Origin of the sequence: Streptomyces sp. NBC_00390 (assembly GCF_036057275.1) — a bacterium.
Lineage (GTDB): Bacteria > Actinomycetota > Actinomycetes > Streptomycetales > Streptomycetaceae > Streptomyces.
This window is the reverse complement of the sequence record NZ_CP107945.1, coordinates 1,031,471-1,088,424: the sequence shown is the minus strand read 5'-3', so window position 1 is coordinate 1,088,424 and position 56,954 is coordinate 1,031,471. Positions and strand designations below refer to the sequence as shown.

51 protein-coding genes and 1 pseudogene (2 of these 52 running past the window's edge) are annotated in these 56,954 nt (G+C 70.1%); 29 read left to right on the top strand and 23 right to left on the bottom strand.

Annotated features, from left to right (window positions below; all coding sequences use genetic code 11):
* Together pglZ and OHS70_RS04620 are read left to right on the top strand one after the other, a co-directional pair.
* Positions 1 to 1,813, top strand: the 3' portion of a protein-coding gene (gene pglZ / locus OHS70_RS04625; RefSeq protein WP_328393928.1) for a BREX-2 system phosphatase PglZ. The gene continues 1,085 nt to the left of window position 1, outside the view; only the last 1,813 of its 2,898 coding nucleotides appear in the window; the start codon falls outside the window, past its left edge; the stop codon is at positions 1,811 to 1,813.
* Between the two features lie 149 nt (positions 1,814 to 1,962).
* A complete protein-coding gene (locus OHS70_RS04620; RefSeq protein WP_328393926.1) occupies positions 1,963 to 3,300 on the top strand; it encodes a hypothetical protein in 1,338 nt (445 codons plus the stop codon).
* 40 nt (positions 3,301 to 3,340) lie between these two features.
* Here the strand turns inward: OHS70_RS04620 and OHS70_RS04615 are convergent, their stop codons facing one another.
* Positions 3,341 to 4,387: a CBS domain-containing protein gene (locus OHS70_RS04615; RefSeq protein WP_328393924.1), complete on the bottom strand. Its 1,047-nt coding sequence runs from the start codon at positions 4,385 to 4,387 to the stop codon at positions 3,341 to 3,343.
* Positions 4,384 to 6,201 carry a GmrSD restriction endonuclease domain-containing protein gene (locus tag OHS70_RS04610; RefSeq protein ID WP_328405405.1) on the bottom strand — a complete coding sequence of 606 codons (1,818 nt, stop codon included), beginning with the start codon at positions 6,199 to 6,201 and terminating at the stop codon, positions 4,384 to 4,386. Before OHS70_RS04610 ends, OHS70_RS04615 begins: the two co-directional genes overlap by 4 nt.
* A gap of 170 nt (positions 6,202 to 6,371) precedes the next feature.
* Between OHS70_RS04610 and brxD the strand changes: the two genes are divergently transcribed.
* From brxD to OHS70_RS04570, 8 genes are all read left to right on the top strand, one after another.
* Positions 6,372 to 7,721 (top strand): BREX system ATP-binding protein BrxD, encoded by a 1,350-nt coding sequence (brxD, locus tag OHS70_RS04605; protein WP_328393921.1) that lies wholly within the window; start codon positions 6,372 to 6,374, stop codon positions 7,719 to 7,721.
* The gene (locus OHS70_RS04600; protein WP_328393919.1) at positions 7,721 to 9,895 is read left to right on the top strand and encodes a DEAD/DEAH box helicase; all 2,175 of its coding nucleotides are present in this window, start codon (positions 7,721 to 7,723) and stop codon (positions 9,893 to 9,895) included. Before brxD ends, OHS70_RS04600 begins: the two co-directional genes overlap by 1 nt.
* Before the next feature lie 519 nt (positions 9,896 to 10,414).
* The gene (locus OHS70_RS04595) at positions 10,415 to 10,846 is read left to right on the top strand and encodes a WXG100 family type VII secretion target (RefSeq protein ID WP_443062728.1); all 432 of its coding nucleotides are present in this window, start codon (positions 10,415 to 10,417) and stop codon (positions 10,844 to 10,846) included.
* A 14-nt stretch (positions 10,847 to 10,860) separates the two neighbouring features.
* Positions 10,861 to 11,166: a WXG100 family type VII secretion target gene (locus OHS70_RS04590; RefSeq protein WP_328393915.1), complete on the top strand. Its 306-nt coding sequence runs from the start codon at positions 10,861 to 10,863 to the stop codon at positions 11,164 to 11,166.
* On the top strand, positions 11,166 to 12,875 hold the full coding sequence (locus OHS70_RS04585; RefSeq protein ID WP_328393913.1) for an RNase A-like domain-containing protein: 1,710 nt from the start codon (positions 11,166 to 11,168) through the stop codon (positions 12,873 to 12,875). The genes OHS70_RS04590 and OHS70_RS04585 overlap by 1 nt, the downstream gene beginning before the upstream one ends.
* A 21-nt stretch (positions 12,876 to 12,896) precedes the next feature.
* The gene (locus tag OHS70_RS04580; RefSeq protein WP_328393911.1) at positions 12,897 to 13,475 is read left to right on the top strand and encodes a hypothetical protein; all 579 of its coding nucleotides are present in this window, start codon (positions 12,897 to 12,899) and stop codon (positions 13,473 to 13,475) included.
* A 28-nt stretch (positions 13,476 to 13,503) separates the two neighbouring features.
* Entirely contained in the window at positions 13,504 to 13,803 is a 300-nt protein-coding gene (locus OHS70_RS04575) for an RNase A-like domain-containing protein (RefSeq protein ID WP_328393909.1), read from the top strand.
* 10 nt (positions 13,804 to 13,813) lie between these two features.
* Complete coding sequence (locus tag OHS70_RS04570; RefSeq protein WP_328393907.1) at positions 13,814 to 14,506, top strand: contact-dependent growth inhibition system immunity protein; 693 nt, start codon at positions 13,814 to 13,816, stop codon at positions 14,504 to 14,506.
* Positions 14,507 to 14,539: 33 nt separating this feature from the next.
* Here the strand turns inward: OHS70_RS04570 and OHS70_RS04565 are convergent, their stop codons facing one another.
* Together OHS70_RS04565 and OHS70_RS04560 are read right to left on the bottom strand one after the other, a co-directional pair.
* Positions 14,540 to 14,932 carry a hypothetical protein gene (locus tag OHS70_RS04565; RefSeq protein WP_328393905.1) on the bottom strand — a complete coding sequence of 131 codons (393 nt, stop codon included), beginning with the start codon at positions 14,930 to 14,932 and terminating at the stop codon, positions 14,540 to 14,542.
* A gap of 136 nt (positions 14,933 to 15,068) precedes the next feature.
* On the bottom strand, positions 15,069 to 16,067 hold the full coding sequence (locus OHS70_RS04560; protein WP_328393903.1) for a WD40 repeat domain-containing protein: 999 nt from the start codon (positions 16,065 to 16,067) through the stop codon (positions 15,069 to 15,071).
* Between the two features lie 418 nt (positions 16,068 to 16,485).
* Between OHS70_RS04560 and OHS70_RS04555 the strand changes: the two genes are divergently transcribed.
* From OHS70_RS04555 to OHS70_RS04545, 3 genes are all read left to right on the top strand, one after another.
* On the top strand, positions 16,486 to 17,031 hold the full coding sequence (locus OHS70_RS04555) for a hypothetical protein (protein ID WP_328393901.1): 546 nt from the start codon (positions 16,486 to 16,488) through the stop codon (positions 17,029 to 17,031).
* Between the two features lie 105 nt (positions 17,032 to 17,136).
* Entirely contained in the window at positions 17,137 to 17,826 is a 690-nt protein-coding gene (locus OHS70_RS04550; protein WP_328393899.1) for a CPBP family intramembrane glutamic endopeptidase, read from the top strand.
* Between the two features lie 230 nt (positions 17,827 to 18,056).
* Positions 18,057 to 18,881, top strand: a complete 825-nt coding sequence (locus tag OHS70_RS04545; RefSeq protein WP_443062727.1) for a lipase family protein — start codon at positions 18,057 to 18,059, stop codon at positions 18,879 to 18,881.
* Between the two features lie 5 nt (positions 18,882 to 18,886).
* Here the strand turns inward: OHS70_RS04545 and OHS70_RS04540 are convergent, their stop codons facing one another.
* The gene (locus OHS70_RS04540) at positions 18,887 to 19,432 is read right to left on the bottom strand and encodes a hypothetical protein (protein ID WP_328393897.1); all 546 of its coding nucleotides are present in this window, start codon (positions 19,430 to 19,432) and stop codon (positions 18,887 to 18,889) included.
* 65 nt (positions 19,433 to 19,497) lie between these two features.
* On the opposite strand from OHS70_RS04540, the gene OHS70_RS04535 reads away from it, so the two are divergent.
* Positions 19,498 to 19,707, top strand: coding sequence for a hypothetical protein (locus OHS70_RS04535; protein ID WP_328393895.1), 210 nt, complete (start codon positions 19,498 to 19,500; stop codon positions 19,705 to 19,707).
* Between the two features lie 101 nt (positions 19,708 to 19,808).
* Here the strand turns inward: OHS70_RS04535 and OHS70_RS04530 are convergent, their stop codons facing one another.
* From OHS70_RS04530 to OHS70_RS04515, 4 genes are all read right to left on the bottom strand, one after another.
* Positions 19,809 to 20,291, bottom strand: coding sequence for a nucleotide triphosphate diphosphatase NUDT15 (locus OHS70_RS04530; RefSeq protein WP_328393893.1), 483 nt, complete (start codon positions 20,289 to 20,291; stop codon positions 19,809 to 19,811).
* 41 nt (positions 20,292 to 20,332) lie between these two features.
* Positions 20,333 to 21,139, bottom strand: a complete 807-nt coding sequence (locus OHS70_RS04525) for an N-formylglutamate amidohydrolase (protein WP_328393891.1) — start codon at positions 21,137 to 21,139, stop codon at positions 20,333 to 20,335.
* Positions 21,140 to 21,466: 327 nt separating this feature from the next.
* Complete coding sequence (locus tag OHS70_RS04520) at positions 21,467 to 22,369, bottom strand: hypothetical protein (RefSeq protein WP_328393889.1); 903 nt, start codon at positions 22,367 to 22,369, stop codon at positions 21,467 to 21,469.
* Between the two features lie 344 nt (positions 22,370 to 22,713).
* Positions 22,714 to 23,862, bottom strand: coding sequence for a serine hydrolase domain-containing protein (locus tag OHS70_RS04515; protein WP_328393887.1), 1,149 nt, complete (start codon positions 23,860 to 23,862; stop codon positions 22,714 to 22,716).
* A 211-nt stretch (positions 23,863 to 24,073) separates the two neighbouring features.
* Between OHS70_RS04515 and OHS70_RS04510 the strand changes: the two genes are divergently transcribed.
* Positions 24,074 to 24,529 (top strand): pyridoxamine 5'-phosphate oxidase family protein, encoded by a 456-nt coding sequence (locus tag OHS70_RS04510; RefSeq protein WP_328393884.1) that lies wholly within the window; start codon positions 24,074 to 24,076, stop codon positions 24,527 to 24,529.
* Positions 24,530 to 24,564: 35 nt separating this feature from the next.
* On the opposite strand, the gene OHS70_RS04505 is transcribed toward OHS70_RS04510, so the two are convergent.
* A complete protein-coding gene (locus OHS70_RS04505; protein ID WP_328393882.1) occupies positions 24,565 to 25,449 on the bottom strand; it encodes a hypothetical protein in 885 nt (294 codons plus the stop codon).
* 504 nt (positions 25,450 to 25,953) lie between these two features.
* Between OHS70_RS04505 and OHS70_RS04500 the strand changes: the two genes are divergently transcribed.
* Positions 25,954 to 29,856, top strand: coding sequence for a Pls/PosA family non-ribosomal peptide synthetase (locus OHS70_RS04500; protein WP_328393880.1), 3,903 nt, complete (start codon positions 25,954 to 25,956; stop codon positions 29,854 to 29,856).
* 77 nt (positions 29,857 to 29,933) lie between these two features.
* Entirely contained in the window at positions 29,934 to 31,364 is a 1,431-nt protein-coding gene (locus OHS70_RS04495; RefSeq protein WP_328393878.1) for a M1 family metallopeptidase, read from the top strand.
* 256 nt (positions 31,365 to 31,620) lie between these two features.
* Here OHS70_RS04495 and OHS70_RS04490 read toward each other — a convergent pair whose 3' ends face one another.
* A complete protein-coding gene (locus OHS70_RS04490; RefSeq protein WP_328393876.1) occupies positions 31,621 to 32,859 on the bottom strand; it encodes a cation:proton antiporter in 1,239 nt (412 codons plus the stop codon).
* A gap of 3 nt (positions 32,860 to 32,862) precedes the next feature.
* Entirely contained in the window at positions 32,863 to 33,333 is a 471-nt protein-coding gene (locus tag OHS70_RS04485; RefSeq protein WP_328393874.1) for a cation:proton antiporter regulatory subunit, read from the bottom strand.
* Positions 33,334 to 33,813: 480 nt separating this feature from the next.
* Here OHS70_RS04485 and OHS70_RS04480 point away from each other — a divergent pair, with 480 nt between their 5' ends.
* Positions 33,814 to 34,626, top strand: coding sequence for an SAM-dependent methyltransferase (locus OHS70_RS04480; protein WP_328393872.1), 813 nt, complete (start codon positions 33,814 to 33,816; stop codon positions 34,624 to 34,626).
* Positions 34,627 to 34,683: 57 nt separating this feature from the next.
* Here OHS70_RS04480 and OHS70_RS04475 read toward each other — a convergent pair whose 3' ends face one another.
* Positions 34,684 to 35,376, bottom strand: a complete 693-nt coding sequence (locus OHS70_RS04475) for an alpha/beta fold hydrolase (RefSeq protein WP_328393870.1) — start codon at positions 35,374 to 35,376, stop codon at positions 34,684 to 34,686.
* Positions 35,377 to 35,582: 206 nt separating this feature from the next.
* Here OHS70_RS04475 and OHS70_RS04470 point away from each other — a divergent pair, with 206 nt between their 5' ends.
* The 4 genes from OHS70_RS04470 to OHS70_RS04455 all read left to right on the top strand — a co-directional run bounded on the left by OHS70_RS04470 (position 35,583) and on the right by OHS70_RS04455 (position 38,850).
* The gene (locus OHS70_RS04470) at positions 35,583 to 36,119 is read left to right on the top strand and encodes a hypothetical protein (protein WP_328393868.1); all 537 of its coding nucleotides are present in this window, start codon (positions 35,583 to 35,585) and stop codon (positions 36,117 to 36,119) included.
* 128 nt (positions 36,120 to 36,247) lie between these two features.
* On the top strand, positions 36,248 to 37,153 hold the full coding sequence (locus OHS70_RS04465; RefSeq protein WP_328393866.1) for a LysR family transcriptional regulator: 906 nt from the start codon (positions 36,248 to 36,250) through the stop codon (positions 37,151 to 37,153).
* Positions 37,154 to 37,240: 87 nt separating this feature from the next.
* Positions 37,241 to 37,801 (top strand): cysteine dioxygenase family protein, encoded by a 561-nt coding sequence (locus OHS70_RS04460; RefSeq protein WP_328393864.1) that lies wholly within the window; start codon positions 37,241 to 37,243, stop codon positions 37,799 to 37,801.
* The gene (locus OHS70_RS04455) at positions 37,801 to 38,850 is read left to right on the top strand and encodes a YeiH family protein (RefSeq protein ID WP_328393862.1); all 1,050 of its coding nucleotides are present in this window, start codon (positions 37,801 to 37,803) and stop codon (positions 38,848 to 38,850) included. Before OHS70_RS04460 ends, OHS70_RS04455 begins: the two co-directional genes overlap by 1 nt.
* Before the next feature lie 7 nt (positions 38,851 to 38,857).
* Here the strand turns inward: OHS70_RS04455 and OHS70_RS04450 are convergent, their stop codons facing one another.
* The gene (locus OHS70_RS04450) at positions 38,858 to 41,755 is read right to left on the bottom strand and encodes a LuxR C-terminal-related transcriptional regulator (RefSeq protein WP_328393860.1); all 2,898 of its coding nucleotides are present in this window, start codon (positions 41,753 to 41,755) and stop codon (positions 38,858 to 38,860) included.
* Positions 41,756 to 42,037: 282 nt separating this feature from the next.
* Between OHS70_RS04450 and OHS70_RS04445 the strand changes: the two genes are divergently transcribed.
* Positions 42,038 to 42,574: an ATP-binding protein gene (locus tag OHS70_RS04445; protein ID WP_328393858.1), complete on the top strand. Its 537-nt coding sequence runs from the start codon at positions 42,038 to 42,040 to the stop codon at positions 42,572 to 42,574.
* A gap of 219 nt (positions 42,575 to 42,793) precedes the next feature.
* Here OHS70_RS04445 and xylB read toward each other — a convergent pair whose 3' ends face one another.
* Positions 42,794 to 44,272 (bottom strand): xylulokinase, encoded by a 1,479-nt coding sequence (xylB, locus tag OHS70_RS04440; RefSeq protein WP_328393856.1) that lies wholly within the window; start codon positions 44,270 to 44,272, stop codon positions 42,794 to 42,796.
* Positions 44,273 to 44,440: 168 nt separating this feature from the next.
* Here xylB and xylA point away from each other — a divergent pair, with 168 nt between their 5' ends.
* Entirely contained in the window at positions 44,441 to 45,610 is a 1,170-nt protein-coding gene (gene xylA, locus OHS70_RS04435) for a xylose isomerase (RefSeq protein ID WP_328393854.1), read from the top strand.
* A gap of 391 nt (positions 45,611 to 46,001) precedes the next feature.
* Here xylA and OHS70_RS04430 read toward each other — a convergent pair whose 3' ends face one another.
* From OHS70_RS04430 to OHS70_RS04410, 5 genes are all read right to left on the bottom strand, one after another.
* Entirely contained in the window at positions 46,002 to 47,312 is a 1,311-nt protein-coding gene (locus OHS70_RS04430) for an ROK family transcriptional regulator (protein ID WP_328393852.1), read from the bottom strand.
* A gap of 704 nt (positions 47,313 to 48,016) precedes the next feature.
* The gene (locus tag OHS70_RS04425; RefSeq protein WP_328393850.1) at positions 48,017 to 48,754 is read right to left on the bottom strand and encodes a MerR family transcriptional regulator; all 738 of its coding nucleotides are present in this window, start codon (positions 48,752 to 48,754) and stop codon (positions 48,017 to 48,019) included.
* Between the two features lie 40 nt (positions 48,755 to 48,794).
* Positions 48,795 to 49,706, bottom strand: coding sequence for an alpha/beta fold hydrolase (locus OHS70_RS04420; RefSeq protein ID WP_328393848.1), 912 nt, complete (start codon positions 49,704 to 49,706; stop codon positions 48,795 to 48,797).
* A 349-nt stretch (positions 49,707 to 50,055) separates the two neighbouring features.
* The gene (locus OHS70_RS04415) at positions 50,056 to 50,586 is read right to left on the bottom strand and encodes a toxin-antitoxin system, toxin component (RefSeq protein WP_328405401.1); all 531 of its coding nucleotides are present in this window, start codon (positions 50,584 to 50,586) and stop codon (positions 50,056 to 50,058) included.
* Between the two features lie 79 nt (positions 50,587 to 50,665).
* Positions 50,666 to 51,304: a helix-turn-helix domain-containing protein gene (locus tag OHS70_RS04410; protein ID WP_328393846.1), complete on the bottom strand. Its 639-nt coding sequence runs from the start codon at positions 51,302 to 51,304 to the stop codon at positions 50,666 to 50,668.
* Between the two features lie 246 nt (positions 51,305 to 51,550).
* Here OHS70_RS04410 and OHS70_RS04405 point away from each other — a divergent pair, with 246 nt between their 5' ends.
* The 3 genes from OHS70_RS04405 (at position 51,551) to OHS70_RS04395 (ending at position 53,665) form a co-directional block, all read left to right on the top strand.
* Positions 51,551 to 52,615 carry a helix-turn-helix domain-containing protein gene (locus OHS70_RS04405; RefSeq protein ID WP_328393844.1) on the top strand — a complete coding sequence of 355 codons (1,065 nt, stop codon included), beginning with the start codon at positions 51,551 to 51,553 and terminating at the stop codon, positions 52,613 to 52,615.
* Positions 52,616 to 52,907: 292 nt separating this feature from the next.
* The gene (locus OHS70_RS04400; RefSeq protein ID WP_328393842.1) at positions 52,908 to 53,030 is read left to right on the top strand and encodes a hypothetical protein; all 123 of its coding nucleotides are present in this window, start codon (positions 52,908 to 52,910) and stop codon (positions 53,028 to 53,030) included.
* A gap of 383 nt (positions 53,031 to 53,413) precedes the next feature.
* On the top strand, positions 53,414 to 53,665 hold the full coding sequence (locus tag OHS70_RS04395; protein ID WP_328393840.1) for a hypothetical protein: 252 nt from the start codon (positions 53,414 to 53,416) through the stop codon (positions 53,663 to 53,665).
* 310 nt (positions 53,666 to 53,975) lie between these two features.
* On the opposite strand, the gene OHS70_RS04390 is transcribed toward OHS70_RS04395, so the two are convergent.
* Positions 53,976 to 54,386 carry a MerR family transcriptional regulator gene (locus OHS70_RS04390; RefSeq protein ID WP_328393839.1) on the bottom strand — a complete coding sequence of 137 codons (411 nt, stop codon included), beginning with the start codon at positions 54,384 to 54,386 and terminating at the stop codon, positions 53,976 to 53,978.
* A gap of 414 nt (positions 54,387 to 54,800) precedes the next feature.
* Between OHS70_RS04390 and OHS70_RS04385 the strand changes: the two genes are divergently transcribed.
* Both OHS70_RS04385 and OHS70_RS38990 read left to right on the top strand, forming a co-directional pair.
* On the top strand, positions 54,801 to 56,303 hold the full coding sequence (locus OHS70_RS04385; protein WP_328393837.1) for a SulP family inorganic anion transporter: 1,503 nt from the start codon (positions 54,801 to 54,803) through the stop codon (positions 56,301 to 56,303).
* 183 nt (positions 56,304 to 56,486) lie between these two features.
* Positions 56,487 to 56,639, top strand: a pseudogene (locus OHS70_RS38990) (zinc finger domain-containing protein); the annotation flags it as partial.
* 38 nt (positions 56,640 to 56,677) lie between these two features.
* Here OHS70_RS38990 and OHS70_RS04380 read toward each other — a convergent pair.
* Complete coding sequence (locus tag OHS70_RS04380; RefSeq protein ID WP_328393835.1) at positions 56,678 to 56,935, bottom strand: hypothetical protein; 258 nt, start codon at positions 56,933 to 56,935, stop codon at positions 56,678 to 56,680.
* Positions 56,935 to 56,954, bottom strand: partial view of a hypothetical protein gene (locus OHS70_RS04375; RefSeq protein WP_328393833.1) — the 3' portion only. The gene runs 226 nt beyond the window's last position; the window shows 20 of its 246 coding nt (coding positions 227-246); its start codon lies off the right edge, out of view; the stop codon is at positions 56,935 to 56,937. The genes OHS70_RS04380 and OHS70_RS04375 overlap by 1 nt, the downstream gene beginning before the upstream one ends.

Below are 56,954 nucleotides of genomic sequence, written 5' to 3'. Positions count from 1 at the left end.
CGAGGCGAGCCCCGTCATGGCCGGCGGACTCGAAGCCCGCTTCACCGCCGTGGGACGCGCCCTGGCCACAGGGCACCCCCAGGCCGCGGCCGACGCCATCCGCAGCCTCGAAGGTCATCTGCGCGCCTCCGACCCGGACGAGCACGCCCGCGTCGAGCGGGCCCGCATGGGTCAGCGGCTCGCACGCTGGCTGGCAGCCGCCCCGGCCACCGAGTCGGACAACGTCTCCGCGGGCATAAGGCGCCACCTCTCCGAGACCGGCTGGGTCGACCAGGCCCTCGAACACATCGAGGCGGGTGGCGACCCCGACCCCGTCCTGAAGTCCGCGTACGACACGCTCGGCACCCGGGTGCGTGACCGCCGGCGCGACATCGACCGCGCCTTCGCCCGCACCCTCGCGCTGTGGACCGAGTCGGGGACCCAGTCCGGCTCGATGCTGACCGTCGAGAACTTCCTCGACCGGATCGTGAAGCCCGTCGTCCAGCACGATCCCGGGCGCCGCGTGATGCTGCTCGTGCTGGACGGTATGAGTGCCGCCATCGCGACCGAACTCGGCGAGGAACTGCGCCGCTCCTGGGCCGAGTTCGATCCGATGCCGGACGGTGCCCCGCACCGGCGCGCGATGGCGGCTGCGCTGCCCACCCTCACGGCCGTGTCTCGCACGTCCCTGTTCGCGGGCACCCTGATGAAGGGGACGCAGGCCGACGAGACTCGGCTGTTCCCTGCGCACAAATGGTGGGGAGGCGCCCCTGCCGCCGTGTTCCACAAGGACGACCTGCGTACCGAGAGCGCGGGCGACACCTTCGGACCGGCGCTCACCGCGGCTTTGGACGACGGCAGGACCCACGTGGCTGTCGTCCTCAACACCATCGACGACAAACTCGCCAAGGAGCAGAAGCTCGGCAACGGCGCATGGCACGTCGACGACATCGGAATGCTCCGCGACCTCATGCGCGTCGCGGCGACCCAGGGCATGGCCGTGATCATCACCAGCGACCACGGCCACGTCGTCGACCGTCACGGCGTCAAGGCCGATGCCACCGACCCGGGGTCCGCACGCCACCGCCTGCCCGACGGCCTCATGGCCGAACGGGAAGTCGCTCTGTCCGGCCCCCGCGTGGTCTGGCCCGAGCCGGGTGCGTCGATCGTCGCCCTGTGGGACGCCGACTCCCGCTACACCGCGCTCAAGGCCGGCTACCACGGTGGTGCATCGCTCGCCGAGTTCACCATCCCGGTGCTGGCGTTCCTTCCGTTCAACGCGGTTGCCCCCAAGGGCTGGCGCGAACTGGGGGACCAGCGCCCCGAGTGGTGGACGCTCGCGCCGTCGGCACCGGCCCGCCCTCAGCCGGTGCAGCCTCCGGCTTCCGTGGCGAAGAAGACCTCCGTGAAGCCGAAGAAGAGCCAGGCCGAGATCGCGCGGACCCACGATTCGCTCTTCGACGTCACCCTGGCCCCGGGCGGCGACGACACCATCGTCGAGCCCCAGCTCGTCTCCCCGGACGAAACCCTCGTCACCGGGCTTCTCGCATCGGACACCTACCAGGCCCAGACCGGCCTTCTCGCCCGCAAACCGCCGCAGGAACAGGTCAAGAAGGCACTGGCAGCCCTGCTGGAGGCAGGCGGCACCCTCCCGGCCACCGCCCTGGCTCAGCGCATCGGCCTTCCGCCGACCCGTGGCGACGGCTTCGCCGCTGTCCTGCGCCAACTCCTCAACTATGACGGCGTACAGGTCCTGGAGACCCTGCCCGACGGGCGCACGTTGCGGCTCCATGTGGCCCTGCTGCGGGAGCAGTTCGCCCTCGTGGGCGGCTGACCCGCTCCGGGGTGCCTCCGCGCTTCCAGAGGCGGGCACGGAGGCGTCCCGACCAGCATGAGCCGGGGCGGGATGGAGAGCAGGGCACAGGTCGGTGACGAAGTGACACCGGGGGCCGCCTTTTGCGTATCAGTCGCTAATATCCCCGCATGTCCGAGAGTGCCGCGCAGCGCCAACTGCGAACCGACCCCCGTACCGCCACGGCCGCTGCCGGCGAGAGGATCTCCCTCACCAACGACGAGGCCAAGGTCCTGCTGGAGGTGCTCGGACCCGGCGAGACCGTCCGAGCCCTCTACCACAACGGTTGGGGCGATGCCGTCCTCACGAGGAACGGCCTCATCCTGCTCCGGCACTTCGGGTCGCCCAAGGCGACCCGCGTGCCCAAGCCCTTCCGGATCCTCCGTCGCACCTATGGCATGTTCGACTCCGTCGAGATCCTCGTCGAGGGGCGGCCGCACAAGCTGCACGGCTCGAAACTCGACCCCAAGGGCGAGCTCCTCCAGGCCAGGGGGGAACTCCTTCCTCCCGAATCCCCGTTGCGCCCCGGCCGGGGGAAGCGGCTCTTCACCTGGGTGCGCCGACACCCTGTCCTGATCTCCACGGGCGCGGCCGTGCTGTTCTTCACCGGCCTGGGGACGGGCTCCGGAGGGGAGGAGGACGCGGCGCAGGTTCGTACGGACCGCGCCGTGGGCGTCGCCGATTTCAGCGGGACTCCGCTCTCCACAGCAATCGCGGAGGCCGGCGCCCCTGCCTGGCTGAGGGTATCGGCAGCCGACGCTTCCTCCGCCCACCGGCCGGTGAAGACGACCGAGCCAGGTTGGCGGGTCTGCTTTCAGAGTCCTTCCCACGACGAGACGGTCCGCCCGTCCGTCACGGCGCTGACGCTGTACGCGGTTCCCGAGCGGGAGGAGTGTCCGCTGCGGCTTCACGGTGCCCGCAGGGTCGTGATGCCGGAACTCGTCGGGAACCGGTACGAGGAGGCCTCGACCACCCTCGGCGACCTCGGTCTTGATCGCACCTTCCTCTTCCACGCGCATACCGGCAAGCGTCTGAACGAGGGGTCGCGTGACCTGTCTGACTGGCCGGTGTGCCGGCAGCAACCGGAACCTGACATCGAGGTCTCGGTCAGCACGCAGGTGGATCTGTGGCTGATCAGTCCCGGTGATCCCTGCACTCAACCCAGTCCGAAGCCCAAGCCCAAGCCGAAACCGCGTCCCCAGCCCTCCTACGGAACCACCTCGGGTGGCAGCACCAGTGCGGGCAGTAACGGTGGGGGCTCGTCCACCAACGGAGGATCCACCGGCGGAGGATCGACCACCGGCGGCTCCTCCAGCACCTCGGGTGGCAGCACCGGTGGGCAGTCTGGTCTCCAGTTCGGGCAGTTCTGTTCCCCGGTGGGCGCCATCGCGACAACGTTCGACGGGCGGCCCGCGAAGTGCTTCATGGGTAAGGACGGCAAGGCTCGGTGGGGCTACAACTCAGGATGAGAGGGCGAGCAGCGGCTGCAGGCGGCAGGCCCGGGGCAGTTCAGGACACGAACTCCCGCAGTACCTTCGCGAAGGTCGTCAGCTCGTCGATCATCTGCTTCGGGAGCGGCTTCTCGTCGAAGTGGGCGATGCGGTTGCGGATGTCCTTCACCCGCTTCAGCCTGCCGATGAACTGCTCCCGGGGCATGCTCTGCCAGTTCAAGGCCGTCCAATTGACGTCCGCGCGCTCGGCCATCGACTGCTTCGTCTGGTCACCGTCCAGAAGTTTCAGGTAGTCGCCGAACATCAGGTCAGACACCTGACCGGTGCGGTGCTCGGCCTTCTTGTTCGTCTGGACCGCCTTCACGGCCTCCTGGTCCAGCGCCGCCCCCAGGCAGCGGCGCAGCAGGGACTCGATCTCTCCGACGATGAAGAAGGGCCGTGCCGAGCCCTCGAAGCGCTCCGTGACGTCCGCGGCGGTGACGATGCCTGACAAGCAGCCGTCGTTGCCGCGTACCAGCAGATAGCCGTGCTCGCGAATGACGGGCAGCGCGGCGAAGAACTCCTGGCGTGCGTCGGCGAGCGGCAGCGAGTCCTTCTCCATCGCGTTGTCCAGCGTCGGCGGTTTGCCCGCCTCGTACATCCTGGCCACGGATCGCCAGGTGACCACCCCGTGGATCTGTGCCATGCCGGTGGTCACCGGAATCTGCGGGACGCCTTCGGTGCGCATCAGGAACGTGGCCTGCGCCAGGGGCGTACCGGGGCCGACGCACACCGCACCGCGCCGGGCCGACGGGATGTCGCCGAGAAGCAGACGCTGCGGGAGGGCATGGGAGGGCAGCGCCTCCTCGTCTTCGTCCACCGTCTCGTTCGGCGGCGTGGCCTGGGCGGGGACAGCGGCGATCGGCACCACGTCGACGCTGCGGCGCGGGCCGCAGACGGCGAAGTCCGGCAGCGTCGTCAGTCCGGCGTCCGTCAGCGCCTGCGAGATCAGGTGCACCGACCGGTGGTCGCGGACCCTGACCTGGAACAGGTCGAGGATGTCCTGCACGGGCACGGTCCTGCCCTTGAGCGAGGTGATGTCCGTTTCGCTCGGCCTGGTAGTCATCGGGCGTCGCCCTCCGGGAGGTCACGGAGCATGGTCCGCTTGCCCATGGCGACGTGCACCAGGTCCTGCAACTGCTTGGAGCGGTCGTGGTAGAAGCGCTCGTAGTCGTTGTCGCGCAGGGCCTCCGGGTCGATCAGGTGGGTGGCGAGCACATCGTCGAACCACTCGGGGCGCATGTCGGAGGCAGTGATCAGCGTTGGCAGGTAGGTGGCCGGTGCTCCGTTCATGTCCATCGAGGCGCGGTAGGACAGTGGAGTCTTGTTCACGATCGAGTTCTCCGGCAGGCCCTGGCTGTTGCTCCGCCGGAACCATGCCTTGGGGAAGATCTGCCGGATGTTCACGCTGTACTCGTCCAGCCTCCCCGGGCTGAGTGGAGCGCCAGTGAAGTGCCAGTCCACCGCGCCCTGTTTGATCAGCAGGGCGTAGATCCCCTTGTAAGCGGCGCTGTTTCGCGTGGTGAGGTTGTCGAGTCGGTCGGCGAAGAAGAACGCGTCCACGACGGTGTCGGGCGCGCGGTCCTCCCGTCGGATCCAGGGCACGAGCTGCTCGACGTCACGGGTGAAGCGTGTCTCTGTGGAGCCCCCGTACATCTCCCCGAGCACCCCGCACCAGTACCACTGCTCGATCATCTGCTCAGCCGCCAGACGTTCCGTCTCCTCGCGCAGGATGGCGCGGACGGCGGCCAGCGGCACGAGCTGCGTCTTGTAGGGCAGATCGTTGGAGCGGACGATGCACTGCCGCTCCAGGAAGTCGCCCACCCAGGCGAAGGCGTCGGCGACCTGGGGGGCCAGGCGCACGAAGTCGGCCAGGGGGAGGTCCAGCAGGTCCCGCCGCTTGCACGACACGGCGGTGCCGATGCCCGTCTGCTTCCGCTCCCAAGTGCGGACCAGCGCGATGGCCTGGAGGAAGTCGCTGCTGCTGAGGCCGTTCTCGAGGCCACTCTCCAGACGCCCGAACACCGGGTACTTGGTCGCGAGAGCATGCTTGATCTCGCGCCACACCCCCGGTAGCTGGTAGTAGTCGCCGGTGCGGTCCACATACTCCTGGTCGCCGGCGTAGGTGGCGGTGAGCAGCTCGAAGACGTTGAGGGGCACACCGCCCGTGTTGACCCGTTCGAACACGGCGCATACGGCGTCCATGGAAGTGGAGGCGGCCAGCCGGATCATCGGCACCTGGAAGGTGCGGACCTGCTGGAGGACCAGGTCGTCGAACTGGCCCCACAGGTCCCAGTTCCTGTCCTCGTTGGCCTTGATGTACGCCTTCTTCCAGGTGTTCACCCGCTGGGCGTCGAAGACGAAGTGGAGAGGGAAGAGCCCCGCCGCGCACTCGTCCTCGACCCTGCGCAGGTCGAGCACCACCGTGCGGTTGAAGTCGGTGCGGAGCACCTTGTCCGCGGGCACCGACACGATCGCCTCGTCGCGCTCCGACGGCGGACCGACCGCCTTGGCGATGTCGATGTAGTACCAGCGCTGGATGGGCTTGCCCCGGGCGTCCGAGGTCTCCACCGGGACATCGAGGCATAAGGCCTGGAAAAGTGAGGTGAGCCGCTGCTGCCCGTCCAGCAACAGGAGCTCGGGCTTGGGATCGCCCTCGGGCCGCGCCCCGGTGAGGGTTCGTGAGCGGAAGCGGGTCGCGCCGCCCGTCTGCAGCGTCATGACGACGCCGAGCGGATAGTCGAGCGTGACCGTGGCGATGATCGCCCGGATACGGTCGTCGTCCCACTTCCAGTCCCGCTGGAAGTCCGGCAGTTGGAGCACCCCGGAGGAGACCTCCACCAGCACGTCCTTGAGTTTCACGTTGTCGAGCGCTGCCACCTGGACCTCTTCCACCCCTGCTACCTGTACAGAGAGTGATTCCAGCAATGTCCTGGGTCACCGTCAACCGATTCGCGGAAGTAGGGTGGCCGGATGGTCGGGATCCTGCTCCGATCGCCGGCTGGTCCCCGTCCGTACGGGAGTGCTCCGGTCAGTGGAAGACTGGTGCCGTGAGCACCACCGGACCTCAACGCCCTGTCCAGGTGAGCGCGGCCCGCCGCCGCTCGGTCATCGACGCCCTGCGGCGCGGAGCCGTCCCTGAGAGCGGGCTCGACCTGCTCGCCACCGGCCTCGACCGCTTCGAGGCGGCGCTCGACGCGGAGCTGGCAGCGGTCGAATCCGGCTCGTCGATGTTCAAGGCGGTGCGCGGTGAGTACGGCTCCGGCAAGACCTTCTTCACCCGGTGGCTGGGTGAGCGGGCCAAGCGGCGCAACTTCGCGGTGGCCGAGATCCAGATCTCCGAGAACGAGACGCCGCTGCACAGGCTGGAGACCGTCTACCGGCGGCTGACAGAGCGCCTGACCACGTCCAGCTTCCCACCCAGCGCCCTGCGGCCGGTCATCGACGCCTGGTTCTACGCCCTCGAGGAAGATGCCCTCGCCGGCGGTGCCACCGAGGACGAGCTGCCCCAGGAGGTCGAGAAGCTGCTCGTGGCCCGGCTGTCCGAGGTTTCCCGGCACGCGCCCTCGTTCGCCGCCGCACTGCGTGGCTACCGGACAGCCCTCGCCGACGGGGACGAGGCGACCGCCGCGGCCGTGCTGGCATGGCTCGGTGGACAGCCGCACGTCGCCGCGTCCGCCCGCCGGGCGGCCGGAGTACGCGGCGACCTCGACCACTTCGGGGCGCTCGGGTTCCTGCAAGGCCTCCTCACCGTGCTCCGGGACTCCGGGCACAACGGGCTCTTCGTCGTACTCGACGAGGTGGAGACGCTGCAGCGGGTCCGCTCCGACGCACGGGACAAGGCGCTCAACGCACTGCGGCAGCTCATCGACGAGGTGCATTCCGGGCGATTCCCCGGCCTGTACCTCGTGATCACCGGCACGCCCGCCTTCTACGACGGACAGCAGGGCGTGCAGCGGCTGGCGCCACTGTCTCAGCGCCTCGCCACCGACTTCACCACCGACCCGCGATTCGACAATCCACGCGCTGTGCAGGTCCGGCTTCCCGGATTCACGCAAGAGTCGCTCGTCGGGCTCGGAAGCACCATCCGTGACCTCTACGCGGCGGGGGCCGAGGCACCCGAGCGGATCGGAGCCCTCGTGGATGATGTTTACGTCGCCGACCTGGCGACAGCAGTCGGCGGGGCGCTCGGCGGCAAGGTCGGCGTCGCGCCCAGGCTGTTCCTCAAGAAGCTCGTCGGTGATGTGCTCGACCGAGTGGACCAGTTCGAGGACTTCGACCCACGACAGCACTACAAGCTGACGGTGGCCAGCAGCGAACTCACCGATGTGGAACGGAACCTCGCAGCCGCAGTATCAGGCCCCTCCGCGTCCGCCGATGACATCGAGCTGGATGTCTGATGACAGCGGACGCAAGCGCACCGGACGTACTCGACAGACTCGACCCCGTCCTGCTGCACCACATCGTCAACAGCCTAGGCTGGCCCGACCTGCGGCCGCTGCAACGAGAAGCGATCGCGCCCGTCATGGACGGCGACGACGCCGTGCTGCTCGCCCCAACGGCCGGCGGCAAGACCGAGGCCGCCTGCTTCCCGGTGCTGTCGGCCATGGCACAACACAAGTGGACCGGCACTTCGGTGCTCTACCTGTGCCCGCTCAAGGCGCTCCTCAACAACCTCGTCATACGCGTCGACTCCTACGCGCAGTGGCTGGGCCGGCGGGCCGCCCTCTGGCACGGCGACACCAAGCAGTCCCAACGGCAGCGCATCCGTACCGAGCGGCCGGACATCCTGCTCACTACGCCGGAATCTCTCGAAGCCATGCTCATCGGCGTCAAGACCGACCATGCGCACCTGCTGGGCAGTGTGCGAGCCGTCGTCGTCGATGAGGTGCACGCATTCGCAGGCGACGACCGGGGCTGGCATCTGCTCGCTGTACTGGAACGACTGGAGCGGGTCACCGGCAGGCCCATCCAACGGATCGGACTGTCGGCGACGGTGGGAAATCCGCAGTATCTGCTCGGCTGGCTCCAAGGCGCAGGCCAGGGGAAGCGTCCGGGCCGGGTCATTGCTCCTGGCCTTGACTTGGCAGCTTCGGCGGCCAAGTCCCGCCCTGCAGGCGAGGTCGAGCTGGACTACGTCGGGTCGCTGGAGAACGCGGCCAAACTCGTCGCCGCACTCCACCGCGGCGAGAAGCGGCTTGTCTTCTGCGAGTCCCGCCGACAGGTCGAAGAGCTCGGCGCCGCGCTGCGAGCTCGCGAAGTGACCGTGTTCCTGTCCCACGCCTCTCTCTCCATTGATGAGCGGACCCGCTCGGAGCAGGCGTTCGCCGAGGCACGCGACTGCGTCATCGTCTCCACGTCCACCCTGGAACTCGGCATCGACGTCGGCGACTTGGACCGGGTCGTCCAGATCGACTCGCCTGCCACCGTCGCCTCGTTCCTGCAACGCATCGGACGTACAGGCCGCCGGGCAGACACCATCCGCAACTGCCTCTTCCTCACCACACGTAAGGAAACCTTGCTCCAGGCGGCCGGACTGCTCACCCTGTGGGGCCGCGGCTGGGTGGAACCGGTTGTTGCGCCGCCCGAACCGCGCCACCTCGCCGCGCAGCAGCTCCTCGCCGTCACCCTCCAACAGCACAAGCTCGGAGACCGGTTGTGGGCCGAGCAATGGAACGGGCTCGCTCCCTTTGACAGCTCGGCAGCCCCGATTCTGCGCCACTTGCTCGATGAAGGCTTCCTCGACGAGGACGGCGGACTGATGTTCGTCGGACCCGAAGCGGAGCGCCGCTTCGGCAAACGGCACTTCATCGAACTGACAGCGTCCTTCACGGCGCCGCCCCAGTTCACCGTCCTGTCCGGGCGTACGGAAATCGGCCGGACCGACCCGTCCGTTCTCACTGAGGAACGGCCAGGGCCGAGGCGGCTGCTGCTGGGCGGACGCAGTTGGCAGGTCACATTCATCGACTGGGTGCGCAAGCGCGTCTTCGTCGAGCCCGCCGACGGAGGCGGAATCGCCAAGTGGATGAACGGCGGCGTCGCCGGCCTGACCTACGCAATCACGCGCGCCATGCGTGACGTACTACTCGGAGCCAACCCGCCGGTGGCGCTCACCAGGCGCGCGGAGGCGTGCTTGGCTCAGCAACGCGAGGACGAAGCACCGGACACCGTGCACCCGGGCGGAACGTTGGTCACACGGGTCGGTGATGACGTGCGTTGGTGGACATGGGCGGGATATCGGGCCAACTCCACCCTCGCCGCCACCCTTCCGTCGATCGCCGACCCCGTGCAGCGACCGAGTGACAGCTGGGTACGACTGCGTGAGGATCTGACCCCTGCTCTCTGGCGTGTGGCCCGCGAGAGTGCGGGTGACGCGCTAGTGCTCCCCGACGTGGACCGGCGCGCAGTGCGCGGCCTCAAGTTCTCGGCAGCGCTCCCGGAGCGACTTGCCGTCGCCACGGTGGCCGCACGGCTGGCGGACTTCGAGGGAGCGCGGGCAGCGCTGATGGAACCTGTTCGCTTTCATCACGGGGGTGCAGGCGGTGAAGGCGGGGGCGCGCTGATACCCAGCTGACCGTCTGCTGACGGGCAATTCCTGAGCCCAGCGTGTTGACTCGCCGCGTACTGCATAACCACGGGGGCAGAGACCCTTTGTCAGAGTTCCATCTTCATGCGGTTGGTGATCACCCGCAGGTTCCCGGCCCGCGGGCGTTCGCCGAACTGAGGGGCGGATGCATGCTCAAAGTGCCAGAGATTTCGGTACATGCCCAGTTGAGCAGCATGAGCGGTCCGGAAGAGGGTGTGGGATCTCCTCGAGGTCGCGGCATCGGGACATGTGCGCCTGGGGCGACCGCTTCGGCCTGTTGAGCGCTGGGGACACTCGAAACGGGCGGCTGTCACGGTGCGGCGGCGGGCCCGCGGGTGGGAGGAGAGCGGGGTTCGCGTACTCAGTGAGCTCCGAGGGTGGCACGGACGCACGGTGGCGGAGGTCAGAGACGCGCCACTTCTTCCCCCTCACCGTCTGACCGTCTGTAACGTGCCGATAGAGTTGGTCAAGACACCTATTGAATACCGATGTGTATCACCGGTGTTGATGTGCAGGAGACGAGGGGAGCAGTCTGTGGATGAATCCAACCTCCGGGCATCCAGTGACAAATTGACCGTCCTCGCGAATGACCTCGACGATATGCAGTACTACCTGAACAAACAGGTCAAGCGCATGGACGAGATCGTCGACGTGATCGAGGCCGGCTGGCGCGGTCCCGCGGCGAAGGTCTATCGGGCTCTCCACCGGGGGGTCGCGGAGGACGCCGTACGCCTCCGTGAGGTCATGAAGACGCTCGAACAGGCCGTGCGTCTGAGTCGGGACGGGTTCACCGAGCAGGAGTTGGACATCATGGATCGCTTCAGGCGGATCCAGAGCTCGGTCGATGTGGCCGCTGAGGCAGATGAACTCTCCACGCCGAACCCCGACGCCGGGGCGCCGGCCCCGCAGAAGCCGCAGAGCCACATCGCCGACTTGTGACATCAGGGGGACACTTGCCGTCGGATGACGACCACATAGCAGTCGACTTCGCGACCCTGCGGAGGCTCGCGGCCGATCTCGAGGACATCCTCAAGAAGCTCAACGAAAAGCTGGACCTGCTCTATCCGCGAGTAGAGAAGGTCGTTCTGACCTGGGATGGTGAGGCGCGCCAAGCATTTGTCGACGAGCTCGACAAATGGGATCTGTCTGCCCAGGATCTGGAGGCGGCCCAGGCCTGGCTGCACGAGATGGTGGTCAAGGGCCACTCCACCTACGCCTCCGCGCACCAGGCTGTATTGCGCGGCTGGGGGGCCGCCTGATGGCAGGACCGCCGCCGTCCCCCGCGCAGAACGGGGGCTTCGACATCCAGCCCGTGCACGTCTACTACGCCTCGGACCTGGTCAAGGACGCGCAATTCAATCACTCCGAGCGGCCCTTCGGCCTGGTCGACATACTGAACAAGTACAACCAGTCCGCCGGGACCGGTTGGGCCGCCGACAAGTTCGCCGAGGCGTACCAGCAGGTCGTCGACAAGTTCCTGGAGGCCTGGGGCCGGGGTGTGGTCAGCATCGGAGGCGCCGCCGTCGGACTGACACTCACCGCCAACCACTATGTGCTAGCGGAATGGGAGGCGAGCGGCCGTAAGGGCCCGCAGCCGACCGGACGCCCGGAGCCGGTCGTCATCAACAAGACGCCGCCCTTCGGGCCGGTCAATCCCATCAAATGGACGGGCACTGGCGAGGACGTCGACTCGTGGTGGATCTCCGGCGTGCTCGGCGACTTCCCCGACTTCCTCGCGGACGTAATCCGGCCGGCCATCGAGCACGGCCTGCGCCTCGGCAAGGTCCACGAGATCACTCCGGGCATCAGGGACGACGAGGTCCGGGACATGGCCAAGGCGTGGCGGAAGATCGGCTCCGAGGCCGTGAAGTCCTCGGAGGAGTTCAACGACGCCATCGCCACGATCACCAACCCGAGGGACAGGGGCGAGTGGCAGGCGGCCATGCGGGCCTTCGGCCAGACCATCTGGGGCACCACGGCTTGGGGGCGGCAGCGCGGGGAGGACGGCCAGCGGAGCCAGACCGGCGGCCGCGAATGGCGAACCACCAAGGACCTCCCGCCGTCCGGTCGGCGGCCCATCATCGACGTGCTGAAGAAGACCGCGGACGCGGTCGCCGACATCCTGGAACACGTGTCCGACGTCGGGAAGAAGACCAGAGAGTTCACCACACAAGCAGGCATCAACGCCACGAAGGCCACGGCCAACGACCTGTTGCCGAGCTTCGATTGGAAGGAGATAACCAAGCGAGTGGTCGGCGGGGTCGTCGGCACAATCGTGCTCATCTTCCGGTCCCACATGGACAAGGAGGGCGTGGATGCGGTGGTCGAGGACTACCACCGTGAGTTCAATGAGGCGGCCGGCAAACTCCACGCCCTCCTCGCGGAGCTGGATCTGGCCATTCTCAGCGCTCCGACCTACCAGGCGGAGATCGCCCGGGCCCAGGGCTTCGGCGCGCGCTCGCTCAACGAGTTCAAGAAGGAGCACAGCTGGCAGCGCGGCGGCGAGAGCCCCTTCCCGTACATGTACTCACTGGACCTGGCGACGAACGAGGGGCTCGGGGGCGGGCACACCCTCGACAAGCACGTCGGCAAGACCGACGAGCAGCTGCTGCAGCGGCACCGGGACGAGTCCAAGCCGTCGGGCAAGCTGAACCTGCTCGCAACGTCGACCTTCCCCGACCTGGAGTCGGCCCAGAAGTACACCCAGTACTGCATCCGGCAGAGGACCCCGGAGATCCAGGACTGGCTGAAGAACCCGCCGCCCCAGCCGCCCACCAAGCCCTTCAGTGTGCCATCGGTCCCGAACGAGGGCCCGCTCGCTGGGCCCACAGTGACCGGGCGAAGCTCCAAGGCAGTGGACGACTTCACCGCCGGCCCGGTCCAAGATGTCCACGGCGTGACCACCCGCCTCAAGTACGACCCAAACCTCGACCCGCCTTTCGTCGTCCTCACCTCGGCGCCGGAATAATCCAGACCGATGGAGCAATACATGGAACACCCCAACGCGGAGGCGTGGGCCGAGGCGATCGAGCTGTTCGACGCCCGCTATGCGTTCGTCGGCGTCGCGGCCCGATCGCAGTCCGAATGGTGGTTCGACGTCGCTTCGCTCATCCGCGGCGAAACCCAGGACCCGCGTGGCTGGCGTGCGCGAGACCCGTACGACGACGAGATCGGCTTGGAGCGTCCCGCAGACCCCCTGTACCCCTGGATCCAGCCCCCCGCCACACCGGAGGACGCGGAGAGCTTCCGCGGCATGGTCCGGGAGCTCCCGAGGTCCTCGGTGCTCTCTCTGCTGGTCCTGCTCGGCATTGTCGGCATGGATGTCTCGAAGACTTGGCGGTTCGAGGAGCGCAGGCACGAGATGGAAGGGCGGGCCGCGGCCCTCCTTGCCCGGTTCCCCGAAGGCACCCGCTTCTACTCCAACATCAGCTGGACGGGCGAACAGCCCGACTTCTACGAGCAGCCGGTTACCGGGATGGCACAGTTCAGCCAGGATCTTTGGGATGCCGGTCTGATCGCCGTGAACGACACCGAAGTCGCCATGTTTTGGACCTTCGAGTCCCTCTGACCCGCCCTAGCCGAACCGGGAAGACCCAGTGCTCATCCGATCCGCCACCTATCCCGACAGGGAAACCGCCCAGTGGGCCGCCCAGGAGGTCGTCACCCGCAACGAGCAGGCGATCCACCGCTGGCTCGCCCAGGGCACCCGCCCCCGCCTCACCATCGAGGCCGCTTGGCCCTCGCGCACTGAGCCGGTCGGCCGCGTCCTGCTCCAGGGCATGGCCCTCGCGGGACGCGGACCCGTGGACGTGCGGGCTGCCCGAGTGGTGCTCCGGCGTGAGTCGGCGAGTCCGCTCGGGTTCGTCGTGCACACCACGTTCCCGATCTACGTGTAGAGGCCTGCCCATGTCCATGAAGCCGCTGGAGTTCGACCGCCGCTACGGCGAACTCGACCAGGTGATCAGCGCATACGTCGGCCAGCCCGCCGACGACACCCCCGAACGCCCCGGCCAGGCACTTACGGCCTATCTGCGCCACACCTGGCACACCCGCCCGTGGGCCCTGTCGGTCGCAGAGCAGCAGCTCCGCACCTACGCTCAGAATCCCCCCGGCCGGCTCCGTCTCCGCCTCGGCGAGTTCTACCCGGTGCCGGACATCGGCCTGTCCGAGACCGAGATCCAGCAATGGCTGGTCCTGCTCGCTGACCTCATCCGGCGCAGCATCGAGGAGGGCGAGGTCCCGCCCCCGGCGGCGATGCCCGAGACGCACTGGGAGTGGCACGCCCGCTTCCCCGAGCTCGGCCAATTCCTCGGTGGCTGGTTTTCGCAAGACATGTCCGACGAATTCGCCGACCACGACGCTGCCGTACGCGACTACGGCAGCACGGCTGACCGCACGCTCGTGGCCCGGCTCGTCGGCGAGCTGCACGAGCTGTTCGCTCTCGGTCTTGAGGAGCCCGATTACGCGCTCGCCGTATCCGAATTGGGGATGGAGGTTGACCCGCCTACGTCTTACACGCTGGGGGCCTGGCTCGCGCTGGTGGCGGACCGCATCGGTGGGTTCCGGGCGGAGTACGGGCATCCAGATGCCGACGGCTGAGCATGCGTCTGTGGCTGAGCTTGTTTCTTGACCTCAGTCCGAGTCATATGGAGGAGACGGTTGGTTCCAGACGGCGTCAAACCGGCTGACGAACGTTCGGAGTTCGCGGGCGCTTCGAGGCAGCATGGCCGTCATCACGGTGTCGAGGAGAGCGCGGGCTTCGAGGGGGTTGCCGCAGCAGTACCAGTGCACGTTGCCCCACTCGTAGTCGTCCCACAGTTGGCGCTCGGGACGGTGGACGTAGTCCTTCCACAGGCGCAGGGCCGCGCTGACGTCTCCTGGCTGCAGGTAGTTTCGGGTGCGCTCAAGGCGGGCGACCTCGGCCAGTGCACGTGAGGACAGGTCGTCGATGACGGGCCTTGCATACGGCCTCCGGGGCCGGCTGGGGATGTCGGCCCGGAGGGGGTCTGGCCGTCTACGCGGCATGGACCTTTCGATTTGTCGTCATGCCGTACATGGTGCCACGATCGCGAACGGTGTCTCGAACGGGTTTGTGGCCATGAAGAATCCGCCACCGTGCTTGCTACCTGATCGACTGCCGAAGGACCTCCGAAGCCGACCACTACGACACCAAGGCGGCCAGGTCCCAGGCGCGGATCACGCCGTCCAGGCCCGCGCTCAGGGCGACTTCGCGGCCGTTGAGCATTGTGGTCCGCACTACCGTGACGCCGCCCCGATGGCCGGTCAGCGGGGCACCGACTCCCGCGCCGCCCTCGGCCAGGTCCCAGATGCGTACGGTCGCGTCCGCACCCCCGGTTACCGCGAGGGGCCGGTTGCCGACCGTGGCGGTGTCCAGGGCGGAGACGCCGCCCTCGTGACCGACGATCGGATCGTAGATCGGCTCATCGCCCTCGTCCCCTGACAGTCCCCATACGTACACCTGTCCCGGATCCGCCGCCACCACGATCGGACGATCGGCGATCTGGGACACAGCGACCGCTTCGACACTGCCGTCATCCGGGTAGAACGAAGCCAGTTGCTCGTCCCGCGCCAGGTCCCACATGCCCACGTCGCTACCGCCCGCCACCACCAGCGAGCGGCCGTTGATCCGTGCGGTGGCGACAGTGCAGATGCCGTGGATGTCGCTGTCCGGTAGTTCCACCTGGAGCTCCTCGGCGGACAGTCCCCACACCAGGACTCCGGCATCCGAACCCGTCACGAACCGCGGTGGCCCCTCTCCCTTCACGGTGGCCATGGACCCGACGTAAGGCTCGCCGTACCTTGCCCCCCGGGGCAGTTCGCCGCTCCCCAGATCCCAGAGGGCGGAGCCCTGTTCATGGCCACCGGCCGCCAGCAGCACGCGGCTGCCGGAAACCGCCGCGGCCAGCGAGTTCAGCTCGTTCTCGGCGTCGGGGTACTCGACGGCGAGCGGATCTTCAGCAAACGCGTATGCCAATGGCCGCTTCTGCCACAGGTCCCGCTGCGGGTCCCAGGTCCACACGGCACCGTCGCGGTCGGCGCAGACCACCAGCGGACCGCCGCCCACCTCGACCACCGCAAGGTCGATGATCGGGGACAAGGAAGGTATTTCGCTGCTCAGCAGCACAGGCGTGTCAGACATGCGGCGAGCGTAATCCCCAGCTCTGACACCGCAGTGGCATGCAGGTGATCACCGATGGGTTACTCGCGACTGATGCAGAAGAAGCCTTGGCTGCTTCTACGGACTGACCCTGCCACCACTGACATCTGACAAGGCGACAGGCACTACATCGGCTTCGTGGTCAGCCGCTCGAAGGACTTCGAAAGCCGGCCATTCAGTGAGGCCCGGGGCGGGCGTCGCAACCCTGCACTTCCGGAGTGCGCAGATCCCGCACGGGGGTTGGAGATCTCCCGGCCGACGGTCTGATCACATCGTCGCGGAAGCCGAAGAGGGTTCCCCCATGCGGCCGAGCACGCCGCTCGGGCGTCATCCTCCGGTCCGTCCGGGTCAGGCTTGCAGGGTGACGGAATGCGGCGAGCAGCGCGACAGGATGCGTCGTATGAGCACTCCCGTGATCAACGAAACCCCAAATGGCACAACTCGACCGCCGCGTTGGGCGGTCTGGGCGGCGCATCTCACCACGCTGGTTGTCCTGCCGAGCGGGCTATGGAGAATCGCCTTGGTCCTCGGATACCCGGCCGGTTACACCGACGAGGGCTTCACGGACTTCGAGTCGCTCGGCGCGAAGGTCTGGATGCTGACGCTCAGTGTCGTCTGTGAGCTCCTGGCCCTCCTGACGATCGGTCTGGTGCGGCCGTGGGGCGAGGTCGTGCCGCGCTGGATACCGCTGATCGGCGGGCGCGTCGTCCGCCCGATGGCCGCCGTCGTCCCGGCCGCACTCGGCGCGTTGGCACTGACCGTGCTGTGGGCCGACGTTGCCCGGTGGTGGACGTACCCGCACGATGACATGACCGGCACCGGGAACCTCGTGGTCGGCATCCTGTACCAGCCGCTGCTCCTGTGGGGCCCTCTGCTCGCCGCCGTCACGGTCTCGTACTACCGCCGCCGTGCATCCACGCGCAGTTGCGGCATTGATGCCGCGTGAGACCTGCCGCTGCGGTGACCGACGGAGTTGCTATTCCCTTCGTACTCCGGCTGAGCGGCGCGTTGCGTGGGGCCGGGCGTGCGGTTCGGACATCCTGCTGTGACCATGGGGATGCTCCTCCTGGCCGTGGCCGTGCTCGCGGCCGCCAATGCGCTCGTCAACCACCTCGAGCCCGAGCTGTACGTGCCGGTCTGCGTCACCGCGGCTGCCGCGCTCGTGCTGATCGCCCGGCTGTCCGGGCTCACTTGGGACGAGCTGGGGCTCGGCCGGGCTTCGGCACGGCGAGGTCTGCGGTGGGGGATCGTCCTGGCCGGGGCCGTACTCGTGGTCTGTCTGGTGGCGCTGGCCGTGCCGTTCACCAGGGAGGCGTTCCAGGACGAGCGCGCCGCCGGTCTGTCCGCCGGGCAACTGCTGTTCCGTGCGCTGGTGCGGGTGCCGTTCGGGACCGTGCTGCTGGAGGAGATCGCGTTCCGCGGTGTCCTGTGGGCCATGATGCGGCGGCGATGGGGCACAGCATGGGCCACTACCGTCTCCTCGGCCCTCTTCGGACTGTGGCACATTCAGCCGTCCCGTGGCCTCACGAGCTCGAACGCCGCGGCCGGAGCGGTCTTCGGTACGGGTCCGACCGGGGTCGCGCTGTCGGTGACCGCTGCGGTCGTCGGCACCGCGCTCGCGGGGGTGGTGTTCTGCGAGTTGCGACGCCGGTCGGGGAGCCTGATCCCACCGATGGCGCTGCACTGCGCCATCAACAGCGCGGGTTACGCGTGCGCGTGGGCGGCCGGGCGCTGGTGGTGAACGGCAAACGAGGGCTCACCCAGGTCCTCGGCAGGCGCGTCGACCACGGTCAGGCGTACCCCTCTCCGATCGATGCGGACCGGCGCGGAGGATCGATACTTCCGGCCCGCGCCGCTGCCGTACGGGTGAAGACCACGCACGCCACCACCGTCCAGGCCGGGCCGGCGCGGTACGACGGACGTCTGGTCGATGCGCGTTGGGCCATCGGCCGCGGTCCCGAAGGAGTAGTTGTGCCTGCACCGACGACGTTCGATCACAAGGTCCGGGAGTACAGCCTGCCGTTCGCGTACTGGATGGTGAGGGCCGCCGAGCTCGCCTACCAGGACGAGGCCCGGATCGAGGAGCAGGCGCGCGAGTGGGGGTTCGACCGGGTGCGTCATCACTGCACCCGCTTCACGCCGCCGTTCCCGCTTGAGGACACCCAGGCCTACACGATGGCCGGCCGCGACATGATCGTCACCGGATTCCGCGGTACGGAGCCGGTGCAGATCAAGGACTGGCTCTCCGACGCCACCACCCCGCCGTGGCCGGGTCCGAGCAAGGTCGGGTACGTCCACTACGGCTTCGCCCAGGCGCTGGAGTCCGTCTTCCCTGGCGTGGAGAAGACGATCGCGGAGTTCCGTGACAACTCACAGAGTGTCTTCTTCACCGGGCACAGTCTCGGCGGTGCTCTCGCGATGCTCGCAGGCGCGCGCCTGTTCATGGAGGACCCGCGGCTGCGGGCCGACGGCATCTACACCTTCGGGCAGCCCCGCACCTGCGACCGACTGCTCGCCGCGGCGCACAACAAGGCCTTCACGAAGCGGATGCACCGCTTCGTGAACAACAACGACATCGTGCCGCACCTCCCGACAGAACCCGCCTTCCACCACCACGTCGACACCCTGCGCTACATCGACTCCGACGGCAGGCTGCGCGAGTCGATGCCACTCATCGGCGGGCTGGCGGACCGGGCCAAGGGGCTGACCGGTGACGTGTTCGCTCCTGCGGGCGACGGCATCAGGGACCACTTCATTCACGAGTACGTTGCCGCCTTGGAGAAGAACCAGCCCTGACGGGCTCATGCGGAAAGCTCGGCCCGCCATGGTCGCGGCCACTCTCCCGAGGGCGGAGGCCCCCCGGCAATACCAAGATCACGTCGCGCGTTCTCGTAGAAGGCATCGCGCGCCGCGCTGGCCAATTGATGCGCTCTGGTCCAAGCTTCAGCGTCGATGTGGCCCTCACGCACGAGCAGTTCGATGGTCCAGACGGTTTCGTGCCATCTCCGCGCCGCCGTGATCGTGGCTGCGTCCCCGACCAACAACACGGATTCCCATTCAGCCGCGCGGCAGGACTCCGCATCGGCAAGCAAAGGGAGGCCTTCGGCCGGCTCGAGCGGATCAGCAACATCCGAGAACCCCAGGGCTGCGCCTATGCGCTGAGCAGTGCGAAGTTGGGACTTCAGGACGTTGGCGTAACGACCGTAGGTCTCAAAGCGCTTCTCGTCCCACCTCTCTTCGCGCTGCCGTCGCCACTTCCGGCGCTCGGTCAGGCTCTGAGCCGCATATGAACCCAGCGAGCCGACGGCAACCCCGATCAACGCCGGTAATTGCTCCAGAAGTGACATCGAGTCCCCCTCGTTTCCCGTGATCACGCGCACCTTTCCCCAACATCTCCTGGGAACCAGTACCCGTGAATCCGAGGCAACAGCCCATCCGGCGCGCGCTGTCCGCACCGTTGTGCATTCAGAGCGCGTGGCTCGCCGCCGGCCCGCCGCCGCCCCGTCTCACGCCGCTCCTCGACCGGTATCCGGGCAAGACCCTGATCGATGACTGCGTACGCTTCGCCGCCCTCGTCGCATGCGGTGCGGAGCAGGAGCTTCTGCCGACGGTGCAGTCCTGACCGGCGACCTGTGGCCAGGGAACAGCTCGCGAACATCCGGCACGTTCAGGAGCACTGCATCTCCTGGAGCAGATGCTCAGGGCGGTGAGCCGGTCGCTGCATCAGCCGGTCGTGCGGTAGGTGTGGAACACCTCGGCCGGTAGGCCGAGTTCCGGGCGCCAGCTGTCGAGGACCGCGGCTGACGGCGCGAACAGCGGTGCAGGGATGGCGCTGAGGGGGAACCACTGCCAGCGCACGATCTTGTCCGGCTCACGCACGACCGGTCCGCCCGACGCAGAGGCGACCAGCGCCGCGCCAGTGACCCGCGTGACGCCCCGTTCACCGTCCACGAGCAGGGCGCCCATGCTGATGCTGTTGATGTCCGCCTGGATCCCCGTCTCCTCGCCGAGTTCCCGGGCGGCGGCCTGCTCGAAGGTCTCACCGGGGTCGACCTTGCCGCCCGGGAGCTCCCAGCTGCCGTTGTGGCCGAGACCGAGGAGAACATGCCCCGCCTCGTCGAGGACGATGACGCCCACGCCCACGAGCCCGTTGGGTGTGGGGAACGCCCGTTCCGGGCGTTCGGCCGGTGCAGGGCCGCCGGTCAACGTGCACCTCCGTCGTTGTCGTCGTGGCAGGTGCAATGCTTTCAGATCCGGGCGGGAGGCACGGCATCGACCAGCTCGGCCAGTGCACTGCCGAGTGCGTCCAGTCCCGGACCGGCCGGGCCCCCTGGCTCCTGCATGTAGACGTCCCGCCGGATCTCCACCATCAGGGCGCTGACCCGCCGGTCCTCGGCGTAGTACCGCAGCGGCACGTAGGCACCGGCGAACGGGCTGTTGATCCCGGTGGCGCCGAAGCCCGCGAATGCCTTCTCGGCATGAGCGAGCAGCCGGCCGGGGGTGTGGAAGGCGTCGGTGCCCAGGCAGATCGGCGGACGCGGTTGGTCACCATGGAGCTCGTACGGCAGCGGCTCGGTGGGATAGGAGTGGACGTCGATGATCACGGCACGTCCGACCGCCTCGATCCGGTCCTCCACCGCTGCGGTCATCGCTTCCGCGTACGGGTGGAAGTAGTCCTTGATGAGCGGCTGACCGTCGAAGTCGTCCGGGCGCAGTGACTCCTGGTGTGTGGTCCGCGTGTAGACGGCGCCCATGCCGACGGACAGCATTTCCTCGCGTTCGTCGGGGAAGCGCTCGGGGTCGACCACGAGGCGGGAGAGCTGGTTGACGAAACGCCAGGGGGTAAGGGCGGAGGTGATGGCGGCCGCGTGGGCGATCTCCGCGGTGTGGGCGTCGACGATGCGGTCGAGCTCCGACTCGAGTGCGGGGTCGTCCAGCACGATCCCGTCGCGGACGTGGGCCGGTATGGCTCGCGAAGAATGCGGAACGTGCAGGATCACGGGGGAGTCGGAGTCGCCGGGCAGAAGTCGGAAGGAAGGCGACGCGTCGTTCATGTGGGCTCCTTGCTGATGCGGGTCGTACTCGAAGACGCAGGCGCGCCTCCCCTTCGAATGAGACGCCGGACGCCAGTCCACATCATGCGGCAAGCGGTCCCACTCCGTGGGGCCGTACCTCTCCTCGTCGTGTGACGTGCCGTGTGGTGACCGCAGTTGCGTGTCGTGCTCGGTGAAGGCAACAGCCAGGACCGGGCCGTCCACCGTGGTGAGACGTGAGGAGGGGCCGATGGGTGCGGAGGTCCGCCACAGGCGCAGTGATCCGTCCGCGCAACACCTGCCGGCCGGCAGATCACAGCCGGATGGCGGCAGTGCGGTGTGGCGCCGTCACCGGTGCGGTCTGCGGTGGGCGCGTGCCAGTGGTGACCGCTCCCAGAGCAGGCGCACGCCGGTTGCGCGGGCGATGGCGGCCAGGTGTGGGCCTGTGTTGCCGATGTACCAGATCGGCCGGTCCGCGTGCGGCCATGCGTAGGCCGGGACACCGTCGTCCAGGAGGTCTGTCAGCCGCGGCTGGTCCAGCGACGCGGCCGAGAACTCGTAGAGTGCGGGCAGCCGTGGGGCGATCACGCCGTAGTCGAGCATGCGGGCGAGGGCGTGTTCGTCGAGGAGGGTCTCCTCGATGGGCGTGGATACCGGGTATTCGGTCGGGAAGGACCGGCCGAGGTCGAGGTACATCTTGACGGTCCGGTGGCGTGGGTCGGCCATCACGGGACCGAGGGCGGCCAGTCGGCCGAGCGCGAGTCGGGGCCGCACGAGCATCGCGTGAGTGAACAGGACGCGGAGCAGTGCGACGTTCATCATGAATCGCTCCACCTGCGACTCGGCGGCGGCCAGACTCTCGTGCTGCAGGTAGCCTGCGACGATGCTGGCGTTGTGCGCGCGGTACCAGCGGCCGGGTTCGGGTGTGCGGATGAAGTCGAGCCAGAATTCGACGCTGCGGGCGCCGGCTGTGCCTGCGGCCCCGACGGACAGCAGGTGGGCCTCGGTCTTGTCCCGCAGCAGCCGTTCGTTGACGGCGCGCCACCAAGGGCTGCCCGGCGGGTCGGAGGTCTCCGGTGCGAGCACGCCACGGGCGAGTGACCAGCGCATGAAACTCAGCTCGGCATGGCCGTACTGGTGGAGGGGTCCTGTGGCGAGGCGGTAGAACTCCTGCGCCAGCGCGTAGCGTCCGGCCGCCTCGTCCCGCACGCGCGCGACCCGTTGTTCCGCGCGTGAGGCTGCGTCAGCCACGGCTGCTCGATCGGATCGGCATCATGCGGCGACCTCGCGGATTTCAGGACCGGCGCTTTGCCAGGCTTGGTGCCGCCCTTGGTGCGGAACCCGGGTGCAGCGTATCGCGGAGCGGATGAATTGCGTCAGATTATCCCAGGTTCTATGGGTTTGGTGAGCCGATTCGGATGGCCTGTGTCATCGGCTACGCGGCGCCCGGCTCCGTCTTCTCCATCGGGTCAGGCCACGAGTGTCGTGGCACGTTCGACGAGGCGTCGCATTCGAGGGGGTTCCGACCCTCACCCGGGCGACGAGCTGGGGCATGTACGCGGCCGTCGGCGAGCCTGGGCCGATCGCACCGGATCTCAGGAGCCGGCCGCGTACTGCCAGAAGTCCCGCATCACTGCCGGGAACGACGGTCCCGCCATCTCCACCTGGCTGAGCAGGATGCTGAGCGTGCCCGTGGACGGGGTGATGTACGCCGCCGTGCCCGTGCCGCCGACCCAGCCGTAGCGGCCCGGGACGCTCCACGGCTCGGTGGGCTCGACGTCGACCGAGCCGCCGAAGCCCCAGCCCATGCCCTCCAGGAACAGGCCGCTCTCCTCACGCTGGGACGGGGTTAGGTGATTGGTGGTCATCAGTCGCACCGAACCGGGCGAGAGCAGTTGGCGGCCGGCTGCCCTTCCTTCGGCGAGCAGCATCCCGTAGAAGGCGCGGCAGTCGTCGGCGGTGGAGACCAGCCCGCCGGCGCCGGACGGGAAGGCGGGGGGCTTGCTCCACTGGCCGTCGGGGGCGTCGACCAGTTCGAGGCTGCCTTTCGGGTCGGTGCGGTAGTAGCTGGTGAAGCGGTCGAGCTTGTCGGCCGGTACGGCGAACGCGGTGTCGACCATGCCGAGGGGCTCGAACAGCCGCTCGGCGAGGAAGTCGGGCAGCGGGCGGCCCGTGACCCGGGCGATCAGGACGCCCTGGATGTCGGAGGCGATGTTGTACAGCCAGGCTTCCCCCGGCTGGTGCAGCAGCGGAATCCTGGACAGCGTCGCCATCCACTCGTCCGGCGCCGGGACGAGCTGCGGCTGCGGCGGTCCCTGCTTCAGCTCGCTGATCAGCGGCGCGAGAGCCGGCAGCGAGAAGTCGGAAGGGAATCCGTACCCGGCCTTGGAGCTGAGCAGGTCGGACACGGTGATCGGCCGGGTCGCGGGGACCACGTCGTCGATCGGGGCGAACGGTGCACGGACGACGTTCGGTGACGCCAGTTCCGGGAGCCACTGTCCCACCGGGTCGTCCGGCGCGATGCGGCCGTCCTCGATCAGCATCATGACGGCCGCGGCCACCATGGGCTTGGTGACCGAAGCGATGCGGAAGATCGAGTCCCTGGTCATCGGGGAGGTGCCGTCGACGTCGACAAAGCCCACGGGTTGCACCTCGATCCGATCGCCGCGGGCAACCAGGCCCACCGCTCCCGGCACCGAGCCGCTGGTGACGTGCTGGTCCAGGGTGTCGTGCAGGTTGGTCATCGGTCCACCTTCTCGAGTGTGCTCGGAAGCAAGACTCCCGCCACGGCGCTGAGTCATCGGGGCAGATGCCACCGGAACCGCCCGATCAGCCGACCGCGGCTCACCGTTGCGGAGTGCCGCGGGTTTTTGCCAGGGGATGCTCGCCTTGGCCTCGTGGTGTGCGTCGGGCACCCTGAACGGGTCAACCTCAGACGTCCTACGGGAGCAGACAGTGACACTCGACGCACCGCGCACCTTCGATGAACGCCGCAAGGACACGCTCGCGCGGTTCGAGTCCGATGTGGACGTCTGGGTCTCCACGGCGGACGGGACAGGCGTGCCGTGTCTGGTACCGCTGTCGTTCCTCTGGGACGGCGAGACCTTCCTGCTCTCCACCGCGCGAGCCAACCCCACCGCCCGCAACCTGCACACGAACGGGCGGGTGCGGCTGGCCTTCGGCGTCACGCGGGACGTCGTCCTTGTCGAAGGCACCTCCACCACGGTGGAAACGGCAGCCCTCCGCCCCGGGGAGGGGGCGGAGTTCGCGGCCAGGACCGGCTTCGACCCGCGCGACATCCGGCCGCCCTACCCGTACTTCCGCATCACGCCCGTGTGGATCCAGGCCTGGCGCGAGGTCAATGAGATCGCCGGGCGCGATCTCATGAAGGAGGGCCGCTGGCTCGGGTGAGGTGCCGACAGCCCGTGAGCCACCGGTCAGGACGGTCAGGAACGGTGCCACCAGCGGCGCGGGCGGGACGGCGAGGGCGGCGACGCCGGGCCTTGGAACGCATCGCGGGCCGCCGCGGCCGCCTGAGGGTCGTCGTACTCGCGTGAGACGACCTCGATCCGACCGCTCACATGGTCGGCGCGCACCGTGTCCAGGCCCAGGCTCTCGAGCTCCCTGATCGTGTCTGCCTCGGTGACCGGATCCAGGACACGTACGCCGATGCTCGGATCGTCGCTGCCGAGCGTGATGTTCTCGGTGAAGAGGGTGTTCATCAAACGGTGTTGGAGATCCGCCGGGCTTCCTTGGGCGGATGCGACATGGAGCATCAGCTGTTCCGTCCCCGTTTCCGTCCACCGTGCGTGCGCGATCCACACGGTCTCAATGCCCGGGAACTCCGCCAACCGGTCGCGCAGCGCGTCGCGGAGGGATACGGCCAACGGGTGCGTGGACCAGGTGAGCCGGATGCTCTGTTCGCCCTGCGTCCGCATGCCTCGCCGCTCGAGGGCGTGGGACAGCAGGGCGAGAGGAACCGTGGCCCAGCCGCTCGACGAGAACACGGTCAGCGTGTCGATCCTGGTCTGCCGCCCCATGTCGAGCAGCCGCAGCACGTCGCACAGAACGGCGCCGGCCGCCTGCGGCAGCCGTTGCCTGACGCAGTGCTCACTCACATGGCCGGGAATGGTCGGTCCACTGCCGTCCGCGCCGATGAAGACAACAGAGCCGTTGCCGTCCACCGGAACGAAGACGCCGGAGTCGATGACCGCGCCCAACAGTGCCTCGGGTTCGGTCTCGGCGGCACCACGATCGAGGATGTCGGCCAGTATCGCGTTCTCGTCGGTCACCGCCGGAGCATGGGCCAGGACGGTGAACGGGCGTGTCACCAGCCGCGGGTGACAGCTCCGCGGGCGGGATCCCGGCCCGTGACGCACGTGCTGACACCGCGCAGTCCTTCGCACCGTTGACGAGGTCGTGTGCCAACGTGGGGAGAACCCGGGCCGGTTCACCTGTGCCGCGCCGAGCAGGCTGCCGGTGACACAGGCGACGGATGCGCCGCGGGAAGCGCCGGAGCGCAGTGCAGGGTGGTCCGGGCATCGGTGCGATCGGCGCGATCGGGGCGGGATGCGGCTCCGCGGACGGCCCCCAGGGGGCCGGACGGGCGTAGCGTCCGGTGCGAGTCCGGCGGGGCTTGAGGAGAGCTGCTGCGGGCACTCTCCGGTGCCCGCCAATAGCGTCTCTTCCCGGCCAGGCGCAAGGCTTCAGCCTGGAAATCTTTGGCGCCGCACTACAATGGACCGGGTTGTTTGGCGCTGGACCGGAACAACCCCAGGCGTACCTGCGGGACCACCAGCGGCCCGGACGTTCCGGGAACGAGACGCGAGGACCCGATGGCAGCCACGCCGGAGAGCGGTGAGTTCGCCCTGCTCGAGGAAGAAACGCTCCAGGAGTTCAGCAAGGCGGCCCGCTTCCGTGCCGAGCCCGCCGCCCCGCCCCGCACGCTCGTCGACGTCTTCGAGGCATCGGTACGGGAGCACCCCGACGAGCTCGCCCTGGACGACGGTACGGTCCGGCTCACCTACCGTGCGCTGGCCGTCGAGGTCCAGGGGCTGCGACGCCGTCTCACTGCCGCCGGGGTGGGGCTGGGCGACCGGGTGGGCGTCCGCGTTCCGTCGGGCACGAATGATCTGTACGTGGCAGTCCTCGCCGTGCTCGCCGCCGGTGCCGCCTATGTGCCGGTGGACGCCGAGGACCCGGACGAGCGGGCCGAGGTGGTCTTCACGGAGGCCGGGGTGCGGGCCGTGCTCGGAGCCGGGCAGAAAATCACCGGCACCGGCGTCACCGGCACCGGGGCTCCCGCGGCCCGGCCCGGCCCCGAGCACGACGCGTGGATCATCTTCACCTCCGGCTCCACCGGCAGGCCCAAGGGCGTCGCCGTGAGCCATCGCAGCGCCGCCGCCTTCGTCGACGCCGAGGCCGCGCTCTTCCTCGCAGAGGAGCCGATCGCCCCGGGCGACCGGGTCATGGCCGGACTGTCCGTCGCCTTCGACGCCTCGTGCGAGGAGATGTGGCTGGCCTGGCGGTACGGCGCCTGTCTGGTGCCCGTCCCGCGCTCCCAGGTGCGCAGCGGCGCCGACCTCGGCCCCTGGCTGGTGGAACAGGAGATCACCGTGGTGTCCACGGTGCCGACGCTGGCCGCCCTGTGGGAGCCCGAGACGCTCGACGAGGTCCGGCTGCTGATCTTCGGCGGTGAGGCCTGCCCGCCCGAGCTGGTCCAGCGACTGGTCACCGAGGGCCGCGAGGTGTGGAACACCTACGGCCCCACCGAAGCCACCGTGGTCGCCTGTGCGTCGCTCCTCACCGGCTCCGAGCCGATCAGGATCGGCCTGCCGCTGAACGGCTGGGAGCTGGCCGTGGTCGACGAGGCCGGGGAGCCGGTGCCCATGGGCGGCAGTGGCGAACTGGTGATCGGCGGCGTGGGCCTTGCCCGCTACCTCGACCCCGAGAAGGACGCCGAGAAGTACGCCCCGCTTCACACGCTCGGCTGGGAGCGCGCCTACCGCAGCGGAGACCTCGTCCGCGCGGAACCCGAGGGACTGATCTTCCTCGGCCGCGGCGACGAGCAGATCAAGCTCGGCGGCCGCCGGATCGAGCTGGGTGAGGTGGACGCCGCCCTGCAGGCGCTGCCCGGCGTGGCGGGCGCGGCAGCGGCCGTGCGCACGGCACGCAGCGGCAACCAGCTGCTCGTCGGCTATCTGGTGACCCAGGAAGGCTGGAGCCACACGGCGTCCGTCGAGAAGCTGCGAGCCGAGCTGCCCGCCGCCCTGGTGCCCCTGCTCGCCCCCGTCGACGATCTGCCGACCCGTACGTCCGGCAAGGTGGACCGCGACGCGCTGCCCTGGCCCCTGCCCGATCTGGAGACCGGCGGCCCGGCCGAGCAGCTGTACGGGACCGAGGCCTGGCTCGCCGAGCAGTGGAGCGAGACCCTCGGTGTGAGCGTCACCGGCGCCGCCGACGACTTCTTCGCGATCGGCGGCAGCAGCCTTGCCGCCGCCCAGCTCGCCACCCGGCTGCGCACCCGTTACCCGAGCGCCGCGGTACTCGACATCTATCAGCAGCCCACTCTGCGCAAGCTGGCCCGGCGGCTGGAGAAGTCCGTGCAGGACGACGGCCCGGCCCGCACGGTCGCGCCGGTTCCGCTGCGGGCCAAGGTCGTGCAGCTGCTCCTTCTGATCCCGCTGTTCACCGTGATCGGCCTGCGCTGGACCGTCGCGCTGGCGGCACTCGGAAATGTGCTGCGTCTGTTCGGTCCCTACCCCTGGGCGCCGACCGCCTCATGGTGGCTGGTCGCCGCGGGCGCGGCTTTGTTCTTCAGCCCGCCGGGGCGTCTCGCGATCGCCGCCGGAGGCGCGCGCCTGCTGCTGCGCGGGGTGAAGGCCGGCCGCTACCCGCGCGGCGGGAACGTGCACCTGCGGTTGTGGACGGCCGAGCGCCTGGCGGAGTACTGCGGCGCCACCTCACTCACCGGTTCCTGGCTGGAGCGCTATGCGCGGGCACTCGGCGCCAAGGTCGGCCCCGAGGTGGACCTGCACTCACTGCCGCCGGTGACCGGCATGCTCAAGCTCGGCCGGGGCTGCGCCGTCGAGTCGGAGGTGGACCTGTCCGGGCACTGGCTGGACGGGGACCGGCTCGAGATCGGCCCCGTCAAGGTCGGTGCCGGCGCGGTGGTCGGCACCCGCAGCATGCTCTTCCCGGGTGCGCGCGTGGGCAAGCGGGCCGAGGTGGCCCCGGGCTCCGCCGTGGTCGGGCAGATTCCCACCGGACAGCGGTGGGCCGGAGCACCCGCCGGCAAACTCGGCAAGGCCAAGCACGACTGGCCCAAGGAGCGCCCGCCGCGTTCGGTCCGCTGGCGCGTCGTGTACGGGGTGACCGGTGTGAGCCTGACGGCCCTGCCCCTGCTCGCCGCCCTGCCCGCTCTCCTGGTCGCGAGCCGGTTCGTCGGACCGGACGCCGCGCTCGGCGAAGCCCTGCGGGGAGCCCTGCTCGCGGTGGTTCCCGGGGCGCTGGCCTACGGTCTCGCGTACGCGCTGCTGTTGCTGATCGCGGTACGCCTGCTCAGCCTCGGACTAAGCACCGGCAACCATCCGACGCACAGCCGCGTCGGCTGGCAGACGTGGACGGTCATACAGCTGATGGACCTGTCCCGGGACACGTTGTTCCCCCTGTATGCCGGGCTGATCACGCCGGTGTGGTTGCGGCTGCTCGGAATGAAGATCGGGCGGGGTGCGGAGGTGTCCACCGTCCTGGCGCTGCCGAGTCTCACCACCGTGGGCGAGGGGGCGTTCCTCGCCGACGACACCCTGACCGCGCCGTACGAGCTGGGTGGCGGCTGGGTGCGGATCGGGCACTCCGAGATCGGCCGACGGGCCTTTCTCGGTAACTCCGGCATGACCGCGCCGGGCCGTCGTGTGCCGGAGGGAGGCCTCGTCGGGGTCCTGTCCGCCACTCCGAAGAAGGCCAAGAAGGGCAGCTCGTACCTGGGGCTGCCGCCGGTCCGGCTGCCGCGATCCACCCAGGACGCGGACCAGAGCCGCACGTACGACCCGCCCGCGCGGCTGCTGTGGGGGCGCGGCCTGGTGGAGCTGTGCCGGCTCGTACCGGTGTTCTGCTCGGCTGCGCTGGCCGTGCTGACCGTGGCCGCACTCAGTGCGCTGAGCGCGGCCGGTGGTCCGGGGCTGTGGGGAGCGGCAGCTCTGTCCGGCGTGACGCTGCTCGCCGCGGGTGTGGCCGCGTGCGCCGTCGTGGTGGTGGCGAAGTGGCTGCTCGTGGGACGTCACCGGGCGGGGGAGCACCCGCTGTGGAGCGGTTTCGTGTGGCGCAATGAGCTGGCCGACACGTTCGTCGAGGTCCTGGCCGTGCCGTGGCTGGCCGGGTCGGTGCCAGGAACGCCGCTGCTCACGCTGTGGCTGCGCGGCCTCGGGGCCCGGATCGGCCGGGGTGTCTGGTGCGAGAGCTACTGGCTGCCGGAGATGGACCTTGTGTCGCTCGGCGATGCCGTCACGGTGAATCGTGGCTGTGTGCTGCAGACGCACCTCTTCCACGACCGGATCTTGAGGACGGATACTGTGGTTCTCCGCGAGGGCGCCACCTTGGGCCCGGGCGGGATCGTCCTGCCCGGAAGCATGGTCGGGGCCCGGAGCACGCTGGGTCCCGCCTCCCTCGTGATGGCCGGGGAATCCGTGCCTGCCGACTCCCGCTGGCTGGGTAACCCGATCGAGGCGTGGCGCTCCTAGGCGGGGCATTGCGTGTGGCGGGTGGTGGCGGCACACGAGCACGTTGTTCGAGCACAGGGCAGGGAGCGGACACAACAGTGAGCGGCCAGCAGACAGCGGCACCGGACCCGTACTTTCCGGCCAACGGCGACTCCCGCTACCGCGTGCACCGTTACGAACTCACGCTGGACTACCGTCCCGGACCCAACCGGCTGGCCGGGACGGCCAGGCTCAGCGCCATCGCCGGCCGTGCACCGCTCACGGAATTCCAGCTCAACCTGGCCGAATTCAAAATAGGCCGCGTCCTGGTCAACGGGCGGTCGCCGCACTACACCCACCGGGGCGGCAAGCTGCGTGTCCGGCCGGCCAAGCCGCTTCCCGCGGGGGCCGCCTTCACCGTGGAGGTGCACTGGGCAGGCAACCCCAAGCCGGTGCGCAGCCCCTGGGGCGGCCTCGGCTGGGAGGAGCTGACCGACGGCGCGCTGGTGGCCAGCCAGCCGGTCGGTGCGCCGTCCTGGTACCCGTGCAACGACCGGCCCTCCGACAAGGCCTCGTACCAGATCTCGATCACCACGCCGTCCGCGTACACCGTGGTGGCCGGCGGGCGGCTGCTCACCCGGACCGCGAAGGCGAGCACGACGACCTGGGTGTACGAGCAGTCCGCGCCGACCTCCAGCTACCTGGTCGGCCTGTCCATCGGGAGGTATCAGACGGTGCTGCTCGGTGCCCCGGGACTCGAGGGTGTGCCGCAGGCCGCCCACCTTCCGGCGCACCTGCTGTCGCAGTTCTCGCGCGACTTCGCCCGGCAGCCCGCGATGATGCAGCTTTTCGAGGAGCTGTTCGGCCCGTATCCGTTCGGTGAGTACACGGTGGTGGTCGCCGACGAGGAGCTGGACGTCCCCGTGGAAGCCCAGGGACTCTCGCTGTTCGGTGCCAACCATGTGGACGGCGTGCGCGGTTCGGAGCGCCTCATCGCCCACGAACTGGCGCACCAGTGGTTCGGCAACAGTGTGAGCATCGCCGACTGGCGTCACATCTGGCTGAACGAGGGGCTCGCGAAGTACGCCGAGTGGCTCTGGTCGGAGCATGCGGGCGGCCGCACGGCTCAGGAGCTGGCCGCCGGCGCACACCGGCAGCTGGCCTCGATGCCGCTGGATCTCCGGCTCTCCGACCCGGGCAGGAAGCTGATGTTCGACGACCGTCTCTACGAGCGCGGCGGTCTCGCGGTGCACGCGATCCGCTGTGCCCTGGGTGATGTCGCCTTCTTCCGCATGCTGCGCGACTGGGCCACCGTGCACCGGAACGGCGTCGTCACCACCGCCGCCTTCACCGCCCATGTCACCCGCTACGCGGCCCAGCCGCTGGACGAGCTGTTCTCGGCCTGGCTGCACGAGACGCCTCTCCCGCCGCTTCCCACTCCCGCAGCCACCGCTCAGCCTCCGCTCCCCGAGGTGCCGCGCGTACCGGCCCGGCCCGGGTACCCGCCCCGGAACGGCGGCTCCGCGGGCCTCGGCGGAAGCTCCGCGTAGGCGGCACGGCCGCCTCGGGAGCCCGGCCCGGCCGTCCGGGCTCGATCCTTCGCCCGGAATCGGGCCCGACGTGGCAGTGGGCGACGCCCATGCGGCGGCGGTCGCCGTGCACGGCTGACATGCGCGCTCGCGGTCGGGAAAGTGACCGGCCTTGTCGGAGTCTGCGGCGGCCCTCGGCGGTGGGCCGCCTCTCCGACACGGGAGGACCTGGCCGGGGTCGGCGCGATGCCCTCGCCCGTGGCGGGCCGCCCCGGTTCTAGAGCCCGCTTCCGTCCCCGTGTCCGTTCCGGCTCGCCGTCGGCGTGATCTCCTCGTGGCCCTCCAGCGCCGGTGACGCTCTCGCTCGCCGGCCCCGCAGCCGCGCGATCGCCGGTTCCGTCCAGCGGGCGGCGAGCGGGCCCAGGATCACCAGGATCAGTACGTACGCCGTCGCCAGCGGGCCGATACGGGGCTCGGTCACCACTGCAAGGCCCGCGATCACGATCGAGAACTCGCCGCGGGCGACCAGCGTGCCGCCCGCACGCCAGCGGCCGCGGGGACCGACAGCCGCGCGGCGGGCCGCGTACCAGCCGGTGGCGATCTTGGTGAGGGTGGTGGCGACGGCGAGGAGCAGGGCCGGTACGAGGACCGCGGGGATGTCGGCCGGGCGCGTACTGAGGCCGAAGAAGACGAAGAACACCGCCGCGAACAGGTCGCGCAGCGGAGCGAGCAGTCTGCGGGCGCCCTCCGCGACCTCGCCCGAGAGCGCGATGCCCACCAGGAAGGCGCCGACGGCCGCGGAGACCTGGAACTCCTGGGCCAGGCCCGAGACCAGGAGGGTCAGACCGAGGACGACCAGGAGCAGCAGCTCCGGATTGTCGGAGGAGACCGCGCGGCTGATCAGATGGCCGTGGCGCAGCGCCACGTACAGAACGATGCCGACCGTGCCGAGCGAGATCAGCAGGGCGATGCTCACGCCCGCCAGACCGAGGCCGGCGATCAGGGCGGTCAGCAGCGGGAGGTAGAGGGCCATCGACAGGTCCTCGATGACCAGGATGCCGAGGATCACCGGTGTCTCACGGTTGCCGAGGCGGCCGAGGTCCGTGAGCACCTTGGCGACGACGCCCGAGGACGAGATCCAGGTGACGCCCGCCAGGGCGACCGTGGCCACGGGGCCCCAGCCCAGCAGAAGGCCGGCGGCGGCGCCGGGCGTGGCGTTGAGGATCAGGTCGACCACGCCGGAGGGGTACTGCGTGCGCAGGCTGCCGACCAGCTCGGACGCGCTGTACTCCAGACCCAGCATGAGCAGGAGAAGGATGACGCCGATCTCGGCACCGACCGCGATGAAGTCTCCGCTCGCGCTCAGGGGGAGGAGGCCGCCCTTGCCGAAGGCGAGGCCCGCGAGGAGGTAGAGCGGGATCGGTGACAGCCCGATCAGGCCCGCGAAACGGCCCACCAGGCCCAGCACCAGGATGATCGCCCCCAGCTCGATCAGGAGCGTGGTCGTGTCGTGCATGGGTCAGCCTCCGGCGATGATCTCGGCGAGGGCGTCGACGCCTTCACGCGTACCGACCGCGACCAGGGTGTCGCCGGTCGCGAACCGGAAGTCGGGTCCGGGGGAGGGGTGCGCGCCGGTACGGCGCAGGACCGCCACGATCGAGGCACCGGTACGGGTACGGGCCCGGGTGTCGCCCAGGAGGTGGCCGGAGTACGGGGAACGGGCCGAGACCGGGATGTGCTCGGTGACCAGGTCGATGCCGTCGGTGCGTACGGCGTCGGTGGGGGCCGCGTCGATCAGATGGGCCAGGGCGGTCGCCTCCTCGGATGTGAGGGGGACCGACAGGACGCAGGCGTCGGGGTCCTCCGGGCCGTAGAAGCCGAGGAAGCGCCGGCCGTCGTTGTGGATCACGACCGAGATGTGTCTGCCCGCCTCGGTGGCGAAGTCGTACTGGGTGCCGACTCCCGGCAGTGAGGTACGTCGGGTGGTCATGCTCGCCTCCCGGGGAAGGGAGTAGGCACAGGCGTGCGCCCGTTTCAAGGTGTTTTCGGCAATTTTACGGAGGGTGTGCGGGTCAGGCTCGGGGAGGCGGTGCACCGGGGCGACAGGGTGTTGAGCCGGGCGTACGTATCGAGCAGGTTGCTGAGTTCGGTCACCGCGGCCGCGGGCCCGGCGCGTCGACGGCGGGTCACCGCGGCCGCGGGCCCGGTGCGTCGACGGGGCGGGCCCTCTCGGCGCCCGCGCCGAGATGCGCCGGGGGAGCGGATGCGCAGGCGCCGTCGGTCACGGTCCCGGGCCGCCGGTGGGGCTCGCTGCGTGCAACACCCGGATCGCCGCAGCCGCGGACTGCGCCTCAGCCGTGAACTCCCCATGCCCGGACGACAGTTACTTGCCGCCCCCGCGACCGCCTGGGAAGATCGCATGATCGTACAAGCCGGGAAGCCGGGCACCGACCACCCAGGGAGCCTCCTCATGACCGGGACCGAACCGGCCGCCACGCGCATCGACACCAGCAGGCCGCATCCGGCCCGCGTGTACGACTGGTTCCTCGGCGGCAAGGACAACTACCCGGTCGACGAGGAGCTCGGCCGGCACATCATGAGCATCGACAACCGGGCCAAGCACGTCGCCCGGACCAACCGCTGGTTCATGCACCGTGTGACGCGCTGGCTGGCCGGCCGGGCCGGTGTGCGCCAGTACCTCGACATCGGCACCGGGATCCCGACCGAGCCCAATCTGCACCAGCTCGCCCAGGCCGTGGCCCCCGAATCCCGGATCGTGTACACCGACAACGACCCCATCGTGCTGACGCACGCCGAGGCGCTCCTGCGCAGCCACCCCGACGGCGTCACCGACTACATACAGGCGGATGTCCGCGACCCCGACCGTATCCTCGACCAGGCCCGGAAGATCCTCGACTTCGAGCAGCCCATCGCCCTTTCGCTCGTGGCGCTGCTGCACTTCGTCGGTGACGAGGACGGCCCGCTCGATCTGGTCGGCCGCCTCGTGGACGCGCTGCCGTCCGGCAGCCATCTGGTGATCTCCCAGCTCACCGCCGACTTCGACCCGCTGGGCGTACAGCGCGGTGTGGAGATGTACGCGGCGGGTGGTGTCACCCTCGCCCCGCGCAGCCTCGACGCGTTCGGCCGCTTCTTCGAGGGGCTCGAGGTGGTCGAGCCAGGCATCGTCCAGCTGACGCAGTGGCACCCCGAGCTCGGTGTCGACGAGGTTCACGACGGGGACGAGGCGGTCTCGCTGTACGGGGCGGTGGGCCGCAAGCCGTAGGGCATGGGGGCCGAGCGGCGGCCATCCGCTGCCAGGCCCCGCCGTCCGCCGCTGCGGTCACCCGGCCGCGTCGAGGAGGATCCGCGCCAGTTCGCCCGGCCGGGAGAACATCGGCCAGTGGCCGGTGTCCATCTCGACCAGCCGCCAGTGCCTGCTGGTCAGCAGCTCGGCCACGTCGTCGCTCGGCTCGGGGCCGTCGAGCAGGCACTTGATGTACGTCGCCGGAAGCTCGCCGAGCGGCCGCGACAGCACGGCCGGCTCGGCCAGGGAGGCGCCCGGATGCGGCGTCGAGCCCACGATCCGTGCGATCTGCTCGTCGGTGAGGCCTTGGCCGCCGTAGTCGGCCGCGGTCAGCGGGGCCCAGAAGCCGCCGTTCCCGGCGATCGACGCCTCCAGCTTCGCCGGGCCCTCCCACCAGGCGGAGACGAACGACTCGCCGTCCGTCGGGACACTGGAGTCGACGAAGACCACACGGGCCAGCCGGTCGCCGATCCGCTCGGCGGCCTGACCGACGGGGATGCCCGAGTAGCTGTGGCCGACCAGGACGACATCGCGCAGATCCAGGCGTTCGATCTCGTCGACGATGTCCTGGACGTGGGTCTGCTGCCCGGCCGGCACGCCCTGCTTCTCCGCGAGACCCGACAACGTCAGCGGATGCGCGCCGCGGCCGGCCGCATGCAGCCGGGGCACCACCTCGTCCCACGCCCACGATCCGAGCCACGCACCTGCAACCAGTACGAATTCCGTCATGGCGGCAACGTAGCGGAGCGGTCCGACAACGCGCCGTGCCGTGTGCGGCGAGGTCACCCCGGCTCTGCTGTGACGTACGTCCTGTTGCCGCTCAGGCCGCCGCCTTACTCTTGCCTGCCACGCGCACCCCGGACGCACGAGTGCGAGCGACCGGATCACGCACAGGTACCAGAGCCTTGGCGGGCACGTGCAAAGGACGGTCCACCATGTCCAGTGATCTCTCGCCGGTCATCGCTGCCTCCACCCGCTGGCTGCTGTCGGCGTTCCCGCCGTCGGCCGGCCCGCTGAGCGACGCCCTGGCCGAAGCCCAGGCACGGCAGGCGGCCACCATCGCCGCCGCCCTGCGCTACCCCACCGAGCTGGACGCCGGACTGGTGAACATGCTCGGCCCCGGCGGCTCCGGCCGATTGGACGCCGTCACCGGCGCCGACGCCCACCCGCCGGCGGAAGCCGAATACGCCTGGCGCACCTGGGTCGACGAAACCGTCGTCAGCTGGGCGGCCTGCCTGCTGGCCGACGCCGATCTCGCCGCCGTGGCAGCAGCCTGCCTGGCCGCAACCCACCATGGCGCGGACGGTGTGGGCGATGCGCGGCGGCTGACGATTCCCGGCCCTCGCGATCACCGTGCGGCGCCGCTGCTGCGCCATCCGGACCTTCTCGGCCCGATCGCGGACCTCCACCGCGAGTCACTGCTCGGCCTTCTCGACAGGCACCCGGCCGGCAGCTCACCCGAGGGAACCTGACCACCAAGCCTGCACACCGAGTCGGCCGGGTCGGCCGGCGCTGCCGGCGCTCACGGCCGACCGCCGCCCGGCCGGAAAGAAGGCGGTTCGCAGGCACCCCACCCCCAAATTCTGCTTATGATCCACGTGTGTTCGATTCCCGGCACATCAAGACGTTCCACGAAGTCGTCAGAACGGGCTCGTACTCGGCGGCTGCCCGCGCGCTCGGCTACACCCAGCCCGCGATCACCCAGCAGATGAAGGCTCTCGAACGGGACGTCGGCACGCCGCTGTTCATCCGGGCAGGCCGCGGGCTGCGGCTGAGCGAGGCGGGCGAGGCGCTGTCCCGTCACGCAGCGGCGATCCTCGGCAGCATGTCGGCGGCCGAGGAACAGATCCACGCCCTCACCCGGCTGCGTGCCGGCCGCGTACGGGTCTGCGCCTTCCCCAGCGCCAACACCATCCTCATACCCGAGACGATGGCCAGGCTCGCGGCCGGCCACCCGGGCATCCATGTCGATCTGCTCGGCGACAAGCCGCCCGAGTCGCTGCAGCGCCTGGTGCGCGGCGAGTGCGACATCACCCTCGCCTTCACCTATCCCGGCCTGCACGACCATGTGCCCGACGAGCTGGTGGAAATACCGCTCCTGGAGGACCAGTTGACCGTGCTGCTGCCCGCCGGCCACCCGCTGGCCCGCCGCCGTGCGGTGCAGCTGACGGATCTCGCGCAGGAGCGCTGGATCGCCGGATGCCTGCGCTGCCGCACCAACCTCCTGCACGAGTGCGGCGAGCAGGGCTTCGCGCCGGACATCGTCTTCACGACCGACGACGGACTCGCCGTACAGGCCATGGTCGCGGCGGGCCTCGGCGTGGCCATGGTGCCCGCGCTCGTACTGAGCTTCCTCTGCCATCCCCGGGTCAGCGGACGGCCGTTGCAGCCGGCCTCGCGGCGCCAGATCTCCGCCTATGTCCTGCGTGAGCATCTGCGCATACCCGCGACCACGCAGGTCCTGGCCGAGCTGAAGACCGTCGCGTCGCACAAGACCGGCTGCTGAAGCGCCCGTTCACTGATAAGCGTTTGTTGGGGAGAGCGAAGAAAGCCTCGTTGGACGTAATGGGACGGGCCGCTCGACCCTGCCCGTATGAACACTGCCGCAGCCACCCGAACCACGCACCGGCTGGACACGCTCATCACGGACATCCGCGACGCCGTGGGGCGTGGACTGCCGCCGGACCCGACGGCGTATCTGGTCGGTGAATGCCTCGCCCCCCACCTGGGCGCGGCCGATCTGCTCACCGCCGAGCAGTGCGAGAGCTACCCGGACCGCTACCGGCAGCACCTGCTGCACGCCGAACACGACGGCAGCTTCTCGGTCGTCGCCCTGGTCTGGCTGCCCGGCCAGGGCACCCCCGTGCACGACCATGTGTCCTGGTGCACGACGGGGGTTCACCAAGGAGCCGAGCACGAACGGCGCTACCGACTGGTCCCTGCCACCGCCGCGGGCGCCCGGGCCCGCCTCGTCGCCACCGAGGACGTGGTCAACGCACGCGGCGACGTCTGCGGGTTCGCGCCTCCCGGGGACATCCACCGCGTCTGGAACGCCGGTACCGGCACCGCGATGTCCCTCCATGTGTACGGCGCCGACATCTCGCGCCTCGGCACCAGCGTCCGCCGCGTCTACGACCTGTCTCCCGACCGGTAATGGCCCTGCTCAGGGAACGGCCCGTCCGCACGGCCGCGGTGGGCCGGCCAGCCGCCCTGCCCGGGCTCGTGTGCGCCGCGCTCGGCGTCGCCGCGGCCTGGTCGGTGCACCTGCTCCTGCCGGACATACCGATGCTCACCGCGGCCGTCGTGCTCGGCGTCGTGGCCGCCCATCTGCCCCGCGTGCGCGGCGTGGTGCGGGGAGCGGCGCGGCCCGGACTGTCGTACGCGGGGAAGCGGCTGATGCGCGCCGGCATCGTCCTGCTCGGGCTGAAGCTGGGCCTGGACGACATACGCGGCCTCGGCTGGGCGAGCGTCACGATGGTGCTCGGCGTCGTCACCGCCACCTTTCTCGGCACCTGGTGGCTGGGCCGCCGGATGGGGCTGCCCGGCGACCAGCCGCTGCTCATCGCCACCGGGTACTCGATCTGCGGGGCGTCCGCGATCGGCGCCGTGAGCGATGCGGCCGACAGCGACGAGCGCGATGTGGCCACCTCCGTGGCGCTGGTGACCCTGTGCGGGACGCTCGCGATCGCCGTGCTGCCGCTCCTGCAGGGCGTGTTGGGCCTCGACGACGCGTCGTTCGGGCGCTGGGTCGGGGCGAGCGTGCACGACGTCGGGCAGGTGGTGGCCACGGCGCAGACGGCCGGCCCCGCGGCGCTCGGCGAAGCGGTCCTGGTGAAGCTGATGCGGGTGGCACTGCTCGCCCCGCTCGTCGCGGCGGTGGCGCTGGCCGTACGGCACCGGCGGCAGGCCGCCCGGACCGCACCCGCCGCCGGCCGCACCCGGGTACCTCTCGTCCCGCTGTTCGTCGCCGGCTTTCTCGCCATGGTGGCGCTGCGCAGCACCGGACTGCTGCCCTCGGCCGCACTGGACCTGGCGCACACCGCCCAGGAACTTCTGCTGGCAGCCGCGCTGTTCGGGCTCGGCAGCGCCGTGGACCTGCCGTCGCTCACCCGCACGGGGGTTCGCGTCGCGGCGCTCGGGCTGTGCGCCTGGGTGGTCGTGGCAGGGGTGTCGTACGGGGGAGTGGTGCTCGTGACCGGCTGACCCCGGCTCACTCCTGGCGCTGGGCACGCGAGCGGGCGAGGCTCTGGCGGGACTGCGACTCCAGCTTGCGGCGGGCCCGCGCGACATGCTGTTCCACCGTGCGCGGCGACAGATGCAGGGTCGCCGCTATCTCACGGTTGGTGAGCCCGGTCGCGGCGAGATCGGCGACCTCCTGCTCGCGCGGCGACAACTGGTCGCCGTAACTGGGACGGCCTCGCGGACGCTGCTCGTCCACGGGCTGGTGCGCGCGCAGCTCGGCACGGATCCTGGCCGCGTCCCACACCGCGCCCAGATCGCTCAACTGCTGTACGCAGGAGGCGAGATCGCCGACAGCGGAGGCGGAGTGCGCGTCGGTGGCGAGCGCGCAGCGGGCGGCGCCCTCCGTGGTCAGGATCGCGGCGTACGGGCGGGGCAGCCCGGCGTACACGGTGGACGCCCGGCGGAACAGCGGACCCGCCGTCTCCGGTTCGCCGTCGGCCTCGGCCAGCAGCGCGCGGCACCAGTGCAGGGCCGCGGACGACGAGGGGGCCTGACGGCCCTCGAGCCCGGCGGCGAACTCGGAGACCATCTTCTGTGCCGTCTCCCGCCGCCCCGCGCGCAACGTCGCCTCCACCGCCCAGGGCGCCAGCTCCGCCGCCCACACCCACACCCCCTTGTCCCGCAGCCGGTCCCACGACAGCGACGCCTCCGCGACGGCGCCTTCCACGTCGTCGCGGACCAGCGCGAGGCGGACCAGGGCGCCCGAGGCGGCGGCGGCATGGGGCACCGCCGAGCCCTCGGGTCCGATGGGCCCCTCACCGGACAGCCAGCTGGTGGTCTGCGGCCACTCGCCGCGGGCCAGCGCAAGCAGCCCGAGCACGACACGGGCGTCGGCCGCGGGACCGGGCATGGTGTCCGCCTCGGCCACGAAGGCCCGGGCGCGGGCGGGCAGGTTCGTCCAGTTGCCCTCGGCCCAGTCGAGCAGCAGCGCGGTGCCGCGGGCACCCTGCTCCACATAGGAGGCGCCGCTGCGGGTGGCCAGCTCCAGGCCCTCGGCGAGCAGCTCGCGGGCACGGCCGAGATGGCCGAGCCACAGGGCGCCGTCCGCCGCGTTGCACAGGCCGCGTGCCACATGCTGCTGGTGGACCGGCAGGTCGGTGTCCTTGGGGAGGTGCTCCAGCACCTTCCAGGCGGCCGGGTCCCCGACGTACATCAGTGTTCCGGCGCTGTTGGCGGCCACCGCCGTGCGGGCCTCGGCGTCGCCGCTCTCCTCTGCGGCCCTCTCGGCCCGGTGGAGCCAGTACACGTTCTGCTCCAGCGGGACCGCGGACAGCAAGGGCATCGCCAGGGCGGACATGGCGCGGGCCGCAAGAACGGGGCGTTCCTGGAGCTCCTCCACCGCCTTCTGGAGCTCCAGCCAGCCCTGCATGCCCGCGACCGCCTGGTTGCACAGCAGCAGCCCCAGATCGAGGCGGATCTGGCCGCGCACGGCCGCCGGCAGCGACTGCTCGTCCAGGATCTGCCGCAGCACGGTCACCGTCTGGTCGGAACGCAGCCCCAGCACGGCGCTGTGCGCCAGCAGGGGAGCGAGGCGTGCGCGAGCGCCGATCGGGACGGTCGTGCGGGACAGCGTGTCCTCCAGCAGATCGATCGCCGCCTGGTGATCGCCCGCCGCCTGGCACTGGAGTGCGGCGTGCTCCACGGCGCGCAGCCAGCCGCGTACCTGGCCGCCGTGTCTGCGGTGCCGGGCCAGCCGTACCCAGGGGACCGGCTGGCGGTGGGCGAGCGCCTCGGCGGCGTGGCGGTGCATCTGGCCGCGCAGCGGGCCGGGGACCTGCCTGTACACCGCCCGCGCCGCCATCGGGACGAAGAACCCGTACCGGCCCAGGTCGTCCTCCGTCAGTACGCCGGTGCGCAGCGCGGCCATGAGCGCGCGGGTGCCCTCGTCTCCGGACAGGCCCGCCACAGAGGTGAGCTCGGCGGCCTCCACCGGTTCGTCCAGCACCGCGGCCGCCCAGACGACGGGCCGCATCCGCTCCCTGAGCGCCGCCGTGCGGCCGAGGGCCAGCTCGGCCAGGCGAGGCGGCACCCCGACGGCGTCCAGATCCCGGACCGAGTACCGCTCCCGGTCCTCGGCCGACTCGCGCAGCAGCCGCACCAGGTCGGCGACCACCTGCGGCACGCCCCCGGAGCGCTCATGGATCCGGGCGATGAGCTCCGCCGGGCAGCGCTCGGCGCCGAGCGCGTCCTCGACCACCGCGCGCACCTGCTCCGCGCCGAGCGGGTCGAGGTGCAGCCGCAGCACGGAGAGAGCGGCGGGAAAGTGGACGGTGCGGCCCAGCACGAGGCCGGGCTCGCGCAGCTCCTCGGGCCGGTAGGTCAGGGCCACGGCGAGTCCGTCGGGCGGTCGCTCCAGCAGCCGGCGCAGCAGGTCGAGGGCGGGCCGGCCGGCGCGGTGGACGTCCTCGGCGACCAGCAGCACGCGGTCCCCGCGGTCGTGCAGCGAGGCCAGCAGCTCCGGCAGCTCGGGCCGCGGGGGGACGTCGGCGGGACCGCTCTCCCGGGGACGGGCGAGGCCGGTCGCCTGGGAAGGCAAGGGTCCGGTCTCCCGGGGACGGGCGAGGCCGGTCTCGGTGTCGGACGCGGAGGTGTCGGACGCGGAGGTGCCGGACGTGGAGGTGCCGGCGGCGCGCGAAGGGCGCTGCGTCAGCTTCGTACCGAAGGACGAGAACGAGACGATCACGCTGCGGGCGGGCGAGCCCGAGGCGGTCGTGACACCGGCCGCGGTCTCCAGCAGCCGCGCCGCCAGACGGGACTTGCCCGTGCCCGCCGCCCCTTCGATCAGAAGCAGTGCCGGTCCGGTGGAGTCTCCGGCGAGGACACGCGTCAGCCAACGGTCCCCGGCCGCGTCACTGAGCGTGTCCACCTCTCACTCTCCTAGGTGTTTCTGGGGCATTTCGATTGTTTACGTATCCGTGTTTCAGTGTCCCTGATTGCGCCGAACGTGCAGCGCCACGAATGTGTAGCTGCCGCAGAAGATCTGCATGGCTGTCGACGGCCTGGTGAGACCTCCCGGCCGCTGGACCTACGTAAGGGAAGAACGCCCGCGCGAACAGGAGCCCAAGTGATCGCCATAGAACGTGCCTCGAGTCCGCCCCATCAACGTGCGGGGCCGACGTCAGCCCTGCGAGGCCTGGCTCATTGCGCTATGCCGGCCTCGCCGGAGGCCGCGCGAAAACTACGGCGCTTCGCCCGGGCCGTCGCACGTAGATGGCGCCTGGCGGAGCATCTCGAAGAGGCCCTGTCCGTGATCGTCACCGAGCTGGTGACGAATGTCGTGATGCACAGCGGCAGCTCCTGGGTGTCCACGGTGATCAGCGTCCGTGGCGATGCCCTGACCGTCGAGGTCATGGACGGCGGCCGCTGGAAACACCGGGTGACCAGACGCAAGGAGCCGCTGGACTCGGACGTGGTGTGCGGCAGAGGCCTGCGCATGGTCGAGGCGTACGCGGCACGCACAGTCGCGCGTCGGCTGGAAGCGGGCAGCATCGTCTGCGCGGAGATCACCCTGCGGGACGGCACATCGGCCCCGGACCAGCCGACGGTGAACACGCTGAGGATCGCCGACCAGCCGTCGATCGGCCCGCCGCGCCACCCGTCGAGCGGGACGGCGCGACACCCGTCGAAGGCGACACGGCATCAGCCGAAGGCGACGGACGGCAAGGGGTTCCTGCGGGACGCCTAGGCCCTGTCCGGGCGATCTTGTCGGGCCCGCGGCGACAGCTACGGCACCTCGCTGTGTTGTCGGAGTCGCCCAAGTACGTCCAGTACGAGGGTGATCCTCCGCCTTGCGATGCACCGCATCTGACGCCGCAGGCTGATCCTCGAAGTCGCCCGGACAGGGCCTAGCGCGGGCGCCCGGCAGCGGGTCCCGCGGCCCGGGGAGGCTTCCAGCGGGCGGCATCTAACGGGAGAGCAGTGCCGGTGCCGCCCGGTCCAGGACCGCCGAGACCCGGTCCCATGTCCCGATGTCCCGCTGCACCGGCGGCAGCTGCCTCGCCCCCTCCCGCTGCCATCCGGCGGCGAGCGCCACCGGATCCTCCCCGGTCGCCGCACCCGCGGCCAGGGCTGCCGCACCGAGGGCCACCAGTTCGGTGCTCTGCGGGATCAGCAGCGGGCGGCCCGACAGGCGGCGGACCGTCTCCACCCAGTGGCGGCCCTCCGCGCCGCCGCCGACCAGCCGGAGCGGGCGGCCTGCCGTCTCGGGGGCGGCAGGATCCAGCCCGCAGGCGCGCAGTACCTCGTCGAGGGCGCGCAGCACCGTCACCACCGCGCCCTCGTAGGCCGCGCCCAGGATCTGGTGACGGGTCGTGGTGTGCCGCAGGCCGGTGACCATTCCGGAGGCGTCCGGCAGGTCGGGGGTGCGCTCCCCGTCCAGGTACGGCAGCACCACCACCTCGCCGCCGGCCTCGGCGGCATCGCGGTCCAGGCCGAGCAGCGAGGCGACCTTGTCGACGGCGACCGTGCAGTTCAGGGTGCAGGCCAGCGGCAGATACGTGCCGTCCGTGGCCGCGAATCCGGCGAGCGCCGTGGACGCCGGGCGGGTACGGGTCGCGGCGAACACCGTGCCGGAGGTGCCGAGGCTGAGGACGGGGTGATCGAGCAGCCCCGCGCCGCCGAGCCCCAGGCCCACCGCGGCGGCCATGTTGTCCCCGGTGCCGGCGGCGACCGTGATCCCGGCGGGCAGACCGAGCACGGCCGCGGCTGCGGGGGTCAGTGACCCGATACGGGCTGCGCCCGTCGCGGCCACCGGCGGCAGCAGCGCCGCGTCCAGCCCGATCAGATCCAGGAGTCCAGGGTCGTACGCGCCGGTCGCCGTGGAGTACCAGCAGGTGCCCGAGGCGTCGCCGGGGTCGGTGACGGCGACGCCCGCGAGCCGTTCGGTGAGGAAGTCGTGGGGCAGCCGTACCGCGGCGGCCGACTTGGCGGCGGCCGGTTCGTTCTCCCGCAGCCACTGCCACTTCGCCGCCGTCATGGAGGCGACCGGCACCGATCCCGTACGCGCCGTCCAGGCGGCAGGGCCGCCGAGCGTCTCGGTGAGTGCGGCGGCCTGCGGGGCCGAGCGGGTGTCGTTCCACAGGAGCGCGGGGCGCAGCGGCGCGCCGGCGCGGTCGAGCACGACGAGGCCGTGCTGCTGCCCGGCGACTGCGATGCCGGCGATCGCGGACGGGGTGAGGCCCGACTCCCTGAGCCCTGCGGCGACCGCCTCGCCGAGGGCGCGCCACCAGTTCTCGGGGTCGCTCTCCCGTGCTCCGCCGGTGCCGCCGACCTGGTGCGGGGCCCTGCCGACGGCGAGGAGTTCGCCTGTCGCGACATCGGTGAACGCCGCTTTGGTGGACTGTGTCGAGCTGTCCACCCCGATGACGACGGTCTGCGTCGGCATGGCGGCACCTCTCCTTCCGGCTGACCCCGCTGCATTTGGCCGAACGAAAAACAAATTACGCCATCCGGGCTGCGGGGGCCAGGTGTGGAGGGCTTCTGTCGTATGGGCGTGGCGTGCATTATTAGTAAGGCGTCAGAACAAAACAACTGATCCAAGGCGGTCATGGCGATGACGGAACGCTTCACACCCACCCCGGACGACAAGTTCAGCTTCGGTCTGTGGACCGTCGGCTGGCAGGGCAGGGACCCGTTCGGGGACGCGACCCGGCCCGCGTCGGACCCCGTCGAGTCCGTCCAGCGGCTCGCCGCGCTCGGTGCCTACGGGGTGACGTTCCACGACGACGACCTGATCCCCTTCGGGGCGGGCGAAAGCGAGCGTGAGGCGCACATCAAGCGCTTCCGGCAGGTCCTGGACGCCACCGGCCTGATCGTCCCCATGGCGACGACCAACCTCTTCACGCACCCCGTCTTCAAGGACGGAGCCTTCACGGCGAACGACCGTGACGTGCGCCGGTACGCACTGCGCAAGACGATCCGCAACATCGACCTCGCGGCCGAGCTCGGCGCGCGGACCTATGTCGCCTGGGGCGGCCGCGAGGGCGCCGAATCGGGAGCGGCGAAGGACGTGGGCGTCGCTCTCGAGCGTATGAAGGAGGCCTTCGACCTGCTGGGCGAGTACGTCACGGAGCAGGGCTACGACCTCCGGTTCGCCATCGAGCCCAAGCCCAACGAGCCCCGCGGCGACATCCTGCTGCCGACGGTCGGCCACGCCCTCGCCTTCATCGAGCGCCTCGAGCGGCCCGAGCTGTACGGAGTGAACCCGGAGGTCGGCCACGAGCAGATGGCCGGGCTGAACTTCACGCACTCCATCGCGCAGGCGCTGTGGGCGGGCAAGCTCTTCCACATCGACCTCAACGGCCAGAACGGCATCAAGTACGACCAGGACCTGCGCTTCGGCGCGGGCGATCTGCGCTCGGCGTTCTGGCTGGTCGACCTGTTGGAGACGGCGGGCTACGACGGCCCGCGGCACTTCGACTTCAAGCCGCCGCGCACGGAGGACGCGGACGGCGTGTGGGCGTCGGCGGCCGGCTGCATGCGCAACTACCTGATCCTGCGCGAGCGGGCGGCGGCCTTCCGTGCCGACCCGGAGGTCCAGGGGGCCCTGCGCGCGTCCCGCCTCGACGACCTCGCCCGCCCGACGGCACAGGACGGCCTGGCGGGGCTGCTCGGGGACGCGACCGCTTTCGAGGACTTCGACGCGGGGGCGGCGGCGGAGCGGGGCATGGCCTTCGAGCGCCTGGACCAGCTGGCGCTGGACCACTTGCTCGGGGTGCGCTGATGTGACGGAGCGGTTGAGCCGGCCCGGCCGAAGGTGAGAGCCGGCCGGGCCATCTCCTCAGGCGGGTCGGACATCGGGCACGCGTCGAGCCGGCGAAGCTCTCCCGCCGACAGGTCTCACCCGACCGCGGTGAGACGTCCCGGACAGGAAGCGGACAAGACACCGACCAGGCCGCCGGCCAAGTAGGGGGCGTCCGGCACAGGTTGCTTGCATTGATCCCGCTGGTCCACATCGGCAAGCTCTGAGCAGCCCCGTCCCGTCGCAGGTCGAAACGCTCGACGCCGCCGAGCCTCAGCTCGAGGGGCGTCAGGCGGGTCGGGAACCGGGACCGGAACCTCTGAGGTGCTGCTGAGTGCTGCAATTGGCCGGACGGGCCGACTGCAGCGCTCAGTCACAGCGGAGGCTCTTCGGGGCTCCCAGGGGCGCGACCGTGCCCAGGAATCGGTCGGCCCGCGTGCTGCGCGTACGCCACCGGGTCCGCGAGGACGTCCTGGACCACAAGCGCCGCGGCGCCGCGGGCCGCGTCGGCGGCCGGGGAGGAGGGGCGGAGGCGGCCGCTGCCGCCCGGCCAGAGGCCCGAGACCACCCGTTCCGCGAGCTCGGCGCCCGCCGGTGGCGAGAGCCAGGGGAACAGAGGGGCGTAGATGCCGCCCAGGACCACCGCGTCCGGGTCGAAGAGATTCACCGCGCCCGACAGGACACGGCCGAGCATCAGGCCCGCCCGGGTCAGAGCCGTCACCGCGGCGGTCTCGCCCGCGCGGGCGCACCGCTCCAGTTCCGCGACGCCCGCGGCGCCGGTCGGCTCCTCGATGCCCGCCGCCCGCAGCAGCGCCGACTGGCCCGCGTACTGCTCCAGGCAGCCGCGGGAGCCGCACCGGCAGCGGGGGCCGTCCGCGTCGGCCGGTACGTGGCCGATCTCGCCGGCGAACCCGTTTGCCCCACGCAGCAGTTCGCCGTCCAGCACCAGCGCACCACCGACGCCGATCTCACCGGTCAGATACAGGAAACTGCGCACCTCCCCGAGGCCCCCGAACCACAGCTCGGCCAGCGCCGCGAGATTCGCCTCGTTCTCCGAGCGCACCGGCAGCTCGGGAAGCCCGGGCCGCAGCGCGTTCAGCGCTTCGGCGAACGGGGCCTCCGCCGCGACGTCGGTCCAGCCGAGGTTGGGGGCCTCGCGGACCGTGCCCGCCGCGATCAGCCCCGGCAGCGCCAGCGCCGCGCCCACCGGCCGCAGTCCCTGCTCCGCGGCCGAGGTCAGGGCACGGGCAGCGAATTTCGCGGCGCGCCCCAGCACATGGGCGGACGGTGCGCCCCGGTTGTCCAGGTGCTCGACCAGCCGTACCCGGTCGGTGCCGGCCAGGTCCACCACGCACACCGCGACATAGTCGACGTTGATCTCGACGCCGACACCCGCGACACCGGTACGGGCCATCTTCAGCACGGTGCCGGGCCGCCCGGCCTGGCCGCTGAACGTCTTGCCGGACTCGGTCAGAAAGCCGCTGTCCAGCAGCTGTTCGACGAGGGAGGAGACGGCGGCACGGGTCAGCCCGACCCGCGCGGAGACCCCGGCGCGGGTGATCTCACCCTCGTCGCGGACCGCCCGCAGGACGAGGCTGAGATTGTGGCGCCGCACCGTCTCCCGGTCGGCCTTGGCTTCCAGCGGGACCCGCCGCCCCGTGTGGCCCGTGTGAATGCCGTTCATAACGTTGCCGAGCCTAAGTGATACCGGGCGGTACCCCGCACCAGGCGTCACATCCTGGTCCGGGGGGTACCCCGCACCAGGCGTCACATCCTGGAACGTGCCGCGAGCGGACCGGCGTCTGCGCTCGTGCACCGGCGGACCGGCCGTGGCCCCGAGCGACGACGTGGTCGGCACCGGCACTCCTCCCCGCGTCTGCGTGTGGCGGTGCCGCGCCCCCTCCCCGTACCCCTTGTGCCGGATCGCCGAGGACGGCCCCGGACAAGCGTCATCACGCCGTACGGTCACTGAGCACTGTGCATCGTGAAGCTGCTGGTCACGGGTCTGGTGTGCGCGGGGTTCGGGATGCTCGGGCTGGTCATGGGCGTGAGGCTTCGGCGAAGATCGTCGGTCACCGGGAGACTTCGCGGTTCGTCAGCTTGACCAACTCCTCGGCAAGCGTGTCAAGTTCACTCCAGTGAGCTGGATCCGCTCCAGCTCCTGCATCCCCACGCCCTCCCACGCTTTCCTGGCGTACCGGCCCGGTGACGGATCGTAAGAGCGGCACGCCGGTCGGCGCAGCAGAACCCGACAACGCCTCCGGCCGACGAGCCGGAAGGTCTTCACCGTGGACAGCGGCCGGCGACCAGCGTGAGTATTCCGCCCGCCCCTCACACCGGACCCGCGACCTGAAAACGTCATGGTGCACAGTGCCCGCGGTGCCGGCTTCAGCTGTCGTGCCCGGCGGTTCGGCGCCGCTTGGCGCGGTGGGCGAGCGCATCGACGATGCGTTGCCATGCCGGTGATGCCTCGGAGATCCGGGAAGAGACCAGCTTCAGGTAGCCTGCCCGGTTGCTGTCTCGTGCGTGTTTGATCTCCCATGCGTCCAGGTCGTCGATGAGCCGGTCCAGGCGTGGATCGTACGGATCCCAGTCGACTGATTGATCACAGGCGAGATACAGGCGCGTCGTCTCGGGGTCGTCGAAGCCCGCGTTCTTGTCCCGTATCCGCTGCGGCATCACGTGCGGGTCCAGTGCCTGCATCAGGATCCACGAGTCGCGCTCGAGTCGTACCCTCCGTTCGCTGACCCCGAGACTGCGCATCCGGTTCAGGATGGCGACCACCTCGGGGGGCAGGACAAGCCTTTCGCCGCTGTCCAGTTCTGCGATCCGGCGGCGGTATTCGGTGAGCTGGTCGATCTTGCGCTGCAATTCCGCGTCGATGTCGGTGACGGCCGCGGCGAATTCGGTCGGCTCTGCATGCAGCAGCGCGTCGATACGGGCCAGTGGCACCCCCGCATCGGCGAGGGTCCTGATCCGGATGAGATCCACCGCAGCTTGCGCGCTGTACCGGCGGTAGCCGGAGGCATCGCGCTCGGGCTCGGGCAACAGGCCGACGTGGTGGTAGTGGCGAACGGTGCGCACGGTCACGCCGGCGGTTGCCGCGAGCTGGCTGATCGTGAGCACCGTCCGCCTCGGGTCTTCGTGCAACGTGGTCGTGCCGAGTCTAGGGGCGAGCTCGGTCGACGACGTCGCGGATCGCCTGGACGACGGCATCGGGGCGGTCGAAGCAGAGCCGGTGGTGGCTGGTGTCGGAGATGATGCGTTGTTCCCCGTGCGAGACCGCGCGCACCAGGGCCGCGTCCATTCTCGTGTGGCCGTCATGCATCTCTTGCAACGTCCGCTCCGACGTCGGCTCCTGCTGGGCGGGGTCGGTGCCGACCACGGTGAGAGCAACCACCGGGACGTCGGGAATGTTCGGCCCGGCCCGCAGTTCGGTGGCGAGTTCGGCCAACTTGGTGCGCTCGGCGATGCCGACGTGGGTCCATTCGTCACTCACCCTGGCATCGACCAGCGCCTGCCGCACGTGCTCCGGGTAGTCCGCGAGCAACTCGGCCCTCATCTCGCGCAGGGCCGGGCGCATCTGTTCCAGCTGCTCCCGATCAGGTGCCATCTGCTCGACCGCGGCCAGACCCGCCGCGGGAGGCATGAAGTCGTCCCAGTCGCGGTGGAAGGCGTCCAACCAGACCAGCCCGGCCACGTCCTGCGGGTACAGCTGCGCGAACCGATGCGCGTAGAAGCCGCCGAGGGAGTGCGGCACCAGAACGTATGGGGCGGCGATGTTCTGTGCTCGCAGCAGCTCGCGCAGTTCCGTGGCGACCGCGGCGGCGGTGCGCGGCAGCGGAAGGGGATCGCTGTAGCCCGTGCCGCCGCGGTCGTACACAACGGCAGTGGTGAACTGTGAAGCCTCCTGCTGGACACCGAAATAGTCCAGGCCGACCGCGCTGGCGCCCGGCAGGAACACCACGGCCGGTCCGCCGCTGCCCGACCGATGCACGAAAATGCGGCGGCCTTCGATCTCCTGGAACCCGCCGGTCGGCGGGGCGAACCGAGCCGAGGAAGTGCTGTTGTTCGTCATGCGACCAGGCTCCAACCCTGACGCAGGGGCAGGGTCAACCCCTTCCGCCGCCGCACCCGTAACATGCGCAGCTGTGCAATGCGCTGCCGGCGGCTGATCGGATGTTCATCACGACGCACGTTCATGCCGCTGACCGCGTGACATGACGCGCCGCCCGGCTCACCCTCGTAGGTGGGCGGGGCCGCTGCGGCTTCAACGTCCCCGCCGCCAATGAGCGAGACTTATGCCGGTCCCCGCCCCGGCCCGCACCGGGGCCTCCAGCCGGCCGAATGCCGGTCCGGCGTATGCGTCCTCGCTGGTACAGGCAACGGGATGTGCAGGGGTGCCGGAGTCGGCCGGCACCGCCGCCTCAGCCCTGCGGCCCCCGGTACCCCAGAGAAGCCTCGATACGTCCGGCGAGTCCGTCCCTGCGCACCGGGCCGCGTCCGGCCGAACCGGCAAGCCATGAGCGGCACTTGCTCCCGAGAAGCAGCCCGAACGTCTCCGCCTCGTTCTCCTCCGCCTGGTCGAAGCGGGTCCGGGCGGCGACCCGGAGCACCGCGGCCTGCAGATCGGCCTCGTCCGACAGCAGCCGGGCGGCGACGGCCGCGCCCTCGACGTGATGGCTGCAGTGCCCGGCCTTCATGTGCCACAACTCATGGCCGAGAATGACCAGTTGATGGTCGGGCGCGGTGCGCTCCTCGATCACGATCAGGTCCTGGTCCGCCATGTCGAGCCACAGGCCGCTGGCAGTGCCGGGCGGGAACGTGGCCGTGCGGTAGCGGACGGGCCGCCCGCGGCGTTTGCTCATGCCGTCGCACAGCGCGGTGTAGAGAGCGGCGGGCTCGGCCGGGGCGGGCAGGTCGATGCCGGAGACCAGCTCGCCGCACAACCGGCGCATGTCTTTGCCTATGCTCACTGCTCTCCTCTCCCCGTCGGCACCTGTTGAGACACGTACGAATCCAAAGCCTGTCCGGAAATCAGGGCTGGTCTGTCGGCTTGACGCTCTCCAGGAGCATGTCGAGCCACTCGGTGACCTTGTCCCGGTGTTTGTCCGTAGGCAGTTGGGCCGCACGCCAGGCGATGCCGCGCACCCCATGGTCCTGCAACAGACGCTCCAGCGGGTCGCTTTCTCCCGCGAAGTCTTGAAGCAGACCCTGTTCGGTGCGCTGGAGGGCGGTGTTGAGCGCGTCGGCGTCATCGGCTGTCAGGAAGCCGGCGTGCACCTGGAAGAAGCGCTGGATGGCGTCGCAGTGCTCCATGGTCGGTCGGCGGTCGCCGTTGATGAGTGCCCCGGCCTGCTGCCGGGACATGCCGGCACCGTCGGCGATCTCCTGCTGCGTGTAGCGGCGGCCGTTGGCCTTGAGCCGCGTTCTGCGAAGCAGGTCGAAACGCTGCAAGAACCGTGCCTGGAGGTCGGGTTCGCCTGCGGGCCGCCCTGCGAGCAGGGCGGCCACCACATCGGCCGGGACGCCCGAGGCATCGGAGAGCCGATGGACGTCGAAGACCTCGCCGTGGCTCAGGCCGAGCTTGTCCGCGAGTTCGGTGACCCGGGCAACCGATGCCGCCAGCAGGCCTGCGGCGGCCGTCGGACCCGGAACCGAGAAGCCGTCTGTCACCAGTAGGTCTCCTAGATCACACGAAGTAGCCCCGCACACAAGGGGCTGCCGGGAGATTAACCGCTTCGAGGGAATGCAGCCAGGTCTTGCCACAGCTGTGGCGCGAATCGCGCGTTCAACGGCGCGGAATGCCACGATAGTTGACATGGCCTCGGTCGCGGTAGCAGGATCGCCACGCGGTGTGAAGATCCAAACGGGGCTACCGCAGCGGGACTTCGAGAGCCTTCGAGAAGGGTGGCGTTCTCGATGACAAATGAGGCAGGCGTCGAGCGGCCAGGTGTCCACGGACGTCTGGCGTGTGCCGGCACCACACGCGGCACGGCCCGGACCGGGCGGCTCGGCGACGTCCTCAGACGGCGCAGGGAGGAGTTGGGGTTGAGCCTGGAGGACGTGGCCGCCCGCCTGGACCTCAGCGCCTACACCTACGGCACCTGGGAACGCTCACCCGATCTGACCTGGTCCGACGAGATGGTGGGCGCCATGGTCGTGGCCCTTGAGATGGACGAGCGACTGGGTGCCGAGCTGATCCGGTTCGTCGCCGGCCGGGACAAGTCCGATGACTTCAGTGCGCCGGTCCGGCCCTCGGGACCGGTGCCGCCCTCCTCGCCCGCACGCCGCCCCGTTCCCGCGCGGCCGGCACCGCCGGTCCACCCGCCGGTGCCCGTACGGCCGCCCGTCCCCGCCTCGCCGACCGCTCCGGCGGACCCGGCCGACCCCGAGACCGGGGCCTATCTGCGCGACTACGCGGCCCTGATGGATGCCGTTCCGCTGCCGTCGATGCTGTTCGACCGGCACTGGGACGTGGCGCACGCCAACCCCGCCTTCGATGCCCTCTTCCGTGCCATCGGGCCGCACCCCACCGCCATGCCGCAGCAGAACTTCCTCCGGTTCGCGCTGTTCCACCCGGATGCTCCGGCGGTACTCGCCGAGCACGAGACGGGCTGGTGTCTGCCGCTGATGGCACAGTTCGCCTGTGCCCTCGAGCGCGACGGCGAGGACCGTACACTTCAGGCCATTCGTGACGAGATCGCCCAGGACCCGATCATGGACGCGGCCTATGTGTGCGGACTGCCGCACTGGGTGCGGGCCGTGGGCGCCGCGGCCGTCGACCACGACGGAGCGGTGCGGCGGGTGAACCACCCCGACCCGAGGTGGGGCCGCACGGACTGCCGCATCGTCGACGAAACGCCGAAGACCCTTCAGGAGAAGGGGTTCACCCGGGTGACGCTGGTGCTGCGCGAGAACCCGGCCGTGGTGGCGCCGGGTGTGAGCCGCGGCAAGTCCCATCTGCGGGCGGTCTCCGGCGGGTAAGGCCCCTCTGGTGCCGGGGAGTTGACCCTTCGGGTCTGCAGGAGCCGATGCTGCGAAGCCGAGGCAGCACGCTGCTCGGCGTGCGGCAGGTGCGCGAGCCCGCGTTCCTGGCAGCTTCGACGAAGCCTGGTGGCCGGTGTCGTCGCGGTGGGTTCGTCCGCCGCTCCAAGGGGCTGAATGACAGGTAGTCCTCCAGGCGTGCCACTGTGACCCCTGCTCCATCGCGATCAACGACACCCGCGGCACGAAGCATCCGGCGGAGCTGGGAGCCGACAAGAACCAGATAGCCGTTGTGGACCTCGCGCCGGGCGAGAAGATCTCCGGTGCCATTACCGGCGAGGGCCAGTTCACCCCGAAGTACGTGACCCACACGGACGGACGGTTCGGCGAGCCTGTACGGGCCGACGTGCCTTGACCGGGCACCGCACTGAAGCTGCGCCGGGTCATGCCCGGCATGACTGCCACGCAGGTGCCGGGCACCATGCCCGCACGCTTCGCCGCCGGAGACCCGCGCGCGACCGGACTCGAGACGACGTACCAGAGCAGCCGCGACGGCTGCCACCGCCGCAAGCCCGCGCCGAGCGGAGCAATTGATCCTCGAACACCGGGTACCCGGACTGTCACACCGCCATCGCCCAACCCTACGACGGGCGGACAATCACCCCTCCGCACACTCGAATTCAGAGGGCAGCCATGAGTAATTCGTACCAGCCCCAGCCCAGCCCATACGTCACGACCCCGGTGCCGAACGCCCGGCCGCGGATGTTCAACTCGACCGTCGCGAAGGTGATCTGGACCATGGTGCCCATTGTCACCGTAAGCATCGGCGCGGCGGTCCCGTTCGTCGTTGCCGCGGTGAAGGGTGTGATCAAGCCCTGGGTTGCCGTCGTGTACGTCGCGGTCGAGGTGCTCATCCTCGGCATCAGTACGGCCGTGGTCGGCCCCGACGAGGACAGCCCGTTCGTGGGCTTCCTCCTGGTAATGCTGATCGTCACGGCCGCGACGCACACAGCGCTGCTGGACAACGACAAGGTCCGCATCGGGAAGTGACCGTGGCCGCGGAGTAGTGTGGACCGTGGAGCCCCCTGCCGCACCCCCCCCGTCGGCAGGGGGCTTCGCCGTTTCCGCCCGGATTGTTCGTTCGCGAACTCGATGAGGACGACGACGAGTAGGGAGCCCCGGCGTCTCTCCCTGGGAGCCGGATCGTTGTCCGGGGCGAAGCGCCGGCCGGGGGCCGGCCGAAGCTTGAAGATCGCGGGGTGGTGGTCCTCGACAGCCGCGACGCCTCCGCGGCCTGTGCGAGGCCGGTACCGCTCCTGGCCGGCTCGTGAGCCGGGAGCCTTGTCAGGCTGCCGCGGGTTCAGGAAACGGCGGGGACGTTGTGCTCCAGGCGGGCGCCCAGGGTGGCCGCGAAGTCCTCGGCCCGGGAGAGCTGGACCCGCAGCTTCTCCACCTGCTCGGTTGCGGCCTGCTGATAGGTCCGTACGCGCTCCAGGAGGGCATCGCGCTCGGCGGCGTCGAGTGCCTCGCCGGCATCGAGGCGGTCGGTGGCCTCCAGCAGGTCGCGCATCTGGTCGAGGGTGAAGCCCAGCGGCTTCATGCGGCGGATGACCATGAGGCGGGCGACGTCGTTCTCGGTGTAGAGGCGGAAGCCTCCCTGGGAGCGTGCCGAGGGGACGACCAGGCCGGTCTCCTCGTAGTGCCGGATGGTGCGCAGGGACAGCTCCGTCCGCGCGGCGACCTCGCCGATCTGCATGTGCCTGTCGTCCACGCCCGCGGTCCTGGCCCTTCTCGTCGTGGCGGGGCGCGTCCTGTGCGGCCCGCCGATCTCTACTCTAACGTTAGGGTAGAGTTGCTGGTGGCGAGGGCGGCCCATGGTGCTCCGCTACTGCCGTGTCCGGGCCGCGACGGTGCCCCCGGCGAAGATCCGATTCTTGCAGGAGAGAGCGTGCGCGAGCCCATGACTCCGATCGCCGCCGCCTGCCCGCCGTGACGCTTCGCCTCTGGATGTGAGCCGCCCGGTGCCGCGCGTCTGCGCAACTCCGGCTCCGTCCCGTTCTCTGACTTCCGGCCCGCCCCTGCTGCGTGCCGTCCGCGGGGTGCCGGCCGGCCCTTCCGCATCTTCCTGTACGCCCCTGGCCTGTTCTGAGCGGGGTGTGCCCGAGCACGACAGGTACCTGCTTCCTTGTCTTCCTCCGCTGCTTCCCCCTCCGCGCGGCTGCGCGGCCTGCGCCCGGACTGGCTGAACAACCCGAAAGTCTGGCGTACCGAGATCCTGGCCGGCCTCGTCGTCGCCCTGGCCCTGATCCCGGAGGCGATCTCGTTCTCGATCATCGCCGGTGTCGACCCCGCGGTCGGCCTGTTCGCCTCGTTCACCATGGCCGTGGTCATCTCCATCGTCGGCGGCCGCCGGGCAATGATCTCCGCCGCCACCGGCGCCGTCGCGCTCGTGATCGCACCCCTGAACCGTGAGCACGGTTTCGGGTACCTGGTCGCCGCCGTCATCCTGGCCGGTGTCATCCAGGTCGCGCTCGGCGCCCTCGGGGTCGCCAAGCTGATGCGGTTCGTTCCGCGCTCGGTGATGGTCGGCTTCGTCAACGCCCTCGCCATCCTGATCTTCATGGCTCAGGTCCCCGAGATGCATGACGTCCCATGGGCCGTCTACCCGCTGATTGTCGGCGGCCTCGCGCTGATGGTGTTCTTCCCGAAGGTCACGACGGTGATCCCGGCGCCGCTGGTCTCCATCGTCATCCTGACCGTGATCACGGTCGCGGCCGCGATTGCCGTGCCGACCGTGGGCGACAAGGGCGCCCTGCCGTCCTCCCTGCCGGTGCCCGGCCTGCCCGACGTGCCGTTCACCCTGGACACCCTGACCACCGTCGCCCCCTACGCCTTCGCGATGGCACTGGTGGGTCTCATGGAATCGCTGATGACGGCCAAGCTGGTCGACGACATCACCGACACCCACTCCTCCAAGACCCGCGAGTCCGTCGGCCAGGGCATCGCCAACATCGTCACCGGATTCTTCGGCGGAATGGGCGGCTGCGCGATGATCGGCCAGACCATGATCAACGTGAAGGTGTCCGGCGCCCGTACCCGCCTGTCCACGTTCCTCGCGGGCGTGTTCCTGATGGTGCTGTGCATCGTCTTCGGCCCGGTCGTCTCCGACATCCCCATGGCCGCCCTGGTCGCCGTGATGGTGATGGTGTCCTTCGCGACGTTCGACCGGCACTCCATCGCCCCCAAGACCCTCAAGCGGATGCCGGCGGGCGAGATCGCCGTCATGGTCGTCACCGTGATCTGCGTGGTCGCCACCGACAACCTCGCGATCGGCGTGGTCGTCGGCTCCGTCACCGCGATGGTCATCTTCGCCAAGCGCGTCGCCCACCTCGCCAACGTCACCGCCGTCACCGACCCCGACAACGCCACCGTCGTGTACTCGGTGACCGGCGAGCTCTTCTTCGCCTCCTCCAACGACCTCGTCGGCCAGTTCAACTACGCGACCGACCCCGACAAGGTCATCATCGACCTCTCCGCCGCGCACATCTGGGACGCCTCCTCGGTGGCGGCCCTGGACGCGATCGAGACCAAGTACGCCCAGCGTGGCAAGACCGTCGAGATCATCGGGCTGAACGACCCGAGCGCCGATCTCCACGGCAAGCTCACTGGCGAGCTCACCAGCCACTGACCCCAGCACCACCACACGCGAGGGACCCCGGCCGCCGGCCGGGGTCCCTCGCCGTTCTCGCAAACGAACATCTGTGAGAGTTTGCGAGAGCCTGGGGAGCGATCACGATTCCGCAGGTCGCCGTTCGCAAAAGTCCCCTCAAAACCCGCACGTTATTCGAAGGGACTCTCAGAGGCTGCCGCCATGGATCTCACGCCCGATCAGGCCGCACTGGCGGGAGAACTTCACGACTGCCCGAACTGTGACGCGCCCGCCGGGAGCGCCTGCCGCACCCGGGGCGGGAAGACCGCCGCGAAGTACCACACCCCGCGCAGGTCTGTTCGTCCTCGTCGAGGCGGGCACGCAGGAACGCCACCAGATCAGCGGTCGGGGGGTCATCCTCCCTGCGGGCAGGACCGCGAGTGCTCCCAGTACTGGCGCACCTGTGCGCTCTCTTCGTCGTCACCGCCTGGCGCGCCGCACGTGCACTGCCCGGCGCGGGGGTCGATGAGGTTCGCGGCCTCGCGGTGCCCGGCCTCCCGCAGCTGGACGGCGAGTTGGTGGGCGTAGTCCTCGACGAGGAGCGCGGCACCCGTCCCGGTGTTGCCGGCGCCGTCGCGGCGCAGCTCCTGGATCAGTTTGGCGCGCGCCATCACGTGGTCGGCTCCCCGC

Bases quoted from the DNA above. Each gene is read 5' to 3' on its own strand.
- OHS70_RS04620 (WP_328393926.1), top strand. From the start codon at position 1,963: ATGTCCGAGAGTGCCGCGCAGCGCCAACTGCGAACCGACCCCCGTACC.
- OHS70_RS04615 (WP_328393924.1), bottom strand. From the start codon at position 4,387: ATGACTACCAGGCCGAGCGAAACGGACATCACCTCGCTCAAGGGCAGG.
- OHS70_RS04600 (WP_328393919.1), top strand. From the start codon at position 7,721: ATGACAGCGGACGCAAGCGCACCGGACGTACTCGACAGACTCGACCCC.
- OHS70_RS04595 (WP_443062728.1), top strand. From the start codon at position 10,415: ATGTGCAGGAGACGAGGGGAGCAGTCTGTGGATGAATCCAACCTCCGG.
- OHS70_RS04585 (WP_328393913.1), top strand. From the start codon at position 11,166: ATGGCAGGACCGCCGCCGTCCCCCGCGCAGAACGGGGGCTTCGACATC.
- OHS70_RS04580 (WP_328393911.1), top strand. From the start codon at position 12,897: ATGGAACACCCCAACGCGGAGGCGTGGGCCGAGGCGATCGAGCTGTTC.
- OHS70_RS04570 (WP_328393907.1), top strand. From the start codon at position 13,814: ATGTCCATGAAGCCGCTGGAGTTCGACCGCCGCTACGGCGAACTCGAC.
- OHS70_RS04565 (WP_328393905.1), bottom strand. From the start codon at position 14,932: ATGCCGCGTAGACGGCCAGACCCCCTCCGGGCCGACATCCCCAGCCGG.
- OHS70_RS04560 (WP_328393903.1), bottom strand. From the start codon at position 16,067: ATGTCTGACACGCCTGTGCTGCTGAGCAGCGAAATACCTTCCTTGTCC.
- OHS70_RS04555 (WP_328393901.1), top strand. From the start codon at position 16,486: ATGAGCACTCCCGTGATCAACGAAACCCCAAATGGCACAACTCGACCG.
- OHS70_RS04550 (WP_328393899.1), top strand. From the start codon at position 17,137: ATGGGGATGCTCCTCCTGGCCGTGGCCGTGCTCGCGGCCGCCAATGCG.
- OHS70_RS04540 (WP_328393897.1), bottom strand. From the start codon at position 19,432: ATGTCACTTCTGGAGCAATTACCGGCGTTGATCGGGGTTGCCGTCGGC.
- OHS70_RS04525 (WP_328393891.1), bottom strand. From the start codon at position 21,139: ATGAACGACGCGTCGCCTTCCTTCCGACTTCTGCCCGGCGACTCCGAC.
- OHS70_RS04515 (WP_328393887.1), bottom strand. From the start codon at position 23,862: ATGACCAACCTGCACGACACCCTGGACCAGCACGTCACCAGCGGCTCG.
- OHS70_RS04500 (WP_328393880.1), top strand. From the start codon at position 25,954: ATGGCAGCCACGCCGGAGAGCGGTGAGTTCGCCCTGCTCGAGGAAGAA.
- OHS70_RS04490 (WP_328393876.1), bottom strand. From the start codon at position 32,859: ATGCACGACACGACCACGCTCCTGATCGAGCTGGGGGCGATCATCCTG.
- OHS70_RS04485 (WP_328393874.1), bottom strand. From the start codon at position 33,333: ATGACCACCCGACGTACCTCACTGCCGGGAGTCGGCACCCAGTACGAC.
- OHS70_RS04480 (WP_328393872.1), top strand. From the start codon at position 33,814: ATGACCGGGACCGAACCGGCCGCCACGCGCATCGACACCAGCAGGCCG.
- OHS70_RS04475 (WP_328393870.1), bottom strand. From the start codon at position 35,376: ATGACGGAATTCGTACTGGTTGCAGGTGCGTGGCTCGGATCGTGGGCG.
- OHS70_RS04470 (WP_328393868.1), top strand. From the start codon at position 35,583: ATGTCCAGTGATCTCTCGCCGGTCATCGCTGCCTCCACCCGCTGGCTG.
- OHS70_RS04460 (WP_328393864.1), top strand. From the start codon at position 37,241: ATGAACACTGCCGCAGCCACCCGAACCACGCACCGGCTGGACACGCTC.
- OHS70_RS04455 (WP_328393862.1), top strand. From the start codon at position 37,801: ATGGCCCTGCTCAGGGAACGGCCCGTCCGCACGGCCGCGGTGGGCCGG.
- OHS70_RS04445 (WP_328393858.1), top strand. From the start codon at position 42,038: ATGCCGGCCTCGCCGGAGGCCGCGCGAAAACTACGGCGCTTCGCCCGG.
- xylB (WP_328393856.1), bottom strand. From the start codon at position 44,272: ATGCCGACGCAGACCGTCGTCATCGGGGTGGACAGCTCGACACAGTCC.
- xylA (WP_328393854.1), top strand. From the start codon at position 44,441: ATGACGGAACGCTTCACACCCACCCCGGACGACAAGTTCAGCTTCGGT.
- OHS70_RS04430 (WP_328393852.1), bottom strand. From the start codon at position 47,312: ATGAACGGCATTCACACGGGCCACACGGGGCGGCGGGTCCCGCTGGAA.
- OHS70_RS04420 (WP_328393848.1), bottom strand. From the start codon at position 49,706: ATGACGAACAACAGCACTTCCTCGGCTCGGTTCGCCCCGCCGACCGGC.
- OHS70_RS04415 (WP_328405401.1), bottom strand. From the start codon at position 50,586: ATGCGCCGGTTGTGCGGCGAGCTGGTCTCCGGCATCGACCTGCCCGCC.
- OHS70_RS04405 (WP_328393844.1), top strand. From the start codon at position 51,551: ATGACAAATGAGGCAGGCGTCGAGCGGCCAGGTGTCCACGGACGTCTG.
- OHS70_RS04395 (WP_328393840.1), top strand. From the start codon at position 53,414: ATGGTGCCCATTGTCACCGTAAGCATCGGCGCGGCGGTCCCGTTCGTC.
- OHS70_RS04380 (WP_328393835.1), bottom strand. From the start codon at position 56,935: ATGGCGCGCGCCAAACTGATCCAGGAGCTGCGCCGCGACGGCGCCGGC.